We start from the raw sequence: 57671 nt of genomic DNA on the forward strand, positions 1-57671 counted from the left end.
CACCCCCACCCTTGATTTTCCCCTTATGGTTTTGTAATTACCCACTCAAAGTAGCGATGAGCCCAATTTCTCCGGTGATGTTATCAACTCGTCCAATCAAAGTCCGACGGGCCCGTGATTGTTTCTTTTCTTTGTCCCAGAAGGATATGGAATGATATGCATAAGTGATCCCGGATCGTTTATCTTTTTGGTACACAATTGCCACCATGATTATTCTTCCTCGTTATGTATATTATTTGACACGTAACGATGATAAAGATATCGATCCATGATTGAGGGGAGTTAGAAGGATTAAAAGAGAATGAGGAGATTTATCGTTATGCGTCAGCGGGAATCAAGGATGTACACTCGCACTCTAGTTGAAAATTGCACTGCGAACTATGCTGACAGAGCTCAAAGAAAACAAGGTGAGTGTAGAAATGCTTTTGAAACAATTGCATCGCGTTAGTCTGGTTGATTTTCAGATGGATCAAGATGCTCAGGTTTGGTATGTGGGCATGCAAAAGAAGACAGAAAAAGTTTTGGAGCAGACAGGGAGAAAGAACTCTTTGGTGAGAGGGTCAAGTATGCTAGTGATCACTTTGAAGCTGTTCAGTCCCTACAGATCCCGGTTTATTTCACAACACCGACTATTACCTTCAGACCAACAATAAACGGAGGATTGGGATCGGGAACAGGGGTTACTTTACTGCCTTCGATGATCTCCCGGATAAGGAGAGTCTTATCTTAAAAAATAACCATCTTCGTCGATAAGTTCTTTGAAATTATCTGTACCTATCCGGAATTTTGGCATATGTCAACCTGAATTATAAGGGTTTAGTATTCCTTTAAGGAGAAATTTGTTGTCAAAGTTACTCGGATTGAATTACGGTTATCTACAAAAACCAAGGCCTTTGCGGTTTTCACCCACCCCTTCTTCTCCAACCATTACCTGTTTTCCCTGCAAAATGATTGCCAGTGACCTTATCTGTTCCAGGGGAATCCCTACATTATGAACAACAACAGGATATCCTCTCTCCCGTATTTGTGCTAATGCAGAGGAACATGACCGTATCAGATCTTTCTTTTGACTAATTGATTTGAACTCTATGACATATGCGGTGGGATACTTTGGGCTCTTTGGAACCATGATGATATCTGCCCTGCCATATCCGGACTCCGGATTTGACCGGATTTCGTAGACATATCGAAGATTTGCAAGCAGACCCAGAACGAAGGCATGAAATACAGCTTCAGGCAGTTTCGCAAGATCATACATACTGACAAGTTGCAAAGCCAGATCCTGAAGAAGTTTTTCGAGTTCAATAACGGGATTAGAATGAATGAACCAATCCATAAGTGCATCAAGACCACCAGGCTTTCCCGGATAGATCCGTTCAATGAAAGTCTCGTATGCAAAACTGATCTCCTTGTTTGGTATGGAGAGCCGGTACGCACTCCGGCCACGGATATCTGGCTGTGGATCATCAGCACAAAGGTATCCGGAAAAATATAAAAAACTCCAGATGTTTGACGGAGAAATTCCGATATCTTTGAAGGTAATGGTTTCTGATAGCGGATACCGAAGATCCTGCCCTGACAGGAGATGTTCCAGATCCCTCTTTATTTCCGGACCTCCGGCCTCAAGCTCTTCGTAGATTAACAGATTTGAGGAGGTATTGAGCCAGTGTGGACCTGGCTCATCCGGAAGATTATCAATATAGGTTGTTACGGACCAGGGATTGTAGATTGTATTTGAACCAAATAAATACCCATTATACCATTCTCTGATGAGCAAACCATGTTCTGTAATTTGAAAATCATGAAGTATTTTATTGATATCCTCTTCGGTAAAACCAAACATGGACGCCAGATTATTCTGTTGAAGGGTTGTACAGACTTTGAGGTTATTGAGCTCTGAAAAAATTGACTCTTTAGCAACCCGGAGGATCCCGGTGACCACTGCACGATAAAGAGCAAGAGCATTATCAGGTTTGAGGCTACCACCAAGCCAAAACCGCATGAATTGTGAGATTTTATCATAATACCCGTTTGTCCATGCTTCAATCATCGGTGCATCATATTCATCAATGATAACAATTACCGGTTTTTGATAGTACTGATAACAGTAGAGGATGAGTTCTTTCAGGCTGCTATAATAATCATCGATATCTCCCTCCTCTCTACAAATACGTAAAAATCTCTCTTTTCTTCCATTATCCAAAATAGATTGGATATGTGAGAAGGTCTGAAATAACCGGCTGATTTCTATCTGAACCGCCTGAAGAAAACTTTCAAATGAGGCACGTTTGAAATCTTTTAAACTGAGATAAATTACCGGATACTGACCCTGATGTTTCATGTATTCCGGGTACTTTGCGATTTCAAGGCCCTCAAAGAGGTATGCGTTACTTATCTCGGTCTTTTCAAAAAAGTACCGGAGCATAGTCATGTTCAGAGTCTTACCAAACCTCCGGGGACGGGGGAGCAGGGTTACTTTACTACCTTCGATGATCTCCCGGATAAGGAGAGTCTTATCTACAAAATACCCACCTTCATCGATGAGTTCTTTAAAGTCATCTGTGCCGATCCGGAATTGAGGCATATTGGGATCCTGATTAATATATTATATTATTCATCACGGGTGAATATGTTTTATCTGGAATGTAAAAGTGGCACCTACAATAATTTTTTACTGTTTTCACCCACCCCTTCTTCTCCAACCATTACCCGTTTTCCCTGCAAAATGATTGCCAGTGACCTTATCTGTTCCAGGGGAATCCCTGCATTATGAACAACAACAGGATATCCTCTCTCTCGTATCTGCGCTAATGCAGAGGAACATGACCGTATCAGATCTTTCTTTTGACTAATTAATTTAAACTCTATGACATATGCGGTGGGATACATTGGGATCTTTGGAACCATGATGAAATCTGCCCTGCCATATCCGGACTCCGGATTTGACCGGATTTCGTAGACATATCGAAAATTTGCAAGCAGACCCAGAACGAAGGCATGAAATACAGCTTCAGGCAGTTTCGCAAGATCATACATACTGACAAGTTGCAAAGCCAGATCCTGAAGCAGTTTTTCGAGTTCAATAACAGGATTAGAATGAATGAACCAATCCATAAGTGCATCAAGACCACCAGGCTTTCCCGGATAGATCCGTTCAATGAAAGTCTCGTATGCAAAACTGATCTCCTTGTTTGGTATGGAGAGCCGGTACGCACTCCGGCCACGGATATCTGGCTGTGGATCATCAGCACAAAGGTATCCGGAAAAATATAAAAAACTCCAGATGTTTGACGGAGAAATTCCGATATCTTTGAAGGTAATGGTTTCGGATAGCGGATACCGAAGATCCTGCCCTGACAGGAGATGTTCCAGATCCCTCTTTATTTCCGGACCTCCGGCCTCAAGTTCCTGGTAAATCAACAGATTTGATGAGTTATTGAGCCAGTGGGTCGCAGGTAAAGCGGGATATTTGGTAATAAACTGGGAGACCGACCAGGGGTTGTAGATTGTCTCTGACCCGAAGATGTATCCATTATACCATTCCCGGATGGTGTTCTTACAGTCAAGCAGATTAAAATCATGAAGAATTTTTCCGACTTCTTTTTCTGTGAATCCAAACATGGATGACAATGGGCCTGGTTGCAGGGTTGTTGAGACATCAAGGTTGTTGAGCTCTGAAAAAATTGACTCTTTTGCAACCCGGAGGATCCCGGTGATAACAGCCCGGTACAATGCAGAGGCATTATCATGTTTGAGGCCTCCTCCAAGCCAGAACCGCATGAATTGTGAGATTTTATCATAATACCCGTTTGTCCAAGCCTCAATCATCGGTGCATCATATTCATCGATGATAACAATTACCGGTTTTTGATAGTACTGATAACAGTAGAGGATGAGTTCTTTCAGGCTGCTATATAAATCATCGATATCTCCCTCTTCTCTGCAAATACGTAAAAACCTCTCCTTCCTTCCATTATCCAGAATGGTTTGAATGTGTGAAAAGGTCTGGAACAACCGACTGACTTCTATCCGTACCGCCTGGAGAAAACTTTCAAATGAGGCACGTTTGAAATCTTTTAAACTGAGATAAACTACCGGATATTGACCCTGGTGTTTCATGTATTCCGGGTAATTTGCGATTTCAAGGCCCTCAAAGAGGTATGCGTTGCTCGTCTCGGTCTTTTCAAAGAAGTACCGGAGCATGGTCATGTTCAGAGTCTTACCAAACCTCCGGGGCCGGGGGAGAAGGGTTACATCACTTCCCCCTATTATCTCCTTTATCAAGAGGGATTTATCTACGAAGTAGCCATTTTCATCACGTAGTTTTTTAAAATCGTCTGTGCCGATCCGGAATTGTAGCATATTGGTATCCTGATTAGTATACGTTTAGTACTCCTCGTCTATGAGAATATTGTTAGTCAGGATAATATCTGTTACATCCAGGTATCCGGATTTATTACGCGCATAAAACTAAATGGATAAATAGGCTGTTGAATTCTAAATAGGCGATTTTATTTGAAGGGAGGATATTCAATTCATGACTCCATGGAATCTTAATTTTAGTCCGGGAAACTTATTAGATTATTTAAGTTACTCATATCACCAGTTATTTGTAAATATAATTGAAATTACAAGAAAAAATTTTCAGATAATTTAGCAGATATCCGGTTTTTTACGTGGAGAAAAATTAATGTGTAATCTAAAGAGATATAATTCTGGGGATTTCATGAAACTATACGATGAGGCATTTTCAGGTCTTGAAGCAGCGATTGTAGTAATTGCATTTGTTGTAGTAGCAGTAGTTTTTGGTATGGCAGTCCTTGGTACTGGTTTTTTTGCAACACAAGAAGCGGAGAAAACGACAACATCAGGGTACAAAATGGCTTCTTCGACAATTTACATTGAAGGGGGAGTTTATGCTTATTTAAAAGATGGTTTTGGATCCAACTCAGCTCTTGATGATGTTCAATTCAGTGCTGCCATCCCTGAAACCGGTCAAGCACAAGACATGAATGATTTAATTATTGTCTATACTCATTCAAAAGATACCTCTATTGTAAGAGAATTTACCTATGGAAATGGCCCTATTGCCGATTATTATCATTTCGGAGCGGATGGATCCTCTATAATGTTGCCAGGTGAAAGAAGGAACTTTCGGTTGGATCAGGTAGATGGCCCTATTCCAGGAGGATGGTTTACAATAGAATTTAAACCAAAAGTTGGGGCGACAACATTTGTGACATATCATTTACCTGATTCATTTCAGGGTGGATCAGTTTTCACATAATTTTTGTAGGAACATTTATGCTAAATGAAAACTACATACAATTGTTCGGGTGACCGAACAGGACGTATTGATATGAGAAAAGATTCAGCATTTTCCGGCCTTGAAGCAGCAATTGTTCTGATTGCATTTGTTGTCGTGGCCGCAGTGTTCTCCTACGTTATGCTGGGAGCAGGGTTCTTTGCAACCCAGAAGTCACAGGAAGTTACCTATTCAGGTATCAAACAGTCTACATCCAACATGGTTCTTGATGGACAGTTGTATGGAAATGGAAAGACAATTACCCAATTGACATTCTATCTCACTGTACCAGAGGGTGGACAGCCACAAAAGATGAGTGATGTGAATTTCCTTATGACTGTTGGGGGTAATACTGTTTCAACTCTTGGATCTGTTATCAAGGGGGATGAACTTCTTCAACCAGGAGCTAGAACGAAGATTGTAGCTCATTTAGGAAATGCAGCAAATAATAGATATGCACCTAACCCATTAAGACCATCATTTACTGTTGAAATTAAGCCAAAAGTTGGTGCATCCACATTAATTTCTAAGACCTTAAGCAGTGGATACAATGGTGGAGTAATCATCTAATCTCTCCTTTTTTAGGTGAATTTTCACAGATATTCTAGAGTTTCTTAAATTTTAGTGATTTATCTTAAAGATACTAATATCAGGTTTTTTATTATATTAATTATATCTTCATTTTGATATTAATCAAGTGAAGGTTACAAAAAGCGGATGATTAAACACGTAATCATTAGCATTTTTAACAAGCATAGTTATTTTATTAGTACAACACCTGAGTTCAGGAATAAACATATATAATCACATACTACTCTTCTTAAGTTCATATCGATGAACAGTAAGCTTTCTTATTATTTGAAAAAAGGAAATCGAATGGTTTTTCTTTTTACAATGAAATCATATAGAGAAAAATGAATTTCCATGCGAAAATTACAATTGCCTAATAATTATCTAGTACACTGGATTATTGATTGTAAAAAACCGACTGAATAATAGAGAATCTTAAAGATTTTTCATTTTATAGGATTGTTTAGAAAATAAAAAATGCCTTATCTCCGGATTACCGAAACGAATGCAAAGATGATAAATAATCCAAATATTCCCAACACTGAATTATTTGACAGAGATGTAAAAAGGTATTCAGAGATTGGATCGGTATATTGGCCTGAAAATAATGGGAGATAATTAGGATATTCCTGGTTCTCCGGGTTAAGAGAGATTGCCTTTTTTATTGCATCTGTTGATTCGTTCATTTGATTGTCTAATTTCAGATTTTTCGCATACCAAAACCACCCAACATCATCTTCTGGTTCAAGACGAGTATAATTATTAAAAGAACTGGTTGCATTGTGAATATCTTTAATACGAGAATAAATGATTCCTTTGTTAAACCAGGCTTTAGCATGAGACGGATCTTTTTTAATAGCTGTATCATATGCCGTCAAAGCAAAATCGAATCTTTCTACCTTCTCATATGCCATCCCCAGGTTGACCCAGGCATTAGAATCATCCGGTTGAGCTGTAGTAACATGTTTGAACTGTTTGATACTTTCGTTATATTGTCCGAGACGATATTTCACCAATCCCAGGTAAAAGGATGCTTCAATATTTTGAGGATTTGAGTTAACAGTCCGATTGAAATAGTAATCAGAAGCCACATAATCTTCTTTGTACAAAGACGTAAGACCAAGATTATACAAAATCCGGGCATCTTGTGGACTGAAATTTAAAGCTTTATGAAAAGAATCAATTGAACTATCATAGGAACCTTCTGCAAGAAAAACCAAACCTTTCAAATTCCAGGCTGAACTGTTATCAGGATTTTGAGTGATAAATGTGTTTAATACTTCTAGTGAATGATTAAAATCACCTATGAGATACAGGGATTTTGCATAATCCAGCGTATTGTTTAAATCCCCCTGATAATCACTTCCAAGTGCTGTATTAATACAGATAAAAGAGAAAATAATAATGAAAATCATGTAACAAATTACTTTCATATATGGATGTTTGTCTTCCCGACAAATAGAATAAACGAAAATAAACAATGTCCGTTATTATTAATGAAAAATTAGTATGAAGATGTTTGACAGATATTTTATCCTCGATACTGATCAGGTTATCCTATTTATTTTAGCAGGATTATCATTCTGCATAGTTTTCGGGCTTTCTGCACCAGCATTACTGATGAATGATGAATGGATTACTGTAAACCAGTTAAATCAACTGGTCACCGGATCACAACTTATTGAAAACGAGGGAAAATACGGATCAAATTTATCGCATGAACAAACAGAATATTTTTCCACGAGGGGTAATTTCCTTGGATATAGCATTTTTCTTCCCTTAGTATCAATATTCGCAATGAAGCTAATTCTGATTTCTGAAGAATCATTCAGACTCCTGTTTCTTATGATATGGTTCGTGGTCACCATTTCTGCATTACTTGCAGGTATTTGGCTCACAAAACAATATAATAAAAAAATGCCTCATTATGCCTTATGGGCTCTTTTACTGTCCTTTTTTGGATTATTTCTTTTAAATCTTTATTACTATCAACCATTCTATTTTTCTATAGATAAGGACCCAATAGAATCAGCAGCAGTAATATTCACAAACGAAGCCCTTTTTGCTCTTATGGCGCCCCTAATATATTCGCTGTTTCGAAACCTCTCACTTAATAGACGGAGTGCTCTATTCAGTACCATGGCACTAATCTGTTGTTCAACTTACTTTTTCTGGTCAACAACAGCGAAAGATCATTTACTTGTTGCATTTCTTCTGACTGTACTTTTCTGGTTATTCTCCAGGATTTTATCGGATGAAAATAAAACATCATGGTTCTCTTTTTATGCAATATCCGGTTTATTATGCTGGGCGAGACCAGAATTTGGGATTTTTATCGTTGTTGGATTAATAATCTGGAATTTTTTCCTCTATGTATCTCCAAAAATTCAACAAACAAATTTCCTTAAAATTGGTTGGAAACAACAAACAATATTCAGCGCCCCGGGACTTTTGATAGGATTAACACCCTTTTTTGTGAATAATTATTTTATAACAGGCAATATGTTCGTCCCCCCTCAATATTATGTATATTCTAGCAAGTTGCGTCTGACTTCGGTTATTTCATCGATGGACACGGTTCAAAATGACATTTTTTCAAGATTATTCTTATATTTTGGACAAACAATAAATTTTTTCAAACCAAATATCCATGATATCCTTGTAGATATTCCTGGTTTAGCACTCTCTCCCTCAAATGGGGGTGCAGGTATCCTGTATATATGCCCTATAATCCTGCCGGCATTGTTATTTGGATTGATACATCGGAGAGAATTTTTTCAGATATATTCTCCAAAAATCAGAGAAATGATGAAATTTTCTGTGATTGTTATCATTTTGACTTTTATTGCGTTTTCACGGGTGATTAATGGATCAACTACAAGTTTGGGATCTCTTCCGGATATGAGATATTTTTCTCCCTTATATATCCCTCTGGGCATAATATCAATTCTACTATTATCTCCTTTGATAATGAAAACATCAGAGCAGTATCTTAAATATCTCTTTATATCAGTTTTTATTTGTACACCGATTCTGGTAATTGGAACGACCCTGGCATTACCATTTGGATTTACAAATTTTATGTGCACCAATTTTTTCATGAAAATTCTAATTTTTCTCGTTTTACTAATTTTTGTATTATCTGCACTGGATAAAAAATTCTGGACACGAAAGAGACTTTTCCCACTCTTATTTTCAAATATTATTATGATTCCGGTAGCTTTTCAGTTTTTCCTTGTTGTTTTTTATGGCAATATGAAAATGAACGGATATAATTTTTGGCAACCGGTTCTTGAGTATTTATTTACTTATGTTATCCAGATCATTTCGTAACTTTTTGTCGATTTTTGAAACATTTCAATGAGAAAACTCAAGATAAATTTTGAATACCTTCATCTTCGCTAGTAGAACCACTTAACGAAGTTTAAAGAATAAAGGACATTTCTTTGGGAAATTGGAGGACCGTGAGTTACTGCCCTTATCTTCAATGGATTGAAAAGAATAGCAGAGTATCAAGGCCCTACCCATTATGGAGAGGGTAGCGCAAAATTGTAGCCGATAGCAATTAGTTATAATAAGGAAGGACGAATATTTAAAGCATAAATTTTCCAATGGAATTCTGACACTACCAACCTAATTATCCCGGATATAGAAAAATGAAGGTTTTATCCATAACTACAAATTATCCAAAAAATTCTCTTGATCGAATCGGCTCTTTTATTCACGAACTTAATAAAAAAATTATTGAACAGGGCTTTGATGTTATTGTTCTTTCTCCGGATTGTCCACCTCAAAAAAATGAGCCATTTATAGAGGGGGCACACATAAAAAGATTCCAATATTTTTTTCCTAGGCATTCACAAGCTTTAGCAGGCAAATATGGCATCATTCAAAACATTAAACTAAATCCACTAATTCTTTTACAAATCCCTTTTTTTTTCTATTTTGGAATATTAGCAGGGATATCAATAATACAACATTGTAAACCAGATATTATTCATGCTCACTGGCTCATTCCAAGTGGACTTTTCGGGATACTTTTTAAAAAAATTTTTTGTATCCCCCTCATTATTACTGTGCATGGAACAGATGTTCGTAATTTACCAACAATTTTTAAAAAAATGTTCCTTAAGCAGGCAGATGCTATCATCTCCCCACACCCGGAGATAACGCAAAAAATTTGTGAGTGTAATCTTTTTGCACATCATATTCCTAATCTTATTGAAGAAAAACCTCAACCATTATCCGATCTTGAAGAATTATTACCAGAGATTAAAGAGAAAAAAGTTATCAGTTTTATAGGGAGATTGGATGTATTTAAAGATCCTATCACCCTTGTTCAATCAGTCCCAATTATTCTAAAAAAAAGAAATGATATCCTTATTATCATCGCCGGAGATGGTAATTTAAAAAAAGACATCCTTCAATTGATTAAGAAATTTGGTATTCAAAGGAGTGTAAAAATCCTCGGTTGGTTTGATGAAACACCGCTAATTCTACAAAAAACAAACATTTTTGTCTCTTTAAGCCCTATTGAGAACATATGGAGTTTATCACTGGTAGAAGCGATGAAAGCCTCAATACCATGTATTGTAACAAATTGTGGGACAACTTTATCAGTACTACGAGATAAAAAAGATGCAATCCTTATTCATTCTCATAATCCATCTGAACTAGCTGAAAAAATCCTCTTTCTTCTTGAAAACGAAGAAATTGGTAAAAAAATAGGTTCATCTGGAAAGAAGATTGTTGATGATTTATTTAATAATGAAAAAAATACCCAACAAATTATGAAAATCTACTCTCAAATATCCAGAAAAAAATGTTAGCTCATATTGACAGATTAAACTAAAACCGGTATGTATGTATGCAAATTATATTTCCATTGATTAAAGCTGGATCTGGATCTGATGTATTCACTTACAACTTAGTTACAGGACTGAAAAAAACATCAATAACTACAAATATTAAATATCTCCCATTATGGTCAGGGTATATACCCTATTTAAGTAGACTGTTTTGCGATACATCTGAATATGACCTTATTCATTCAAATACTTGGAATGGGTTTGCATTTAAAAACAACCTACCTCTAGTAGTAACAGAATACCACCTCGTTAATGACCCAATTTTTCTGCCTTATAAAACATCTTTACAACGGCTCTATCATTCATATATTTTTCAATGCGAAAAAAAGAGTATTAATGTTGCAGATTCAGTAATTAGTATAAGTAACTATACAAAAAACAAAATTGAAGAAGTTTTTGGCTATTCTGATTCTATCCTGATTTACAATGGAATTGATGAAACAATTTTTAAGCCATTTGATGTTGAAAATCAGAGAGTTAACTCAAATAATGTAGTTCCTTCAAAAAATAAGATTTTATTCTTTTCAGGAAATGCAATAATTAGAAAGGGTGGTGATCTACTTCCAAAAATTATGAATGAACTCGGGGATAAATATTCGCTGTTAATAAGTGGGGGATTACGAAAAAATACTCACTTAAATGCGCCAAATATTATTTCCACCAGGAAATTATCTTTACAGGAATTGGTAGAAACCTACAATAATGCAGATATTTTTCTTTTTCCGACTCGGCTTGAAGGATTCGGCCTCTCGGTTGCAGAAGCCATGGCATGTGGAAAACCTGTTGTTACAACAAACTGTTCAAGTATGCCTGAACTGGTAGTTGATGGAAAGGGTGGATATTTATGCCCAATGGATGATGTTAAAGCATTTGCTGATGCCATCCGCCATCTCGCCGAAGATGAAAACCTTCGAAAAAAGATGGGAATATTTAACCGTCAGAGGATACTGGATATGTTCACCATTGGACGGATGACGAATGAGTACATCCGTCTTTATCGGAAATTGATATAAGGGCCTATTCCATTAATTTCCGGTATACCATTTGAGTCTCCTCTGCACACCGGTCCCAGCTGAATATTTTTGCACGGGCCAGATTATATCGGATCTGCTCTTTTCGCTTCTCATTATCAGTGAGATACACAATCATCGCTTCAGAAATCGCCACAGGATCATCGGGGGAGACCATGCATCCTCCTGGGCCGACAATCTCCGGGAGTGAGCCTCGGTCGGAGACAATGACCGGCACTCCGCATTGCATGGCTTCTAAAGGAGGAAGGCCAAATCCTTCATACCAGGATGGGAGAACGAATAGCGCGGCTGCACAATAGAGAGCCGGAAGATCTTCATGTGACACATATGTCAAAAATATGATATTACTTGTTAAGGATAACTGCTCCACTATCCTGTACACTTCACTATACTTCCAGCCGTTCTGACCAGCAATAACGAGGTTATATTCCGGGTGATGTTTGATGAGGATAGAAAACGCCCGGAGAAGGCTTGGCAGATTTTTTCGTGGCTCAATAGTTCCGACAAATAGAACAAAAGGGCGATGGAGAGAATATGCAGACTTTACCCTCTGTATCCCTTCTTCATTACAGGGTCTGAATTGTATATCTGCAGCGAGTGGAATTACAGAAATTTGCTCATCAGGAATTGAAAAAGATTTGATAATATCATTCTTTGTTGCAACTGAATCAGAAATAATATGACCAGCTCTCTTTATGTTAGTGGGTAAAAACCAGCATGAATACAATGTCCGGTAACGGGTATGATATTCAGGCATTGTGATGGCAGTAATATCATGAATCGTAACCACATACCTGGAATGACAGGGCTTTGGGAGAGGGAATTGAGCAGGATTGTGCACAAAATCCAGTTTTTTCAGGTTACTTTTCTGCAATGCGACTCCAAACGACCAGAGGAGAGTGTTGTAGGGAATCAAAGGATAATACGGAGCGAGATTTTCAACTTGAGGCAATTGAATAGATCCATGATGGCCAATCGTTGTTATATTCAGATTACTCTTAAGGTGACTAACAAGATGATAGATATAATTAGCTACTCCGGCACGGCGATGCCCAAGATTTCCGGTGAGGATACCTGCGTGAATCATGGAGAATCTTTCCTCAAGATGCTTTCGTAGACTTCAGCAGTCTTTTCTATGGTTTTTTCCCAGGAAAACTGATTAGCCTGTTGAAATCCATGCAGAACCATTTTTTCACGGAATGACTCATCGGTCAGAACCCGGGTTATCTCCCGCGCAAAACCTGGCACATCATCAGGAGCAACCATAATTCCATCTTTCCCCACAACCTCAGGAAGAGACGATGAGCTGGAACAGATAACCGGGGTTCCGCATTGCATTGCTTCGAGCGGGGGAAATCCAAACCCTTCGTACCAACTGGGATAAATAAATGCACTCGCTCCGCTATACAGGAGGGGGAGTTCTTCAAACGGAACATAATCCAGCCAGTGTATCCGTTCAGAATATCGTGAAGCGCCAATCATTTCAAATATTGGTTCAGAATTCCAACCCCTGTTCCCTGATAACACAATATGGAGATCTCTGAAACTATCTGCGATCATCTCAAATGCTTTAATGAGTGTCTCAATGTTTTTTCTTGGTTCAATAGTGCCCACAAAAAGCAGGTAGGGATAATCTAGATTCTTCTCTGCACGCCATGCAAAGATTTTTTCTCTATCCATCGGTTGAAACTGCGGATCTGCCGCAAGATGGATGACCTCTATCTTTTCCTGGGCGATCCCATAGACTTCATAGATATCCTTTTTAGTGTGGTTCGAGTCGGCGATGATCCTATCAGAGGAGTGTAATACAGATGGTAAAAATATCCGATTTGTCAAGCTCCGGAATGGAAAATGATAGAACGGCGTTATAATCGGAGTAATGTCATGAATCGTAACAACCTGGTGCCTTCCGAGGTTAGAGGATGTAAGAAACTGACCAGGGTTATGTAATACGTCAAACTGCTCTAATTCCTTTTTATAACATCGTAACCATTGATTCCAGAGCAGACTATTATATCGCCTATAAAAAGGGGTTTTTATTATTAGTGATTTACAACCGGGAATATCCATGCCACTTTCATGACGAATGACTGTGATCTCATACCTGGCTGAAAGACGGGTGACAAGGTGATATATATAGGTCCCAATACCGGTTCGGTTTGTCTGTAGATCACCGATGATAATACCAATTTTCATAAGAATTCTTATATCATCAGGTTTTATGAAGCAATTGGACTGCTTCTGCCAAGTCATCCTTAAAATTTATATTCGTATACATGCTTCCAATCTCAAACAAGGTCACCAGTCTGCCGTCATCTACAGCACACTGAATCAGATCAGGCAGTTCTTTTTCCCCTCTGACCGGATGAATCGGTGTTTTTTCAATGTACTGGAGAATCTCATTGTTAAAGATACAATGCCCGGTCCCCTGAATATCATTCACAGCAACCCGGGGTTTCTCTATTAACCTGAATATCCGGCCATCCTCACCAGTCAATACCGTATAAGTGCGGGATATCTTTTCCCGTGTGGGTTGATGGACAACCCCGCAGAGCACAAAGGGTTTCTGAGTTTGGAATTCTTTAACCATCGCAGGTATCCTGGTCCCGGTCAGGACTTCATCACCAAGGAGAAGGAAAAAATCATCATTTCCCAGTTCATCACGGCAGACATCGATCGCATGAACCAGCCCCTTCTGTTCCAACTGGATAACATACCGGATGGGTGTCCCCTGAAAGTCTATCCCATACCGGTTGATAATCTGCTCTGCACAATGACCTACAACGATAACGATCTCTGTAACTCCTGCTTCACAGGCGCGCTTCAGATTATACTCAATTACCGGTTTGCCATGAAGTTCAAGAAGGCACTTATTCGTGCATTGTGTCTTCTCTTCCAGGCGTGAACCTCTCCCCCCAGCGAGAATAAGAGCTTTCATGATGTCATGAAAAGGTGTTTTTCTAATTCTATCCAACGGATGAGGTGTTCAATCCCGGTGCGCGGAAGTGTTACCGGTTCCCAGCCCAGCTGATGTCTGATTTTGCTGATATCCGAGATAAAATACCAGAGATCCCCATGGCGCGCAGGTTCAAGCTTAATATCGGATTTTTTTCCGGAAATTTCTGAAATCAATTCCAGGCATTCACGAATTGAGACCGCTGTCTTCTCTCCTCCGCCGACGTTATAAATACCAGATCTTGGATTGTGAAAAAACGCATCAATAGCCCTGACTGCATCACCGGCATACAAAATATCCCGGACCTGCTTGTCAGTCCCGAATATTTTCATAGGTAGCCCAAGGATGGTCCGTATCGCAAAATTTGCAACCCACCCATGGTCCTCCCCCCCAAACTGCCTGGGCCCATACATGCCTGATAGCCGGTATGTTGCCGCTTTTAGTCCGTATGTATCAGTATAAGCCTGCACATAGAGTTCGCCGGCGCGCTTAGAGGCATGGAGTGGTGAAAGCTGACCGGTCATGATGGGATACGATTCATCGATAGCGGGAGGTCTCCTCACAAATCTGGCCTCCTGCTCCTCAATCTCCTGGTTAATACCATTTCCATAGACATGAATGCTGGAGCAGGAGACAACGGGTACATCATATCTCCTCGCTGCTTCCAGAACATTGACTGTACCGTTGACATTTGAGGTGAGGTCAAGGTCAGGATGGTCAATAGCAATAGTCATAGCAGGCTGGGCAGCGGTGTGTGCAATATAGTCACATCCCTGAGCGGCTGACATGAGGGATTCTTTATCTCGGATATCTCCTTCAATTATCCGGACCCCTCGTTTTTTCAGGTATAATGCATTGTACATCCGTGACCCTTCCACTGGGTAGCCGGTACGGGACAACTCAAACTTTGTCAGGTTATCAAAGGCTATTACCTCATCACCCCTGCTTTGATAATATTCACAGATATGTGATCCAAGAAATCCACAGCCACCGGTTACGAATATTTTCATGAAAGGAACCCCTTAATGAACGCTCTTTGAATAATTGATATTATGGAATATATGCTTAAACAAGTATTGGTTTACAGGGAATCAGGTACGGACAACTGCTTCACATCGCTCAAATAATTCTCTGCAGAATTTCTCCCATTTCAGATTATCCCTGACCCATCGCCTCCCACGTTCAGCCTGAGTAGCGTAATCGTTGTAGTTCTGCATAATGGTCTGCACAGCTTGAACATAATCTCTCGTCACTGTACCGATTTCATGCATGCTGATGAGGGAGGATGAGGTAATATCAGGTGATACAATAACCGGGGTTCCAGCGCAGAGGGCTTCAAAGGGAGAGAGCCAGCTGCCTTGTGACTGTACGGGAAAGAGTGCCAGGTGGGCTGCATGATAGAGGTCTCGGATGGTGTTACGACTGATATGACCTGTGATAAGAACGTGTTTTTCCAAATGGTGTGCCCTGATATATGCCCTGACTTCTTCTTCATACCAGTTCCCCCCCTGTCCGGCCAGGATAAGGATGCCAGATGGATCGGTTCTGATTATTTTTTTAAGGCACCTCACACTTGCCATCTGATTCTTTAATGGAGAAAAGACTCCGACATGCAGGAGAACAAACCGGTCTTCTAGATGATAAGATTCTACTGCTCGCTTTCCCTCACCGGATGAGAAATATGCATAATCAATCCCATAGGGGATGATGTGTGATGGACGCGAATAAAGTTTAGAAAATCTCTGTTGATTGAATTCATCAGCAACGATGATATCATCTACCCGGTTTCTGACCATCCACCGGTCAGCGGTGAGGAGTGCTATTTTGAAGAGATCCACGGGTCTTTTAACTCCGTTATAGTGGATGTGAAATGATGGTGGTTCGTTACACATCCAGACTGTCGGTATTGAACAGCCTGCTGCTGCGAGATGGGTGGGATAATTATGGGCGTTAACGACATCCCAGTCCGGGTGCTCTTTTAAATATCTCCAGAACGCATATGCAGTCCCCGTCTGCCACCGGCCCTGCCAGGAGGGTGAGATTGTAATATAATTTGTTTTGGGAGTCAACATCTTCACTTCATCAGATACCGCTCGTGTGAGGACATCGTGAGGGATCCCATGGTTTCCAAGATACCGGCATAACTCAGTGATGACGAGTTCCGCTCCACCATAAAACGAGAGATCAGGATGGGTAATCAGGAGTGAAGTCATATTTTTCGTTTTATTTTATGAATGCATGCTTTGTGTTTCTGAAGTCCATATCCGAATACCTGCTCTAAATTCTTCAAAATCGATAGGTGTTTTTGAATCATAGTCCTGGTTTAGAAATCACATTTTTGCTCACGGATGTTCAAAGTATTTCTCATTTCATGGATGTATAAATATGAAACGCTTATTAACCCAAAAAAAACCCGGTTAGGTAATAAGATGAGATATCATTTTCTTTTGTAATTATACAAACAGCAATCAATGCATGCGGGAGGACATGAACCCTGTCTTAATTTTTTTCTCAAATCCTGATATCTAACACCATTCCAGATTTCCTTAAATGAAGTTTCAAAAATATTTCCCATTGAAGTTTTTTTCTGATATTCACGCTTATTAGATTCATTAGCAGAACAGCAAGGAACTACATCTCCATTTGCAAAAATAAATGGCATTGTCCATTCAATACATTGGGAGATAGGAGGTTTTTCTATTGAAACATCTAGATTCCATGAAATATGGACATTGTTTTCTTTTGCGAGAGTCTCACAGGATTGGATATAGTCTTCAGAGATATCTGTATATAGGTCCTGAACTTCAGGGAAATAATGGAGCATTCTGGTAATCTGGATACTAACTGGTTCTTGGGCAAGCTCTGAAACAGATGAAATAAAATGTGGTATTTCTTCAAGATTGTTTTTCATTACTATGTAGTGAAATGATATCTTTGGATACTCTGATTTTTTTTCTTTTTTATAATCAAAAAGAAGTTTAATATGATTCATCACCGTCTCAAACGAGGCGCCTGGGCGAATTTGTTCGTACAATTCCGGAGTTGCAGCCTCACATGAGATAAGAAGTTTATCAACTTGGAGATCTACTAGTTTTTTTATATTTCCTTCATTTGGGAAAAATAGATTGTCATACAATTCAACATAGATACCTCGTGATTTGACGAGTTCAAGCATCTTCATAAAGTCCTTATTCAGAAAACTTTCACCAATTCCAGTAAGGCCAATCCATTTTAATTTAGGAAACTGATCGATGATAGACACAAATTCTTGATAGGAAATATCCCGGGATGGTTCTTCCCAGTAAGTGTGTTCACACATTATGCAGCGAAGTCCACAGCGTGTTGTTACTTCCACTTCGATAAAAGATGGTTCAGGATGAAACCAGTTATATATTTTTATAAGATTGGGATGGTTCCGAATCCAATACCAAAAAATGATAAAATGAATTCGATTATAGGTATATTTTAACCCCTTATCTTTTATTGTTCGAAACGTTTGATGCCAGATTTGCATAAAAAATTACCTCCTTCAATAATCTTCAAATTGTTCATAAAAACTTCATTATTATAAAGATCTAATATTTAAAATAATACGTGATTGGAGCACATTATTATCCCTGGTATGGAAAGCTAGCAAATATAATAATTGGGGGAGGGAACTGGGACTCAGGAACAGCACATACTCCTATATTAGGAAAATACTCTTCTGACAATGAAGAAGTTATCCGTGAACACGTCCGTATGGCTAAAAGCGCAGGTATTGATTTTTTTATTCTTGAGTGGACCGGGCCGGGTTTGTGGGAAGACAAAATTATCCGAAAGCATTGTATTCCAGTATTTGAATCGATGCAGATGCCTTTTTGCATCATGTATGATTCTTATTTTACTCTTCATAAAACTGAAACAGACCCAACATGGGATTTATCGAAAAAATATGATTGCAGGATAACCAAGGGTATGAAGATGATTGAGGATTTTCAGTACCTCTTACGGACATATTTCTCTCATCCATTGTATTTTCATATCCAGAAAAGGCCAGCGGTGATGGTTTTTCTTGCATATAAATACCGGGACACTCAAGGATTAATTAAAAAATTGCGAACTTTAGAAGGAATGCCAGAAGGGGGCCCTTTTTTGATTGGAGATATTATCTCTACTTATTTCTCATCAAAGGGTCATTACAATGTCAGTGACATTCTTTCATACTTGTATAACACTTCACTATCTGGAATTATTAAAAAAATAAATCTGAAAATTTATTCAGGAAATCATGAAGAAAAAAGTGTCCTATCAGAGCTGGACGCTATATCCGGATATAACATCATAAAAACAAATGGAGAAATCCTAGAAAACTATAAGAAATCATTACAGTATCTTAAGAAAACCAGTGAGATGTATCACAACGTATGTATTCCATTTATTTTTCCCGGGTATGATGATACAAATCTACGGGGATCCAGACGAGAAAGACATACAATTAAAAGGGGTAATAATGGGGAGTTTTATAGAAACATAATAAAAATCGCACAAAAATTTGTTAATCCGAATATTAATTTACTTATTCTCACTTCATTTAACGAATGGCATGAAGGGACAGAGATAGAGCCTTCAAAACAATATGGAGACTTATTTCTCAATATCACTTCTGATTTGACGTAACCATAAGATTAGCTTTTAGTATCATATTCAGCAATGAGTAGATATCCTGTAATTTTATAAACCCCCCACATACAGTTAGTACGAAAAACGTGGAGATTCCAAAGATCTGAACCAATGATACAGGAAATAAGAAATATTGTTGTAATAGGTGGACAACTACTAGAGTGAAAATGGTTATAAGAAACATCCCTAAAACACTTTTAACAGGAAAGGGTAGAATATCACGCAATGGGTAAACATGATAAATCATGGAAATTATCCCGGAAAAAACAATAGCTACTGCTGCACCAGTAAGACCAATCATATGAATCCCCACCACCAACAAGAGAATTAGGGTGGAAATACTGCACAATAAGACCCATATGTAAACAGCATCACGATCTGAAGCCCACATAGACCAGGCATATATTGAATTCAGGGTTAATGGAATAATTGACCAAATTAGGATCTGCCATATCAGAATACTACTCGCATATTGTTCTCGATAAATTACATTAATAAAAAAATATGCATTCCAGGAAAAAAACAAACACACAGGGATACCAAGAAAACAGATCCCAGAAAGAATGGAGGGTATGTATTGTGATGACTGTTTTGACCATTTTTCAAGGGAACGACATAATGCTGGGAAAAGAGAAATCAGCACTAATCCAAGAAGCGTACTAAAACTGGATATTATCCGGGAAGCTGCCGAATAATAACCAACAGATACCGGATTCATGAAGAGCCCAATAATAAGGGTATCCAAATTTGTCATCACCAGCGAGAGAATATTTGTTATACCAATACTGATTGAAGAAACTATGCAGGCGAACCATTTTTCGGGAGTTAACACAATCGGCACTGAAAAAATATGATTCCATAGTGGAAGATATCCAATACTTAATCCCCCAATTATTGAAATCGCCTGGATTAAGGGCACGTAAATTAAATCCACTGATTCATCCACAAAAATTATTATTAATACAAAACTTAATGATGCAATTATTACTTTAACCAGACTGTTAATCGCCATTTTTTCAAGTCCATTATATACCCAGTCTGGAATGAGAATTGTAGGAATTGCAGTAAGAAGGAAGAGAATCATGATATTAGCAGCTCTATACTGAGAATATACAAACCATAGCATAATACTTGTAACCAGAATACACATAACGGATAGTATCAATCTCAGGGTTGTTATATTCCAAAAAAAGACCGCATTAAGTATTTTCCCCCGTGCAATATGTCTGGTTCCATGTAAAGGAAGCCCCAGGTTTGATATTATTGTCACATAAGAAGTTATAACCAAGGCATAATTCATCACCCCAAAGGAATCTGGACCCAATATTCGAGCAAGATAAATCATCTGGAAAAAACCAATTATAAAAGCGAATATCTGGCCAAGAAGAAGTGATCCTACATTTTGAAAAAAACGAGAAATAAAAATCATTAACTAACACGCTTAATTATTTCGAAACAAGCATCCTTTACAATAACCAAACCGTCCACATGATCTGCCAGATACCCGTACTGATTGTAACTCCTCTTCACTCAGAATTTTATTCGTCGCTGTAGATCTAACTACTTTTCGTAATGATCTATAGGGTTTTTCATTCCAAAAATCTGATAAATCCTGGCTCAACAAATTTCCCATTTTATATTTATTCTGGTCAACCACAACTTCTTCTCCGGCATAATGTTCAGACCAATATGAACCAGGACTATTATAAATGTAACAACAGGGATAAATATCACCGTTTAATGCAACTCTTAGTGTATTCCATGGAGAAAAGCACATGCGAGGATGGTTTTCGGCAATCGTTGCTCTTATAATTACACCATTATTTAATGCATATCGTTTCAATTGATGAATTTCACTAATTATTGATTTATTCTCAAAAATTGTCATTGTATGCTCCTCCGCATTGAATTGAATTGGCAATAAAAAGTTCACTTCATTGAATCGATTTTCTATTGCATATTTAATAAAAGTGCCTAATTGGGAGATTGTTTCAGGAAAAATCAGAGATTGGAGACGAATCCAGGTTTTTGGAAAAAGTGATCTCAAAGAATCAAAAGAATTCGTTATCTTTTCAAGGGGTATTCCACGAATATTAAAAAAAATATCAGGATCTGTGCTATCCAAGGAAATATTTAACTGAGTGATCGTTGCCAACTTTTTTGAATGAATATATTGTTGATTTAATAGAGTCCCATTTGTAGTAACTTCAATAGCACATCTACGATGATTGAGATAAGCAAGAATTTGATCGATCTCATGATGTAACAATGCTTCACCCCTCCCAAGAAGGGCTACAGATTTGAGGTTTGGTAATTTTTCACAGATTTTTTTAAAGTTATCATATGACATTTCTTCATCTTTAATCCCAGGTAAAAGAGTCCTAGGGCACATTCTGCAATTCAGATTACACCGAGTAGTAATCTCTATGATTGCTCCACGAGGGGAAGATGCTATATCAGAATTAATAATTATTTTTTTTATAATATTTCGAAATGTTGATTTCACAAATGATATTTGATTCTACTTACATTAAGAAAGTTTGTTCGTAACTATTCAGCATGTTGATCCAAGTTCAGGCATGGTATTTCGAACCAATGGATAATCAATTTCCAATTCTGGCAACCATGATGTTTTTTTAAACCTATATTCCCGCCCATTCATAACGATGTAGGTGGAGCAACTCCAAGATCGTAATACAATTGCTCTTGCTTTTCTATCATCTCTCCCACTCGCAGAACTTTTCCAGGCTGTTCGAAACATTCAATGACATCCAACTTATCCAATAAACTAGTAATTGAGTATCTTTTGACAAGATCCTTCTCCTGCATTTGTTTTTTAACCTGAACTACGGAGTTTTGTACACTACTCTACTGAAAACAGGCGACCGGCGAACAGGTCAGCCATACCCAGTGCTGCAACTTGCTTCTTCAGATCATTTGTCACATTCACAAAGAAGACCTCAATCTCTTTACCTAGATTAACCTCTAATTTCTCTACTCTCGCTAATTTCTTGAGAAATACAGACTCGGAGAGTGACACATCTTTAGAGTTAGATAAATTAATCATCCAGCGAAGAGCGGAAAGCAATCGATATGCAAGAGTACAAACAAAAATTATGGCCTTTACTCTTGATTCTAATCTGTGGCGAATCGGTTTAAGATCTTCATCAGTTTTAATCGTCCGGAATGCCTTCTCAATGAAATCTTTTTCAAGATACATCCTGACAACTTCTTGAGATGAATAGGTAGAATCAGATGAATATAACAAAAACTTCCCATCCATGGATTTTGCTTCCTCTATCTTTTTTTCATTGACTGACCATGTGAAGTCCACAATTCTCTCATCTTCCGGGTATTCGATAATAAAAAACCGTTTCCACCCATTTAGGATTCCTTTCACTGCTAATTTTAAATTTTGTTGGGAATTGAAATTTAATTCCGATTTTAAATGAGTTAATTCTTGAGATATCTCAAAAATTGCTTTATTTCTTCGGATAAGAGATTTAGTTGCTTTTGTCACATTCCTGTATACGACAGTCTCTCGCATTTGTCCATATAATTCAGCTTTAATTTTACATGCATACAATTCCCCAGTATTCTTGGATGGGACCAGAAAATCAGGATTTTCTGGAATTTCCGTAGATGCTATGATCTTTTTTGCCTCATCAGATATTTTTGGAACTCCACAAATTATCTTCCAACCCATATTTTCAAGAGTATTTACTGTTTTGTTAGAGGTGTTCCCCCGGTCCCAGATAATTGTACCATTCTGAATAGAAAAATCAGATAAACGAGGAATAACATGCTGCATTGTCGTCATTGACGTATGGTTTCCAGGATGTATCATATGGGCTAAGGGCTGGTTATCATATTTCGAGACTAAAAGGGAGAGATTAAACTGCTGTTGTCGCCAATTCTCAGCATTATGCCCTTTTTCAGCTAGTGGGCAAGTACTCCCATATGTAATCATGGAGGTCATATCATAGGCCAGAAATTCGCTTTCATCTTTTGGTATCGGGTTTTGATTACGCCAAATTGCATAGAGCGATTCATCAATCGCTTTAGTTTTATCCACTATTCTGCCGGATTCTGGATCTTGGTAACAAATACAGTCAAGAGCTGCAAAAAAAGCATCTCTGTCGACTCCTTTCGAAGATAATTGTGAAATTTCCGGGAGAGATGTTCCATCGATCCACTCTTCAAGTTGGGTCGCACTTTCCGGGTCCAGAACCCGGTTAATCGCCCAGAGCGTAAGTAATTTTCCAGGGCTGTTCGCTTTTCTCCTTCCTTTAAGACCACAAATTCGATCAATAGTATCGACCATATGCATCTGGCTTGCAATTGACCACAAGACGGTTACATCTCCTGCTCGAACTGAGCGATCGGGAGGTTTCCAAGCCATCACAGTTTTTTTGGGTAAAGGAACTTTTTCCTGATCACTCTCAACACCCAGATACCTGACGAATTCACTACGAACTTTCTTCCCCTCTCTTACGCTCCGGTATTCACACAGGTATACTTTGTTCCCTTTTTCCATACGTCTAATCCAGGTCATAGTAGTGTATATTTAACACTACAACTATAGATATCTTTCCACGCTGAAGAAAGTATTTTTAAAAAATAAAGTCAAATTGGGCACTTCAAAAAATGAGCGCCGTTAGTAGTGTACCCTATCTCCTTAACTCAGGTCAAAATTAATATCCGGAATTGTGTTTGATCATTCAAATGGAGTAAATTTTTTTATGAAAAATCAACTCATTAGACTCTCGTGGAAATAAATTCAAGAATACTATATTTTAACCGTACCATGCCCCCTTATTCTCCTCCTGCATGTCAAAAAGCATCGCAAACAGCATAAACTGCACACCAAGGGCAAATAATATCACAGAAACCACAGCCGGAACAAATATCGAATTGTTCATAATGAATTTAAACCAAAGAGCATATAATCCAAACAAAATCGAAACAAACGTAAAGAACACTCCGGAAATATAAAAAAACACCAGTGGATGGAACGATAAAATTATATATTTCATCTTCATACGCCAGATAAACGCATTCAGCAATAACCAGGACAACCGGACAATATACGTAGAATACTTAATGCCTGACCTTTCAAGTCCGTACCTGGCCGGATGAGGAACATTTCTTACCCGGAATCCAAAGGTATTGAGCCAGACCAGAAGATCATTACAATACCCATACCGGGGATAAATCTCATCAAGAGAAATTGTTTCAAGGGCACGTTTTGAAATCGCTGTATACCCGTTCTGGGGATCCATAAGCTGCCAGTACCCGGATGCAATTTTCGTAAGCAAAGTCAGAACAGAATTCCCGACAAAACGCCACTTTGACATGCCCTGCCTGAACTTCTCATTAATCAGACGATTCCCAACCGAATAATCTACTGAACCCTCAACAACCGGATCAAGAAGTTCCGGAAGAAAAGCAGGATCCATCTGGTTATCTCCGGCCATAACGGAGACAATATCCATCCGGTCTGAAAGTGCCTGTTTATAACCGGAGATGATAGCCCCGCCAACACCGGTATTCTTTACATGATGAATAGGTACAATCCGCCTGTCTTTAGCTGAATAATCATCAATCAGTCGGCCGGTTTTATCTGGTGATGCATCATCAACCGCATATATCCGATCAACAAAATCCGGAACTGACTCCAACGTGGGCACAATAAGAAGTTCTTCCTTATATGCAGGAATGACCACCCCGATTTTTCTATCCCGATACATAAGACCCCCATTTTTACTAAATCAGAAATTCAATAAAATAATCTATGAAACAGACATTCTGGCCCATCCCAAATTCCATCTCTGTATATCCATCCGGATACATTCACGCGCAAACTTATATAACCAATAGTCAATAAAACCCACACCCCCTCTTCCTCTCCGGTATGTTCCCGGAAATAATTAAACGGTTAATCAGAATCTATCCAGAAATATTAATCTGTGAAAGTCGATTTCTAATCCAGGTATTGTAATGAATATAAAACATAATTCACTCATTCTTTTCCTCCTGCTCCTATTCTCAATGATAATCACCCTAATCCTTCATTCACAGACATACACTCTTCTTACATCCGGAGTATTTCCCCAGGTCCTAACACCTGATCCCTGGTATATTATCCGGCAGACAGAACTTGCTGCTCATTCATTCCCCTCCTATACATGGTTTGATCCTTTCACTGGTTTCCCGGATGGTACAATAATATATTGGGGGCCTTTCCTCCCCCTTTTATGCGGATTACTTGCCCAAATCCCGGGATCCGGAAATGAATCTGCAATGATCCTTTTCGTCTCATGGATACCGGTACTTACTGCAATGCTTACCATTCCCCTTGCATATTGGTTTGGAAAAGAGATCAAAGGAGAAATGTGTGGAATTGCGGCAGCATTTCTTATGGCTGTCATGCCGGGAAGTTACCTGATTCGGTCCATGTATGGATACGTGGACCATCATATCTTCGAATCTTTTTTCATGTTGGCATATTCACTGGCCCTTGTACTCTTTTTCAACCGTATTTATGGTAACAACGACACCCCACGGATAAAACCGGCAGTCCTCGGAGGAGGAATAACCGGACTGATGCTGGGCCTCGGTATGATTAATGCACCGACCATGATCCTTATCGCCGGTATCACCACAATTTTTGTTCTCTTTGCCGCATATCAACTCATAAATCAAGGGAAAAACCTCCTGCCATTCAGCATTTTGATAGGAGTTTCATCATGTATCGGAGCGGTAATCACCCAGATATTCTATACCCCAGACCCGGCAGTACAGGCCCCATTCATCTTTAACCCGGTTTCTCTTGCATCAGTCCTCTTCATTCCGGCAATCGCCGGATTCCTGTTTCTGGGTCTTCAGTTTTTGATGAAGAAATACCAGGTAAAGCATAACCGGATACTCCCTGTAACTCTCCTGTCAGTACTAACTGTAATAATCCTGGCTTTTCTCCTCCTCCCCGGTTATGCTAATGATCTTCTCAATAGCATAATGGGTGCTTTGAATTCTGTTCCAACCAATTACGGCATTGCAGAATACTTTCCGCTAAGTCTGGATGTAGCATTTTTTAATTACCACCTCATGCTCCTCATGCTTATTCCCGGACTGCTCCTCCTGCTAATTTCTGGGATTCGCAAACAGGACAGTATTGCAATCTATCTCATCCTCTGGACCGGAGTCACCGGATTATTAACCATCACCAACACCAGGTATGAGATTCTTTTCGCAGTTCCTTTGGCACTGACAACGGCTTATTTCCTTGACTGGCTGTTTCATTATGAGAGAAAAATCGTGGATATTACCACTGAAAGCCTTACTGAAGAAAAAAGTGTTCAGGATAAAAACTGGAGAGAAAGACCAACATCCCTTATTGCAATGGTCCTCCTAATCGGGACCTGTTTACTTTCTCTTTGTATCGGAGGCATGGTTGCAACAGCGGATTATAACTATCAGCCATATGTTGCATCAGAAGACTGGGTAGAAGGATTACTCTGGATGAAGACTGCAACCCCTGATCCGGGTGTGAATTACTACCAGACATACCAGTCAGATACTTTTACTTATCCGGATTCATCATACGGTGTTCTCTCATGGTGGGACTATGGCCACTGGATTACTACTATTGCTCACCGAATGGCGGTCACAAATCCCTTCCAGGCAAACCTTGACATGGGTGCACAATTCTTTATGGATAAAAAAGAATCAGGTGCCGATACAATTGCTACAACGAATAATATCCGGTACATCATCACAGACGCCGACATGCTCTTTGATACCATGCAGATGATGATGAAGGTAAAATCAAAAGATCTCACACAAAGTCAGTACATGGGCCTTATTTCTACCACCGATCCGGTCACCGGAAAACCTGTAAGTTCCATCGGGTATCGCCAGGCTTTTTACGAAAGCATGGTAACAAGACTGCATGTTTTTGATGGGTCAGCAGTAACCGGAGAGGAGGCAAAATATGAGGAAGAAGGAACTCCGGTACCAGGAACAGACATGATAGTAATCTTCCCCGGTGGCCCGGATCCGGAAATATCTGAATCAATCATAAGGCCGATAAAAGATCTTGATGCTCTCCAGCACTACCGGCTTATCTGGGAGTCGAATACCTCTCTTTCAACCACTGATGAACATGACATCCGGAAAGTGAAGATATATGAAAGGGTTCCAGGTGCAATAATTTCGGGAGAAGGAACAATTGAATTACAACTCACAACTAACCGGGACAGAGTATTTACCTATCGACAAAAATCACACAATGGCACATTTACCCTTCCATATTCCACTTCAGGATCATCCTATCCGGTTCAATCAACCGGACCATACAGGATAATTGAAACCGGTGAAGAGATAGTAGTACCAGAAGAGATGGTGATGAGCGGATTGGAAAAATAACCATCCCTTTTCAGGTTTATATTCCATACATCAAATAATAACCCGATAATTCGGAAAATATAGTGAAATTAACCGAATTTTTGATACATATTTTGCATTTTGGCTATATCCCAGATATGGACCTCATCAGAAGTAAATCCGGACTCTTCTTTTAAATAAACAGATCAATTAATTCAGACTTACCAACACGCCTCCTTCCATACAAAATGATAAACTCTGCATCATTATTATCTAACCGCTTCTGAAGAGATGCAAGTTCATCAGTCCGGTTGAGAAACATAACATCTAATAGGATTTGATGGAGGATTAATATGTTACTTCAGAGTATGATACTTTGGAGTAACTTACCTGAAAGTAACATCAGAGATCATCTCTCCATAACCTCAATTTAGATATCGCCGGAAATTTGCAGATTTTCCATTCGGTCAATAGAAAAACTCATACATCCCTTACCGCAACGCACTTATCCCCTGAAAATACCAGCACCCATTTCTTCAGATTATCAATCGATGAGAGTTCAGGTGACAATGAATACTGCATCAGTTGCCGGATACCATCTTCCATAACCTCTCCGATTCTCTCTTTTGTTGCATCCTTCATCTTCAGATACTTCAGTTCAAAAATTGCATTATAATCCGGTTTCCACGGTTCGCGTGCAAGAAAAACGAGATCAATATATCCGTCAGATACTTCATACTCTGATTTTACCAGATAGAGATTACTCATGGTTGCATAGGTGAAGATTACAATTTTGACATATTTCTCATCAAATCCAATGTAATCACGATTCGAAAAGGCATGAAGCAGTTCCTCGATGAGCAAAACCAGTTTCTCACATCTGCCTTCCCGTGCAACCTGCTCTATTGCAAGTGATACTGATTCGGTATCCACGTGATAATCTGCTCTTCGAGTGATGAGATCAAGGAAAAAATCTGCATATATCCCATGAATAACGTAATTTGGAATCTGAAGGCCGACCCTTCCAGGCATATTATCCCGAATTGTAAGCAGCCCTAGGTAAAAAAGAAGCGACTTAAAATCATCTTCTGAAAATTTCTTCTCCATTGAAAACTGATCAGTAAGCCGTGATGTAACCTGTCCGGATGAGAGAACTTCTTGTAACACGGAGATATTCTGTTCAGGTGATTTTATCTGCATCAGCCGGCCAATCTTTCCATAATCACTTGCAATATTCATATCAAGAAGTTTCTCCGGCGGTTTTTGCCTTGATAAATAACTCTTGAGATAATAGAGGATCATATCGCTGTTAAAGAGGCGTGTTTCAGCATCTTCAGAGAAGAGGTATCCATTATAATAATCCCGCAAGGTCAGTACCAGTTCCGGAGAATAAATATTATGGGGCAGGGTCTCTAAAACTAATTCTTTTACCTCCGGTTCAGTAAAACCCATCATCTCGTTACAGGCAGGAAGGCGGGTAATGTTATCAGCAATGTTAAATCCGGAAGTAAGACTATCAAGAGTGACCGGAGAAACCCCTGTAGCAAATATTCTGCCCACAAAAGATTGTGTTCCAATTTTTAATGCTTCATACCATTTCCGGATAAAACCCTGCCGGCTGATTGTTTCCTGAAAGAGATCAAAGTTGAAACTTAATAGTTCATTTGCAAAATGATCATACTCATCGATGAGTACATAGACTCTCCCTTTCATTTCAGACGGAAGTCCTGAAAAAAAACTGGTTAGCATATCCGCGGAAGACCCTGAGGTATCCAGAGGAATCGTAAGATCATATTGTCTTTTAAATTCAACAAGAGACTGTTCAGTCCTTAATTTCACGCTTGTTATGAGTGAATCTCCGGATGTCGTTGTCAAAGCAGAGAAATTAAAATAAAGAATAAAATATGAGTTATGCTTCGGAGTAGGATTATTACCTATATCAGTATCAGAAAAGAGTCTGGAAAAATTATCTCTTTCATTGATATCGTAATAATACTGTAACAGGGATACAAAGAGACTTTTCCCAAACCTTCTTGGACGCAGGAAAAAAATATAGGGGGCCGGGTTATCTTCAAGGATCCGGATAAACCGGGTTTTATCTACATATATATATCCCTCTTCCATAATAGTCCGGAAATTACTGATACCATAAGGGATTTTTTTCAGAACCATGCGATACAGATGTTATGAATTCGTAAAAGTATATGTTCACCGATTGAAATCCTAACACGTGAAAAGCACAGATATCTGAACATCTTCATTAGAAGCTCTTTTTACGAGTATTTTGAGCATACTATCAATTTGGGACTATAGGGTGGATTTAGTATTAGTAAGATTACCAGAGAGAGATCCCCCATATGGATCTTGCATTATTTTCGGAAATATCCCTGAAATATCCTTTTTATAATAGCCAGGAACTACCCTCGAAAAAACCGGATAAATCGGCCCCTGATTTGAAGAAGAACTAAATTCTACGTTTTAATAAGGCACTTAAAATCTCATGTTTTTTTTAGCCATACCAGACTATGCCTCACTGGAGGATCCGGGCATATAAACCCCTTGAGAGGGCGACTAATTCAGGACGATAAATTTGAGCATTTTAAAATTTACGAGATTTTACCATTATTTAGAGCAATACCATCAAAAGCAGCCGTTTATAATCCGATTATAGTCAGGTACTTTTTCCGTGAATTCTACTAACAGGCAATAGATTATTGGACAACCAATCAATTTCCTCTACAACGTGATACATCACACCGGGTTTATCTGGAAGCATGCGAGTAATTGGACAGTCTAACAATAATATTAATACGAAATAAACATACACTAACCCATTAATGCCCGTTTCAGTCCTTTACGTCGATGATGAACTTCCCCATCTCATGCTTGCCCAGGAGTACCTGGGCGCATCTAATAAAATCTCCATTACCGGAGTTGCATCCGGAAAAGAAGCCATTGATGCCTTACGGACCGGACAGTTTGATGTCATCGTTTCAGACTATCTCATGCAGGATATGGACGGAATTGAACTCCTGAGATATGTGCGGGCAAATTATGAAGGTACCCCCTTTATCCTATTTACCGGAAAAGGAAAGGAAGATATCGTCATATCGGCTCTTAACAATGGCGCAGATTATTATATCAGGAAGGGGAGTGATCCCGTCGTTCAGTTCAGTGAACTGGAGCAGCGAATATTACAGGCACATGAAGGGCATCATGCAAAAAAGGAACTGACCGCACGCGAACAACTCTATCATTCAGTACTTACTGTGCAGACTGAAATTTTTGTCGACCTCCTTCCGGACCTTACCATAATCAGGGCAAATGATGCATACGGAGCACTGTATGCCATGCCGGCAACAGACCTCATCGGGAAAAAAATCTTTCATGATCTCAGCGATGAGGATCGCTCCGGGCTTCTCGAAACCGTCCGGTTATTAAGTCCTGAAAACGCGGTTGCTGATGTTGAAACGCTTGTTACCTACCCGAACGGAAAACAGGCCCAGATACTCTGGCATATCGAGGGAATATTCGGGACAGACGGAAACATTGTCACGGCAAAAGTTACCGGAGAAGACACCAGTCAGGCAGAGGTGGCACGGGAAGTCCTGCAGGAATCAGAATTAAAATACCAGCAGGCGAGCACAGACCTTCCCCAACATATCGGTGATTTTGACGAGAATGTCCCGCTCAATTTCATCATTGAGAATACATCCCCTCTCGGGAGCTGGCAACTGCCGGACCTGTTAAAAGAGATGAAATTCCAAAAGACCTTCGGTATCGCATCAACCACCGGAGCAGAGGGATTCCGTGCATTCCTGGTATTTCTTAAAGGTGAAGCCGAAGGCGGAATTTACATCGACCGGTCAGGAGTTCTCTATGGAGACCGGAGTGTCCTGTTCCTGAAAAACAGTCAGACCTTTACCTTTTACCCGACAGAACCGGAGATAGCAAGCAGGTTTGTCACCGGATGTCGGATATATGATAAGAGCCATCTCAGGGTGCCGGCTTCCAACCCCATTCCGGAGATCTCATCCCGGAGAAAAGGAATCGGAAACATCACCATAGGAATTGAAAAAGAGGGACTTCCTGCTGCAGGTCTTCGGGTAACGGTAAAAAGCGGGGGAAAAATTGTCGGCAATGATGTCACCTCTCTTCAGGGTCAGACTTCTTTTCAGCTCCTGTATGGATCCTATACCGGTGTCATTCACAATGAATCCGGGATCGTTACATCTTTTGATTTCAAATTAGAGGAACCAGAACAGAACCACACCGTCACCTTATCGTAAATGTCCTCAGGGACAAGCCTTTTTCTCTTATCCCACTCGATACACCTATAGTGTACCATGGGCACCAGCTTCTCATTCAGGTGTGAGATGCCTCTTTACACAAAACAGACAGGCCATTACCGGAGACTTTACTGATATCCAGATCCTGTCTCTCCGGATATGGCCGGGCAGGTAATCATGCGACTATACCCAAAGATGATACTCATTATCGGCTGCATGTTCATTGCCATTTTGATTATCCTTCTCATCTCGTTCCAGTATAACATCATGAACTCATTTTCATCCCTGGAGGAACAGCAGATAGAGCGGGAACTATTCAGGGCTGAACACATGATCAGGGAGGATATCAGCAGCCTTGAGCAAATTGCAATTGACTGGGCTGAGTGGGACCTGATGTATGATTTTTCTCTCTCACGTGATCCGAATTTTTTCCCGGATAATTTTGCATCTTCGACGTTTTCTGCACAAAATTTACAATATCTGATAATCCTTGATTCAAAAGGGGATACAATTTTAGCGAAAGGAATTGATTCGAATCGAACATTGCATGACGTACCACCTGAATTCATACAGATGTTACCAATTACAAATCAAACTTTGACTCAGAAGCAGGCGGGTTTGATCCGGTGGCATAATACCCCGTATATGTTTGCGCAAAATCCGGTTCTTCCCATGGACCATAATGATCCACCACGGGGTTCATTAATCCTGATGAGTCCCATCGATCAGGAATGTGTTACTGCCATATCTGATAACCTGCTTCAAAATGTCACGATAAGGATGCTTACTCCGGATGAAAACTTACAAATTTTTTCCGGATCGAAAACCCGGATATCACAAAACACCATTCAGGCCGACACCATTCTCAAAGATGTATACGATGAACCATTCCTGCTTCTCCGGGTCGAGGAAGTAAGAGACCTCTATGAAAGTGGGATTCTGACCAGAGACTACCTCTTCTTCTCTCTCCTGCTTCTGGCGGTGAGTTTCATGGGAGTTGCAATCACTCTCATTAACCTCATAGTCATTGCCCCTCTTGGAGAATTGAACAAAGAACTTGCAAAGGTTGGAGAGACCGGCCTTTTATCCGTCCGCATTAAGACAGACCGAAATGATGAAATCGGAGATCTGGGCCGGTCCATTAACCAGATGCTGGACCATATCGAAAAGGCAGTAGAAGAGCGGCATGCAACCGAACAACGACTTTCACGTCTGATAGCACTTGCTGAAGAAGGAATCTGTCTGGTAAATCCCGACCATCAGATATGGTTTGCCAATCCGAAAATGGCATCCATGTTTGGCATGACCCCCTATGAGATGAACGGGAGAGAGATCATGACCCTTCTGATGGGTGATAAGACTGATTCCAAAGAAGTAGATGAACTCTTCCTGAACCAGCCCGTTCACCGGGAATATCATACAAGGAAAAAAGACGGAACCGAACTCTATGTAGACGTCCTTGCTGCACCATATCCCCTTGAAAAGGAGGAGGATGGTCACCTGTGTGTCATCAGTGACATCACCACATTCAAGGATAATGAAAAAGCACTCCTGCTTTCCAATAAAAAACTCGGCCTCCTCGGAAGTATGACCAGGCACGACATCGTAAACCAGCTCACCACAATCAGGGGAATGCTTGGGCTTGTTCACCGGAAAACAGACGATGAAGTAGTCCTGAACCTGGTAGAATCCGCAGAAGAAGCAGCGGAGCGGATTAATAAGCATATTGAATTTACCAAGGAATACCAGAAGGCAGGGCTTCAGGCACCGGTATGGCAGAATCTGCAGACCTGCTGGAGTCTTGCATATGCAATGACAAAAAAGAAAGGGCTGACATTCTCCTATCAGGGAGGAGCGTATGAGGTATATGCGGACCAGCTTCTCCAGAAAGTGTTCTATAATCTCATTGACAACAGCCTCAAGCATGGAAAAAATGTCTTTTATATCACCATCCGAACAGATATCAGGGAGAAAAAACTGGTTGTCATCTACGAGGATGATGGTGAAGGCATTCAGGACACCATGAAAGAGAGAGTATTTGAGCGGGGAGTAGGATCAGGGACCGGATGGGGGCTTTTCTTTGCACGTGAAGTACTCAGCCTTACAGATATCACAATTTCAGAACAGGGAACCTTTGGTATTGGAGCACGCTTTGAGCTCATTATCCCGGATGGAGGATACCGTCCGGTTCAAAGTAATCCGGATGATGAGAAGGGATTGTAATCCCGGAGGCAGGTTCCTTTTTTCACCTGCCCTTTAGTCATACCATAAACCGGAACGTTCCCCACGCAATGAGGAGCATTAATACAGAATATTTCAGGCCGGCAGTCACCCTTCCTTCTCCCATAACCCCGGCAACAAGACCGGAGAAGAATCCCTGGAACATCCCAGCGTGAGAGAAAACACGGATATAAAGCGCAAGATCAAACCCACCCAGGTTAAACCCGGCCTGACCGGAGGCCCCGGATTCAGCACCCAGGTCTGCCATGGTTTTTAGGAATGATGAGACCAGGATCATGACGACGAATAAAAAGACTGCAAATGATGCAAGAATGATAATTACATAGATGAACATGTTCATCTTCCGGTCAGTCTTCATTATCACATATTCAGAAGAGTCTTTTCCGGCAGCGCGAAGAACTTCGACAATATCTCCACCGGCATTACTTGCCCGCGCCACAAGATCTACACTTCGTGCTACAAGAGGGATAGGGATCTCTTTTCCCAGATGAGTAATTGCATCAATAAAGGAAAAGTTCCATGATATCCGCTGGTCAAGCTGCCGGATATGAGGAGTAAGGGCCCCATATTCAGCCTGTGATACCAGGTGAATCGCGCCCGGGAGGGTCATCCCACTCTCATGCATCCCGGCAAGGTCACGGAAAAAGTTTGGAAGTGCTACCTCAATACTACTGATTCGTCGCCCATCAAGGAGGTCAGTGATAGCCAGAGGGCCTACAATAATTACCGTAGTAAAAACTGCAACATCATCGATGAAGGAATTGGTAAGCAGCGCTTCAGGGCCACCTTCCTGCAGGGCCATGAATAGACCAATAACAAACACCACAAGACCTACAGGAATGGAGACATAGAGGATGTTAAGTGGCTTTTCAAACAATGTCCGGAACGGGTGTTTTACAAACCGGAGAGCGCCTTCCGAGTAATGATAGTAGGTATCTATCCGTGAGTAGATCTCATCGCTTTTCGGATCTTTGGAGGGCTCTTGCTTTTTCTTTTTATTAAACAGTCCCATCTTTACCACTCCGGCGTCATGGAATCAATGAGCACCACGAACATGATGCTTCCAAAGGGGATGATCAGGTAGATGATGATATACAGCATCAGGGGAGTTGACTCACCGGATAAAATTGCCATTATCGACTGGATAAGGATCAGAAACAGGGTGCCGGCAACCAGCGCAGTCACGTAACTTTCCGCGATAAGGGCAAGGGTATCCAGAAACTGCTTTTGTGTCTGCCTGTTTTCACCGGTATATTGTTCAGCCTTGGTCCGGAAAAACTCAGAAATGTTACTTCCCGCTGCAACACTCCCAATGCAGCCCTGGAGAAAATCGCGCATCCGGGGACTTGGTGTGCTCATGGAGACATTCTTGAGGGACTCGATAAGATCATGACCGAAAATATCCACTTCAAGAATGATGTACCTGGCTTCTACCGATGACTCACCATAGATGGTCGAGTTCCCCAGCTGTCTGAATACCTCTGCCGGAGTAATTCCCGCGGTAGACATTGCCGCGAGGTAGTTGATTGCATACGGAAGCGTAGACTCAATATCTCTTCTTCTCCCTCCGGCGATAATCGAAGGATACATGAGATAGATTAGGAAAGTAATGCCGTAGAGCACCACAAAAGATACAATCCCGGCAAGGATAGTCCCACCCACGAGATAATATCCCTGGAACTGATTGATGGTTGCTGCAATATCCACCGGGACATTTCCTCTGAATGATATCAGTCCGGGAACATCAAGCAGGTAAACCAGAAGCGCGATTAGGATTGAACCGATGATGCCAACAAGGACAGAAGTTACCGTGGCGGTCGCTAGATAGGCTTCAAAAGTGATGCCCAACCGTGCTGACCTGATATTTTCGATAAGTTCATAATATTTCTCCCGTTTGGCTGACATCCGGCTCCCAAGCAGGGAGAAACAGAACCGTTCATAAGTATTCATTGCCACCAGACCGGATTTGTTCCATCAGCGTCTCTGAATCCCTGAAATAAGAGACTACTATCTTGCTCACATCACGGAAGTCCCGGATCTTCTTCTCACGCATCCATTCAAGGACCTCCTGCCTTTGCAGCAGATCTCGACGGATTCGCTCCTCATCCCATCCATGCGATTCCATGATCTCTTCAAGGATGAATGACTTTCCAGAGTACGAGATCTCATCGGTAGCCTGACGCCACCTGAACACTTCATTCGTTATCAGTTCGTTTGTCCGGGGATCAATATCCAGAACTTCAATAATCTGCTTGTTTCGCCTGATCCTCTGACCCCCGACACGCGCCTGAACCTGTACACAGACCAGATTTAATGCAGAAAGCATGTTTCTGGGCACAGAGATAGGGGGGTTTTCAAGACGATGAACTGCTGAAGAGACCGAATCTGCGTGCATCGTTGAATAAGTGACGTGACCGGTTGACATGGCCTGAAAAAGAGTAAGTGCTTCTCGACCACGGACTTCACCGACGATCAGATATTCGGGGCGTTGACGAAGCGCAGCTCTTAAGAGTTCATACATGTCAATCTCCCCTTTTCCACTTACATCAAATGATTCACGGGTTACACTCGGAATCCAGTTTGCATGGGGAAGTTTGAGTTCACGGGTGTCCTCGAGGGTAACAATCTTTGCAAGAGGAGGAATAAACAGCGATATTGCATTCAGTGAAGTCGTCTTTCCTGAAGCAGTCCCCCCGGCAAAAATACAGGATTTTGCATTCTCCACAGCAAGCCAGAGGAATGCAATAGAAAGAGGGGAGAAGGTTCCCCATTCGATGAGGTCTGTCGGAGTGATCGGTTCTTCCTTGAATTTACGAATGGTAAAGGTTGAACCATGGGCAGTAACTTCAGTCCCGAGGGTCATCTGGATACGTGACCCATCCTGCATCGTCGCATCAAGCATGGGATCTGCAACAGAGATGTGCTTTCCTGCCCGCTGGGCAAGTTTTGTCACAAAGGAATCAAGATCCACACCGTCAGTATAAGACAGACTTGATTCGATAGACTCATACCTGGAATGATACACAAAAAGAGGCCTTCCAACACCATCACAGGAGATATCTTCAATGTACCTGTCATGCATGATAGGATCTACAAGCCCGTCACCAAGGAAGTCTTTTCGAAGGTGATAGTGAATCTTTTCGTACGTCAGGGGGTCGAGGTTAATGGCATAATCTATCAGAACCTCATTCATCATGGATTCAAGGGTTTCTGCTGCAGTCTCGCGTGATATCTGACGGGTGTTGACATTCACCCGCTCAAAGATCCCTTTTTTTAACTCATCAAGGAGTTTTTTTTCTGCTTCGGTGTAAATTGGTTCTACAACTTCGTAGAGGTATTCATGTGTTGAGTAATTGTACGTGATACGAATATAGGCAAAAGGGGCGTTTACCGGGTATACTTCAATCTCCTCGGTTCCCGGTGGTGGTTCATAGGTGAGGTTCACCATCATCCCATGAACCTTGGGATCATAATGCTCACGTTTTTTCGCAAGCGGTGCAATCTTTCCAAGTGTACTAAAGATTGATCCTTTCTTCGCCTGTTCTTCAGGAACTTCGGACTTATCCTCCTGATTCTTTGTTCCTTTCTTTCCAAGACGGCGAAGCCCGGAGGGTTTTTCTGGAGAATCTTTCTTTTTACCGGATAGCGCGGATATTTTAAGGGATTTTTCCTTTGGAGGGGATTCAGACGGTGACGTATCAGGTGCAGGTGCTTCTTTCTTTATTGATCCCTTCGCAGGTTTTTTTAAACTCCCCACCTTAAGTTTCATAATAATTTAAAATGGTCAGGTAATTACCGGTACTTCTCCCCACATAGTATCCGGTCACCTCCGGCCAAAAGAGACACCCCCTCTTTCTCTTACTACCATAATTACATAAACCGCAATATATAGATAATGGCATAACATTCGAAGAGATCTGTATCAATTCCCTTTGAGTTACATCTCATGCAGCAAAATTTGAATATCTGTCCAGGAGAGACTTTCCGGAGAGAACTGAACTCTGCAGTTGCTTTTTCGTAATCATGTCTGAAGAATCTGATGATAAATCCACCGTGATTTCCCGGACCTATGTCGGAAGGAACCAGACCGGAATTAATGGATTTGATCTGGCACTGGACGGCGGATTTCTTCCAGGGAGTACTGTTCTTCTTATCGGCACAGCTACCTCAGGTATTGATCAGTTTGCCCGTCAGTTCTGGGAGATAATGCCAGAGCATAGGAGTTTTTTCATGCTTGACGGGTATCTTCTTGACGGGATGATCCATGCACGAGGCATGACTACCACGGAGATATTTGCCAATGCAGGAAACGGCGGAATTATCGTTGATTCACTATCCTCTCTCATTATGAGGGAAGGTATCGAACCGGTGCTCGCAGGGGTGGTATCATGCCGGGCCGGAATACAGGCATCCCGGGATAATGCTCTTTTCACCATGTATGAAGGACTTCATGCACCCTATAACGAAATCCTCCTCATTCGTCTTTGTGATGTGGTCATTCACCTGCATGAAGATCAACATGGAAACGAAATCGTCCGGAATCTGAACGTGAAAAAAATGACAGGGATACAGCCGCCATCAAGACTGCTTCCCTTTATTATTACGAGTAAGGGGATTGAGCTTTCTACTACCTCGCGGGTAGTATAACTTACATCCAGTCAAGCAGTCTTCGCAGCCGGCCTGGACCTCTCTGCTCTTCCTCTGTTTTTGGAGTATGACCAAACCGGCTGTTAATATCTGCAAAGTCAACATAATCCGGATTTGATTCAGGAACCTTCTCTTCCGCCAGGATGATACCGGATGAATTCTTCTGTCCTCTGGAGGAAACGGGATATGACTGGAGAGAATCTTCAACAGAAGAAGAATCCAGGCTCTTTGGAGTTCTCACCTGAACACTTTCAGCCGTAAAGGGTAAATCCGGAGCATCTTCAGATTCATCCATCCTGCTTAAAAGAAAATCAATATAATCCTCCACCTGTTCCCGGAGATGGGAGGGAAGTGCAGATACCTTTTCTTCAAGAGTCATGAAAATCACCTGAATGAAGGGATGAGCGACAGGACCCGGCAGGCATGTTCAGCCAGTGATGTAAAGAGATAAGCTTCTTCCAGGGTTTTTCCGGTTGCAAAGGTACCATGACCCCGGGCTATACAAAGCCCGGTCAGGGCCAGACAATCTGCAACATCCTCGGCAAGTTCCCTGGTTCCCGGCTCTCCTACCGCTATCGGAATCGTCGGACAGAACATCTTTCCTTCACTGTCAAGCGGAGTTATCTCATCCAGTACGAGGGATGCCGCAACAGCATAAGGCGGATGAGCATGGACAATTGCCCGGTGACGGGTCTGCTGGTATACTGCCCGGTGAACCCTCCACTCACTGGATGCATCTGAAGGAACATCTCCAAAAAGCGGAACCCGGACAAGGTCGCCCGGGTCATCCAGGTATTGACCAGACCTCGTGATTAGGAAACTCTCCTCGCTGTCACGAAGACTCATGTTCCCAAAGTTGCCACCAACCAGGTGTTCAGCAAAGAGGCGTTTTCCGATCCGGGTAAATTCATCAGCAGACATTATTCACACAAACCGAATACCCACATCTTTCATCCGGTTATACCGTGCAACATTCAGAAGAAGCGGAGTAATGCTCTCAATGATATGTGAACAGGAGAGGGGACCTGCATCGTATGCCTTCAAAAGGGATATCCGATCCACAAGATCCATCACTATTCGTTTTGCCTCTGCATCATCACCACAGACAGGAACTGAATAGGTAAGATCACTGCTGATATCCCGCCATCTGTTTCCGGCTATGTTGTTAAACGCAGTACATATCCGTGTCCCTTCAGGGAGTATCTTCTGAAGATATAACGCTGCAGAGCCTTCCGCTGGTGGAGTATATACAAAACAATCACGCCGCTCCATCGGGTTTATCGGACTGACGACAATTTTCTCATCAAGGCCGGTAAGACCCTGGATGGTTGACTGAACATGTTTAAACGGAATTGCCAGGATGACAAGATCTGAACCATCTACAACATCCTGGTTAGTACCTCCTTCAACCGAACAGTCGAGACCTTCTTCTTTTGCAGAGAAGAGACAGGTATCACAGGTCTCCCGGGCTTTTGAAATATCACGGGAACCGACACATACATCCATGATCCGGGACAAGCGCATTGCCATCCCTTCTCCTATCTCACCAGTCCCGCCTACAATACCTACCCGCACGATTATGCCACCAGTGGACGAAGTACAGACTCCAGGGTATCAGTTTCAGTAACACCCTGGAATTTCTGAATTACAACACCATCCTTTTCAATAATAATTGTCGGGACAACCGAGATATTATAATTCTGGGCTTCGGCCATGTGTTCATCAACATTAATTTTGCGGATTTCTACAAGATCGCCCATCCTCTGTTTCAATTCTTCAAGGATTGGGCCCATCCGTTTGCAGGGTCCACACCATTCAGCATAGAAGTCCATAAGAATCGGTTTTGACATGCTGCACCTTAGCAGAAATGCGTTAAAAAAACAGATAAAAGTATGGTATCGGTTATTTAGAGAGGATTGACATGATAATCCGCCCATATGCAGGACGGGTCACGAGAACTCCCACTAATACACCGAGGATGGTAATCATTGCAAATCCACGAAGGGTGGAAAGATCCATGACTGCCAGCGGAAGCATGGCAATGAGCACGGTCCCTGCAGATGCAATAATGATACCAAGTGCCCGTTTGAGCCGTTTCATGTACAGGTTCGGAGACGGGACTTTCCCTTCATGCAAAATCTCATCCGTAATGATTACCAGCTGGTCGATTCCGGTACCAAGAACTGCAATCAGACCGGCAATGGTTGCAAGGTCGAGCTGCAGGAAAAATACCGTGGAGGCGAGCAGGATAATCACTTCAGATGCATTGATCATGACCATCGGCAGCACAATGCCGGGTTCACGATACCGGATATAAACACTGATACCTACGGCAATCAGGGCAAATATTCCGGCAAGAACACTCCAGAACTTAAACTGATCTCCAAGTTCAGGGGACACAGACCCGGAACCTGCAATGGTCACACCAACCGGAAGTGCACCATTTCGGAGGTGGATTTCAAGGAGCTTGGCCTGTTCACGCCCTTCTTCACCATAACCGGTTGAAGCGAGGAGATTTGTTGTTGCTTTTGCCTGGAGCTCGGCTGCAAGGTCTGGTGAGAGCGGCGCAGAATAAACCACTTTACCATCCAGGATCATGTCCAGGTTATGGCCGTCCGGAGACTTTGTTGCGCCCGAGTTAATGGCTGCCTGACGGAGGTCTTCACCTGCGCTCTGCGTGATTACAAATGAGACTCCCCAGTTGTTGCTGTTTGGCGGGGTTTGTGACGGGTTTGCAACCGACTGAATCGCATCGCCAAAGAGCACGTGTTCGGTTTCGTTGCCGGTTGTGTGAATTCGAATCTCGAACTTACCCTGCTTTCCGACGATCTCCTGCGCTTCACCCATAGAAACGCCAGCCATCTCTATCCGGACATACCGGCTGATTCCATTGAGCGCAGTGATGACATACACCTTGGCATCACGGGTTCCAAGACTGTTAATCTTGTTCTCTAAAATCCGCTTGACATCTTCAGCGGTCGCTTTGGTAACTCCCGGATTATAAGACACGAGTTCTGTGTCTAGTTCAGAGAATACCTGCCGGAGTTCCTCTTCAGAGATACCTTTCCTGATTTCCAGGGTGTTTTCATCTACAAGGGAGACTTCAGCATCCAGTTTTGTTTTGAGATCAGTGACAAACTGCTCAACACTCATGTCAGATTTAAACGTGACAACGGCAGACTGGAACTCAAGCTGAATCCATGAACCTCCGTCAAGGTCAAGACCAAACTGGAGGTTTGTCTCAATGCCGGATGGTCCTGGATGGGGAAAGATAACAATGATTGAGGTAATGAGAAGAACCAGATAAATTGCCACCCGGTAATCCTTGATCATCTCAACAAAGGTGTCTTTATCCATTTACGCACCCCGCTGAGCGGTAGAGAGCCTTCCCTTACCCTCGGTCATATACCACTTGATAATACCGGCGTTGGTAAGCCAGGTGTTCATGACATCAAATAATAACCCGATAAGAAGGACCGCGCCAATCTCCGCAATGATCTGAATCCCACCAATTGAGGCCACGAGCCACATGGCTAAAATTGCGCCGAAGGTGGTTGAAGTCATGATGATACCGGTCTTAAAAGCACCCTGCATCTTTTCATCAAACCTGCCCTTACGCTTTAAAACACGCGATGTCAGCAGGATGTCACTATCGACAGAGTAACCAATAAGCATCAGAAGAGCTGCTGTTGTTCCAAGAGAAAGTTGAATTCCGAAGAGATTCATCGCAGCAGCGGTCATGACCATGTCAGCAAATGCAGATACTACTACCGCTGCTGCAGGGACAAATGTCCTGAATACAACAAACACGACGATAGCCATACCGATAAAGGAGATGAGAATGGCAATAGTCGCCTGGTCCTGCAGAGTTTTTCCAAAAGAAGAACCAATCTGATCTATTTTTGCCCCTTTGTATCGTTCTTCTACTTTCTTCGTAAACTCAATCACGGTACTGTCGTCCATGGGGCCGAACTTCAGATATTTCCCGTTGTTAATTCCTTCATTCACACTGACGAGAGGATATCCTGAAAAATATGCAGTAATATCTTCCGGACTCTCATCAGTTACGATGGTAACGCTGATACCGCCCTCAAATTCTATTCCCGGACTTACCGGAAGACCGGTCTGCATCCACATCATACCAACCGATAGCAGTGATAATAACAGAATCACCGCCGGTATGACACAGAGCTTCACCGGTGAGATGGAGCTGATATCATAGGTGAAAAAATTCATGCGCAGAAGGGTTAGAGTCGTATACTCATTAAACCATCATCTGAAACAGATATCAGGCCACGTGGTGGATAAAAGAAGAAACCTTATGATCCCGGATTTAAAAACGGAAAGTATGACAATGCAATTACGAGAGCAGATAGTAGAACAGCGACTTCGGGCATGGATATCCGGAGATCCAAACGGAGTCAGACGGGCAGCTCTCGCATTATTTCTTCATAGAAAAGACCTCTCCATAGAAGAGATACATGAGTATCTGGTACGATCATATCCGGTTACGTATCACGGTGTGGGCGGAATGATAGGACTGGTATCCTCACGAATCGGAATACTGCAGGGAATCAGGGATGAAAAAAAACGATGCCGGATATACCGGCTCAAAGAGAAAGATGTTCTTTGTGTAAAAAGAATCCTGGCTTCATAATAACCATCTATCCAAACCATTTTTTCCCATCCGGTATCACCTGATTTAGATGTCTGAACTAAAAACCGGCCTGTATGATGAGGCTGGTCTCCACTCGATCTTCATCGATGATGAAGTAGTCGAGTATATTGCAAAACGTGATACAGATTTTCGCATCTCAACCTCCTGTGGTGGTCCGGTCCTTCTCCCAATCTCATACAAACCACCAAAAGCCACCGATCTTGCGCTGAAAGCCGGAGAAAAAACCATTTACATCTCCATGTACCAGGCCAGATATATCGACCATATCCATATGGGCCTCATTCCCTATCATGCCGGAATGAGGGATGAAGCATTCTCCGAGGAATATGCCGGCCTATAATGAGTTTTGAAGAGAGAGACCATACAGCAGACATCCTGATGCACATCAGGTCGCCTTCTCTGTGCGGACTCTTTGCCGATGCCGGACAAGCCCTCATGAAAACCATGTACCGGGGCACTGCAAAACCTGTAGAGGAAGTTACAATCCAGATTACCGGAGAGACAACTGAACACCTGCTCCATGGATTTCTTTCTGAACTTCTCTTTGAGTCTGAAGTTGCAAATCTTGTCTTTTCAGAGTTTACAATAATAATAGGGGAAGGAGAAGTCAGCATTACAGCCCGGGGTGAACCATTTAATCCTGCAACTCATGGAGGGGGAACTGAAGTGAAAGGCATCTCCTGGTACGGGTTGTCAATACTTAAGGAAAATAATGAATATTCCTGTGATATACTATTCGATGTGTGAGGGCTGGTATGATTGAAGGCATTAAAAAAATTGGGGATTATGAATGGGAACTCCCCATTGGGTTTGTAGAAGGAATGCATGTCCCTGGAAGATTCTTTCTTTCAGAGAAACTGACAGGAACACTTGAAGAAGGTGCACTCCATCAGCTAGCAAATGTCGCAACCATGCCGGGAATAATCAGAAACTCACTCGCGATGCCTGACATTCATTGGGGCTATGGGTTTCCAATCGGAGGGGTTGCAGCATTTGAGTATGAATCAGGAGTTATCTCTCCCGGAGGAGTGGGTTTTGATATCAATTGTGGTGTCAGACTCCTTACTACTCCTCTCACCCCCGGAGATCTGATTAAAAAGAAGGAGATTCTGGATGCGTTATATGATGCAGTGCCGGTCGGTGTGGGGGCACGATCATCGCTCCGGTTTTCTGAAAAGCAGCTTGAGACGATGATGACCGAGGGGACGGCATTTGCGGTTGGAGAGGGCTTTGGCAACAAGGACGATATTCTTCACTGTGAGGAGCAGGGAGGAATGAAAGGTGCAGAGCCTGCTTTTGTCTCGAAAAAAGCCAGGTCGCGGGGAGTCCCCCAGTGTGGAACCCTTGGTGCCGGAAATCACTTCCTGGAGATTCAGGTCGCTCAAGAGATCTATGATGAACCGGCAGCAAAGGCATACGGGCTGGAGAAGGGTCAGATATGTATGATGGTCCATTGTGGATCAAGAGGGCTTGGTCACCAGGTCTGCACAGACCATCTCCAGATCCTTGAACAGGCAACCCGGAAATACCACATTAATCTCCCGGATAAACAACTGGCCTGTGCACCTCTGACCTCTCCGGAGGGAAAAGCCTACTATGGAGGAATGGCTGCCGCAGCAAACTACGCCTGGGCAAACCGTCAGATCATCACTCATCAGATCCGCTCGGTCCTGACCAGACTATGCGGAATTGCATACGATGATATCAGGCTCGTGTATGATGTTGCCCACAATGTTGCAAAAATTGAAGAGCATGATGTTGATGGGAAAAGAACCAAAGTCTGTGTACACCGGAAGGGTGCAACCCGGGCTTTCGGTCCGGATTGTCAGGATGTACCACCAGACTACGCACACATCGGTCAGCCGGTCATCATCCCCGGCAGTATGGGTTCATCCTCTTATCTTCTAAAAGGAACTGACGTTGCTATGGACCGGACGTTCGGTTCTACCTGCCATGGTGCAGGAAGGGTGCTCTCACGATCCCAGGCAAAGAAAAAACTCCAGGGGAAGACCATACGGGAAACTCTGGGTAGATCAGGCATCATGATAAAAGCTCCTCATGATGGCGCCATTGCTGAAGAGGCCCCGGACGCATACAAATCATCTTCAGAAGTGGTTTCTGTTGTTCATAATCTGGGAATATCCAGGCTTGTTGCCAGACTTGAACCCCTTGGAGTAATAAAGGGATAAATGGTCACTCAGGTTGCATTCATTTGGGAGGGTCCGTTACTCTTCACAAAGCTGTTTGAAGACTGCGGGCATTCCTGTGAACTCGTAACCCCGCAACTTCTGGCGGCCCCTTTTTTCAGGCGTAAATTACATGGGGTTATCATTCCTGCCGGATTTGCATCTCCCGACCACTGCAGAATACTTACAGCACTTCGTGCGATAAGCCCACGTATTGAGCGGTTTATTAATGAAGGGGGTACATTGTTAGCTTTTGGTGCCGGGTGGAACCATCCGCAGGCATATGACTGGCTGCCGGTTCCGGTAACGTACCAGTACGGATTTGCGCAGGAACTGCTTGGCAGTAATGGTAGACATCCGTATGCACGAATTATTGAGGACGGGGATGAGACAGTCTCGATTGACGGGACGCTGAATGATGTCCCCAACGGAGAAGAGCATGTAATCCTTTCCGCCCCACAGGGGCCGGTACTGGTTCAGGTACCATATGGAAAGGGGCGAATTGTTATTACGAGTCTTCATGAATATCCTTCCCGCCATTTTATCAGGGATTTATACACCGGAGGAGGCGAAGGATTATTGTAATGAGGCACAAGGGAATAATTAAGGGAAGATGATGAATCGTTATGTCTTGTCTGATAAGGCTGCTGCATCAGATTGGATTCCGGTCTGTATGGCATTCCATGAGATGGTGGGAAAACTTCCAATAACTGCCCGTTCAAAAGAAAACAGAGGAATTCGAATAGAAGACGGAGTCGTCGTTGACAATGACTATTCCGGCCCTATCCTGGAAGAAGTTCTGAAAGTCGGAGAGATTAGAAAGGTAACACCATCAAGCGGTCAATACAAGGGAATTCCGGTCATTGTCACCCCGGTCAAGGATGATGATGGAACAACCATCGCTGCTATCGGACTGGTGGACATTACCGGTATTTTTGATCTGGCTACCCTTATGGAGCACCAGTCCACGATTATAAAACAAGTATGTGGAAAAGATCCCTGTCCCCTCCCAACCGAACAGATTCGGGCTAAGCGGTGATAACATGTATACACAGGCATTTAAAGTCCTTGAAATCCTGGAAAAAGCCGACACACCAGTAGAGACCAGTGAGATTGCAGAGGCACTATCACTCTCAAAATCTGCAGTATGGAAACATATAAACGAACTTCGTCAGTTTGGATACGACATCACAGCTTCGGATAATGAGGGATATGTTCTTCAGGACAAGAACCAGGACTATCGGCCACATATCATTTACCGACATCTGAAAACGAAATTTATCGGCAGAAAGATGAGGTTTTTCGAAAGCATTCCCTCCACGATATGGTACGGAAAAGACCTTGCAGAGCAGGGAGGAATTGAGGAGATGAACGGGATGGTCATCATCGCAGAGGAACAGACCGGAGGGATTGGCAGAATGGGCCGGGCCTGGGTATCTCCGACAGGTGGCATCTGGGTCACGATAATCCTGCAGCCTCAAATTCCAATCGACCACCTGTTCATGCTTACCCTTGCAGCTTCGGTATCAGTTGCACGGGTGCTGCGCAAAATGTATGATATTGGCGCTCTTATCAAATGGCCGAACGACATCATCATCGGAGATAAAAAGGTAGCAGGTATTCTTCTGGAACTGGGGGCTGCTGAAGAAAAAATTCAGTACTGTCTGGTCGGTATCGGTATAGATGCAAATGTGAACCTGGAAACGTTAAGTCAGTCTATCAGGGGCACCATTACATCAATCAGCCAGGAAGTAAATCAGGATGTTGATCGCGCTGTACTTCTTGCAGCAATTCTCAAGGAATTTGAGAACCGGTATGAGATGATATCCCAGGGAGAATATGATGCAGTCATCAGGGAATGGAAAAATTTCTCATCGACGATTGGAAAGAGGGTCAGGATTGTTACCCTGCGATCTCACTTCGAAGGCGAAGCAATAGATATTGATCCTAATGGAGCTCTTGTGGTTAAGAAAGATAACGGGAAGATTGAACGGGTCATCGCCGGGGATTGTACACATATTTAATCATGGCCGGAAACTATCACCGTTCCATCATCATCACCCATACCACTCTTTTCATCGCGATGACCACGGTTTTTTCCTGGATTTCAATTCCTTTTATTCCGGTCCCGATAACCCTGCAGACACTTGCAGTGCTCCTGACCGGCACCATCATGAAGCGGTACGCGATATTTCCCATGGTGCTCTACCTTATCCTTGGTGCAATCGGGCTTCCGGTATTTCATAACGGAACCGCGGGAATTGGAGTGCTACTTGGCCCTACCGGGGGATATCTGCTAGGATTTATTCCGGCAGCAGTAGCAGTGGGCCTTTGCTATGAACGATCAGCTCATTTCATCAATGTTGCTGGATTGATCATGGGAACTTTGTTCATCTATCTTTTCGGCATTTCCTGGTTAGTATACTCGGTGCCAATGAACACTCTCGCTGCAATTACCGCAGGCATGCTCCCCTTTATTCCTGGTGATATCGTTAAAGCCGCGGCTGCATTTCTTATCACCCGTCGTGTCCTTCCCTATACTGCCAGGCTTTCAGAGAAATGATCAGGATAGAATCGGTAAAGGCAGGCATTCTCTCAATCCCTTCCTGCTTGATTAGCCAGGGGATTTGTGCCATAACCGGTTCAAATGGTTCGGGAAAGACCACTTTTTTAAAACTACTCTCCGGAATCCTGACTCCGGCAGAAGGAACAGTATGTATCAATGGAAAAGAACCTTCAGACCTTAAAGTCGGTTGGGTTGGTGAATATCCTGACAGAAATATGCTTTTTACCCGGGTATTTGATGAACTGGCTTCACCACTCAGGTTTGTAAAACTCCCGTGTAAAGAGATTGAGAAAGAAGTGATACGGTGTGCAAAAGATCTTGAGATATCCCACCTGCTTTGTCGTGACATCCATGGATTGTCCGGCGGAGAACTGGTCCTGGTCGCTTTTGGAGCTGCTCTGATAGCAAAACCTGACCTGCTCATTCTCGATGAGACAGATTCGCACTTGGATGATGAATTCTGCACCCATCTTGACCTCATTATTAAAAAAACAGGTATCGGACATGTTGTCTTCTCAACTCACCGGCCTGAACGAATCGCAATCGCTGATGAAATCATCACCTTAAAGGAAGGCAGAATCCTACGCCACTCATCTCTATCAGAAAAGGGAAGTTACGCATATCGGGAATACCTGGACGACCCCTGGTTTTGGCGAAGAATTTATGCAGAAACTACATCAGGAGATTTCCGTGAGAACCCTTAAAGCAGGAATTACTCTCTTACAGGTGTCACTGAAAAAGGGATCATTCAGGTTATCTGCAGATGGCGAGTTTTTTTCCGGTGTTCACCTTCTCACCGGACGGGTTGGATCAGGGAAAACTTCTCTGGGTGAACTGCTTACGGGAATTATCACACCGGATTCCGGGTCAATAATACAGGAAAATTGTCGGCGTGTGATGTTGCTTCAGGATACCAGTTATCATGTCAGTACCATAACGGTAAGAGAAGAGGCAGCCAGCTGGCATGGTGATGAGAAGAGAATAATTGCCCTTTCTGGTCTTTTTGGAAAAGAAGAGACAGATATTTTTGCATTATCCAGAGGGGAGTTAAAAAGACTGGAACTTGCCGCTATTCTGACCGGAAGATATGACTTAATCGTCCTGGATGAGCCATACGCCGGTCTTGACAAGGATGCACGAAAATGGGTAAACCGGATCATAGCAGGCTGCAATAACAAGGTAATCATTCTTATCAGTCATGATATCACCTCTCTCCCTCCAGTCGATTTCCTATGGGAAATGGATAACGGAACACTTACCTGTATCGGAAAAGTTCCGGAATGTCTCATTGGCTGGAGCCGGGCCCCTCCACTCATCAGATTCCTGCTAAATAATGGGAGTTATCCTAAAGGCCTGGCACGATTGGATCTTGAGGAGGCAGTATGCAGGATCCACGCATAAGATTGCTTGGAACCGCATTACTCTCATGTGCTGCGTGGATATCTCTTTCCGGCGCAGTTCTTTCAATACTCTGGTGGGGGATATGGGGAAGAAATACCTCCATCAAATCGGTCAGGACTTTTATTATTCTCCTCATCATCCCCGCGGTGATGAGTATTGCAGCTACATGGTCAGGGGGAGACGGACTCTCTTACTTTATCCGGATTACCGCAATACTCCTCATTGCCTCATGGATGTTTGCTGAACGGTATCCGGGAGAACTGCTTGATGTCGGGGTATATTTCGGCGGAATGAAATTTGGGTTTGATCTTGGACTCATCGGCGAACTGAGTATGTCAGCTCTTGAAGTCATGGCAAAAGAGACTGACCGTGTCTCCATTGCTATTCGCCAGAAAGGAAATCATATCTCACCAAGGATTATTCCTGCTGTTTTCTCAGGGGTAGTAATCAGAGAACTCCAGCTGGCACAGGAGCGGGCCATACTCTTAACGCTTCGTGGATACACCAGCGGAGGAACACACTGCCCTACCTTTGTCTCACCGAAGGAAGACCGGATCGCCGGGGCATTTTCCTGCGCCATTTTTCTTTTTTCCCTGATTGCAGGAGACTTTTTTATTATATCCGGTTCAACCTTTATTGTTTGAACCGCACCCTGGCGGTATTAAAGGTGTCCAAATGAGTTCTGACCGACAAAAACGGCTTTGTATAACAGATACAACACTTCGGGATGCGCACCAGTCACTCATCGCAACGAGAATGCGGACTGAGGATATGCTCCCACTTACTCGCGCAATAGATAAGGCCGGTTTCTTCTCGGTTGAAGCATGGGGAGGAGCAACATTTGATAGTTGCATCCGGTTTTTAAATGAAGATCCGTGGCACCGTCTCCGGACGCTCAAGGAAGAACTCCGGCACACTCCAATCCAGATGCTCCTGCGTGGCCAGAACCTTGTAGGGTACCGGCATTATTCAGATGATGTAGTGGACAAGTTCGTTTTCCTCTCACACAAAAACGGGGTTGACATCTTCCGGGTCTTTGATGCACTCAACGATATCAGAAATATGGAGCGCCCGATGGCCAGAGTGAAGGATACCGGTGCACATCTCCAGGGAACGATATCATATACCACAAGTCCGGTTCACTCGGTCAGTGGTTTTGTTGATCTTGCACGCGAACTGTATTCACGTGATTGTGATTCCATCTGCATCAAGGATATGGCAGGCCTCATTATGCCGGCAGTGGCTCATGAACTGATCACCGGAATTAAGGATGAAATGGACATTCTGGTTGATCTGCACAGCCATTGCACGAGCGGGATTGCACCCATGGCATACGAGGCAGCAATAGAAGCGGGAATAGACATTCTGGATACCGCCATGTCTCCGTTTGCCCTTGGTACCAGTCAGCCCCCAACAGAGAGCGTTGTTGCATCAGTAAAAGGAACCGCCAGGGATACCGGAATCGACCTTCTGAAACTACGGGAGGTTCGGAATGAATGCCTGAAAATCCGCAATAAATACGAGGGTCTTTTCACTCCGGTTGCAGAGCGGGTTGACAGTGATGTCCTTATCTATCAGCTCCCGGGAGGCATGATCACAAACCTGGTCTCTCAACTCCAGGATCAGGATGCTCTTGATAAACTGGAGGCAGTATTTGATGAAATTCCACGGGTAAGAGAAGATCTCGGATATCCCCCTCTCGTGACACCTACCTCACAGATTGTCGGAACACAGGCTGTTTTCAATGTTCTGACCGGAGGACGGTATAAAACCATCTCAAATGAAGTTAAGGATTATGTAAAGGGATTATATGGGAAATCTCCAGGATCCATCACGACTGAAATACAAAAACTCATCATTGGAAATGAAGAGGTAATCACTGTCAGACCTGCAGACCTCCTCCCTCCCATGTATGAAAAGATGAAAGAAGAAGCAACCGCAGCCGGACTTATTTCTAAAGAAGAGGATGTCCTGACCTATATTCTCTATCCGGCTATTGCTCCCTCATTTCTGAAAGGAGAGAGAACTGCAGAGCCAATTCCAGTAGCTGCCCGAAAGAAAGAAAACAGCCTTTCTCTCCCTTCTTCCATGCAGGTAGAGGTAGATGGAGAATCATTCACAGTCAGGATTCTTGCAATTGGCGATCAGCCAGTTGAGGGAAAAACTAAGACTCAAGAAACACCTAAAACGGACATTCCAGGCGGAGTGAAGAGCAATATGCAGGGAATGGTCCTCAAGATACTGGTAGGGCGGGGTGACCGGGTTAAAGCCGGAGAACCACTTGTTGTCCTTGAAGCAATGAAGATGGAAAATCCCATCACCAGTCCCCGGGATGGTGTGGTAAAGGACATCTTTGTTGATGCCGGAGACACCGTGCTTGCAGGGGACGTGCTCCTGGTGGTTGAATGAAATATTTTGAAAAGATCCTGATTGCTAACCGGGGAGAGATTGCAATCCGTGTAATGCGGGCATGCAGAGAGCTGGGAATTGATACCGTTGCCATCTATTCAGAGGCAGACAAAGACTCTCTCTTTGTCCATTATGCTGATGAAGCCTTTCCTGTAGGTCCTGCGCCACCATCCAAGTCATACCTGAATAAAGAACGAATTGTTTCCGTTGCAAAAAAAGCAGGTGCCGAAGCAATACATCCAGGATATGGATTTTTAGCAGAGAACGCTGAGTTTGCAAAACTTTGTTCAGAAGAAGGTGTTACCTTCATTGGTCCGAAATCCCGGACGATCGCTGCAATGGGATCTAAGATCCAGTCAAAGCAGACTATGAAAAATGCCGGTGTACCGGTCCTCCCCGGAACCGAAGGGGGAATTGATGACATGGAAGCAGCTGCAAAAATTGCAGACCAGATTGGGTACCCGGTAATAGTCAAGGCAAGTGCAGGCGGCGGGGGTATCGGCATGCAGATCGTCAATTGTCCTTCTGAAATTGAATCTGCTGTCGAAGGAGCCATGAGAATTGCAGAGTCTGCATTTGGAGACAGGACAGTTTTTATTGAAAAATATCTGCAAAAACCCCGCCATGTAGAAGTCCAGATCTTTTGTGATGAGCATAAAAACCGGCTTCATATGTATGAACGTGAATGTTCAATACAGCGCAGGCATCAGAAACTTATCGAAGAAGCACCCTGTCCGGTCATGACACCTGAACTCAGGGAAAAGATGACTGATTCCGCGCTCAGGGTAGCTGAAGCGGTTGACTATGTGAATGCGGGAACGGTTGAGTTCCTCTACGACAGCGGTAACTACTATTTCATGGAGATGAATACACGACTCCAGGTTGAACATACCGTTACAGAACTGGTCACCGGAATCGATATTGTAAAAGAGCAGATAATCACAGCATCGGGTGATCCTCTTGAATACGGACAGGAAGACATCACACTCAGGGGACATGCTATTGAATGCCGTATAAATGCAGAGGATCCTCTGAATAATTTCGCCGCTGATCCGGGAAAAATCACCAGGTACAGATCACCAGGTGGTCCGGGTATCAGACTGGACTCAGGCATTCATGCAGGGTATACTATTCCTCCCTTCTATGATTCCATGATAGCAAAACTCTGTGCATGGGGTATGAGCAGAGAATATGCAATCTCACGAATGCGGCGGGCAATCTATGAATATGTTATTCTCGGGGTCAAGACAACACTGCCGCTGCATCATGCAGTCATTCATAATCCGGAGTTCATAGCAGGAAATACACACACACATTTCCTTCAGGAAGAGCATATCAGCAAGACCCTCAAGCGGTACATCCAAGAAGAGGAGACAAGGATGACACAGCTTGCGACTCCTTTGAAAAGCGATAAAAAAGTCGCTGCAATTGCAGCGGGTCTTGTTGCAGTAATTGAAAAGAACCGGCAGAACTGATGCGTAGAAGAGACAAGGAACTATCAGATCCCGGAGAGATAAAGAATATCCTTGCATCATCTCTTTTTTGCCATGTGGGGTTAAGTGATGGGGATTTCCCCTATTGTGTGCCAATGTGTTTTGCGTATCATAAAGAGAAAGTTTACCTTCATGGTGCAGGTCAAGGAAAAAAGATTGAGATCCTGAATAATAATCCGCGTGTCTGTATCATAGTTGAGCAGGAATGCAGCTTAATCAAATCATCCACATCCTGTGAATATGGAATGGCATATGAAAGCGTCATGATTCAGGGAACTGCCAGATTTTTATCAGGAGCAGAAAAAAGCCGCGGGCTGGAGATCATCTCAACCAAATATGTCGGCGCGCCAGGAGGACCATATCCTGATAACCAGATATCCGGCATCGCGGTTATCGAAGTTACTGTTGAATCATGTTCAGGGCGACGTTCCGGAATGGCGGCTTCTGGACTAAGGTAATATCCTCGAACCATATTTTGAGATTTCCACGAAATGAGAAATATTAAGAATGCCTTTTTTGGACTTCTCTCATAACCCATGAAATATAGTCATCATATCCATGAACAACCGGCAGGCACAAGACTTCCGGTGTTTCGTAGGGATGAATCGAAACAAGATATGAGGTTAATTCATGTATCAGATCTCTGCATGTTTTAATGATTAGGAGATCTTCAGGTTCATCACAAATCGATCCTTCCCATCTGTATATAGACCGTATCGGGAAGATATTTACACAGGCAGCAAGTGCCTTTTCAATCAGTTTTGCAGCAATAGAGTGTGCTTCTCCGGGGGGAGCGGTGCAAAAAACAATGATAATCTTGGAAATATCTTCATTATTCATGAAAAAAGTAATTGTCTCTTTCATAATATGAGGATTCTATCGTTCAGGTGATCGTCAGTTTTATCAATTCTGACGACATTCTTATAATGCACTTTGTGCTGTTGTGGCCTAGCTGGTTAGGGCGCCAGACTCATAAGTAAAAAACTGAGATATCTGGAGGTCGCGGGTTCGGATCCCGTCAACAGCATCGAACTATTTGTTTGGAGTTTCACACGTTTTTTTAGAAGCAGTTTATATCTTCAGCTACTCCCGTGAATCCTTTCACTTTTTAAAATAATCGAGGTGCAGATATGCTCGATAATTCGAGTGGGTTCGAGGGGATTTACTTCACACTGAACCCGGCGAATCCGGCACTTCTCTCCCGAAAGGCAAACGTAAAAAATGCCCGGAATATCTTCTGTGTAATGCGGGCTCATGAAAACGGGGAGATAGAAATCCAGGAACCGTGGAACACCCGATAACGGGAGTATCATTCTATTATCCAATAGGGATATGTCGCGATGCGGCCGGGCAAAAAGGTGAGGAGATCCTTATCTCCTCATTTGAATCGGTCTGATACTGAATACCTCGGAGAGAATCAGACCTTCTTCGGTGACTCTTTTCTCTTTTCTTTCCAGTCTAAAAAGTTAGAAAGAAAAACATCCGGATCCTTTTCGAGCCATTGGGATCGCTCCTTAGTATAATCTCCATGGCCCTTGTCGTATAATTGCAAAAATTTCACCGCATCAACTGGCCCTAACTCACGAAATAGTATTTCAAGACCTTTTTGATGGATCTGTGCAAGAGTATCTTCAGACATGGTCACCTCCGGTCAGCCAGGAGACAGGATTATCACATACTATTGTGTTATTGGAACATCTTTTAATTAATCCAAGCAAAATATCATCCGTTGTGAGGAATACCGCATTCGCCTTTTGGGCAAGAGCAATATGCATCGCATCTGCCGGTGAGCATCCATAGGAAACATACGTGGAATATTGGGAGACAGTATCATCATCAACCTCAATATACTCGTGGTTTCTTGGGATGTTCTGATAAACCTTCAGATATTTCATTCGATCCTGCATCTGTGATAATTCATATTCAATCAGGTCGCTTAACACCAGTGTCCAGGTGATCCCGCAATTTCGTAATATCTCCAGGACCGCCTGACTCTCCATAAAAATCCTCGGTTGGGTCTGATCATCAAATGGACGGCACAAGCAACAGACATCCAGGTAGACCCTCACGGAATTCATGATGGTTATTTTGGTGATACTCGGTTATGGATGATTCGTAATGACGTATTCCTAAAAGGTCACATATTCTTCATTGCGAACCAATGTTTTATCGCTCGAAAATTTTACAAAAATTTGTGAATTTGAAAAAATGGGTTTGAAAAAAGATCTGGCCGGCGTTATTCCACAGGACCTTCTCAGTTATCTTCCGGACGGATATGAAATAATAGGAAATATTGCAATAATATCAGTACCTGCTTCACTTGAAGCATACTTCAAAGACATAACCAAAGCACTTCTCTCAAGAAGACCATCACTGGTTACCATTCTTAATAAAATATCCACAATTCAGGGTAAAGAACGGATCGCCCATTACGATCCAATATTTGGGAAAGAAACAATTACAGAAGTAAGAGAATTCGGTTTCAGGTACCAACTGAATGTTCGGGAAGTATATTTTTCAACGAAAATGGCATCAGAGCGAAGACGAATACACGAACTCATTAATAAAAGAGATACCGTGTTTGTTCCTTTTGCCGGTGTCGGCCCATATGCAATCCCTGCCGCAACACGTGGCGCTGAGGTATATGCCATCGAAATCAGCCATCATGCTTGTGCGTGGATGGCCAGGAATGCAATAGTTAACGGCGCCTCATCAAACCTGCATATTATCCGGGGTGATGCATTGCAGGCTGCATATTACCTGAATAAAGATTTTTCAAGGATCATTATCCCTACTCCCTACGGAGTTCTGAAAAGCCCGGATTTTTTTTTGGACAGACTAATCCAGGGAGGTACAGCTCATTGGATAACATTCTGCAATAAAGCTCAGATAAATGAATATATCGAAGAACTGTCAGGTGACATATATGAAGTAACATATTGTCACAAATCCGGAAACATTGCTCCATCAGTGTTCCGTTGGATTCTTGACATAAAAAAGAAAAAAACCGATAGACAATAGAACCAATTACAAATAGAGCAAGGAATTTTTTATAATTATTTATTAATATTTTTTTATAAATAAAAATAAATATTCTTGGGTGGGCTATCATTAAATATCTCCCGGTCAAACGAATCATGAGGTATTATATGGCAAACCTTCGTTTTGATATACTTGTGGTAATTATTGCAATCGTATCTGTTTCTTTTATTTGCTTTGCATATGCGGATGATGAAATTTATCCTGGCGGTATGGTAATCACCAAGTTCAACAGTTCTATGATCGGAACGATGCAGAACTCAAAAGCATTCAACAGTTCGGAAATTGGGACTATGCAGGGCTCAAAGTCATTTAACAGCTCTGAAATCGGAACGATGCAGAACTCAAAAGCATTCAACAGTTCGGAAATTGGAACTATGCAAAATTCAAAGTCTTTTAACAGCTCTGAAATCGGCACAATGCAGAACTCAAAAGCATTCAACAGTTCGGAAATTGGGACTATGCAAAATTCAAAGTCTTTTAACAGCTCCGAAATAGGCACAATGCAGAACTCAAAAGCATTCAACAGTTCGGAAATTGGAACTATGCAAAATTCAAAGTCTTTTAACAGCTCTGAAATCGGCACAATGCAGAACTCAAAAGCATTCAATAGTTCGGAAATTGGAACCATGCAAAAAGCAAAATCATTTAACAGTTCTATGATAGGAACAATGCAGAATTCCGTATCTACGATACCACTTCCATCAGGTGTCAAGGTCTAAAATTCACAAGAATAAGCCTTACATATATTATCATATTTCTTTTCTTTTTCTAATACACAGTATAATTTTCAGTTGACTTAAATAAAATAACTGAAATCTGAAAGATTATCCTTAAATAATTCTCTGACATACGAATTCTGAGGATATAATTATGGTAACCCTCCGTTCTGGTATACTGGTAATGATAACAGGTGTATTAATTGCTTCTTTGTTCTGTTTTGTA

57 protein-coding genes, 1 tRNA gene and 1 pseudogene (1 of these 59 running past the window's edge) are annotated in these 57671 nt (G+C 42.2%); 29 read left to right on the forward strand and 30 right to left on the reverse strand.

Annotated elements, in window-relative coordinates; all coding sequences use genetic code 11:
* Window positions 1-37: 37 nt before the first annotated feature.
* A complete protein-coding gene (locus DLD82_RS18660) occupies window positions 38-208 on the reverse strand; it encodes a hypothetical protein (protein ID WP_181391410.1) in 171 nt (56 codons plus the stop codon).
* Window positions 209-484: 276 nt separating this feature from the next.
* Between DLD82_RS18660 and DLD82_RS18280 the strand changes: the two genes are divergently transcribed.
* The gene (locus DLD82_RS18280; RefSeq protein ID WP_146199779.1) at window positions 485-730 is read left to right on the forward strand and encodes a hypothetical protein; all 246 of its coding nucleotides are present in this window, start codon (window positions 485-487) and stop codon (window positions 728-730) included.
* Between the two features lie 141 nt (window positions 731-871).
* Here the strand turns inward: DLD82_RS18280 and DLD82_RS11580 are convergent, their stop codons facing one another.
* Together DLD82_RS11580 and DLD82_RS11585 are read right to left on the reverse strand one after the other, a co-directional pair.
* A complete protein-coding gene (locus DLD82_RS11580; RefSeq protein ID WP_109941288.1) occupies window positions 872-2584 on the reverse strand; it encodes an AAA family ATPase in 1713 nt (570 codons plus the stop codon).
* Between the two features lie 74 nt (window positions 2585-2658).
* Complete coding sequence (locus tag DLD82_RS11585) at window positions 2659-4362, reverse strand: AAA family ATPase (protein ID WP_109941289.1); 1704 nt, start codon at window positions 4360-4362, stop codon at window positions 2659-2661.
* Window positions 4363-4726: 364 nt separating this feature from the next.
* Here DLD82_RS11585 and DLD82_RS11590 point away from each other — a divergent pair, with 364 nt between their 5' ends.
* On the forward strand, window positions 4727-5287 hold the full coding sequence (locus DLD82_RS11590) for an archaellin/type IV pilin N-terminal domain-containing protein (protein ID WP_109941339.1): 561 nt from the start codon (window positions 4727-4729) through the stop codon (window positions 5285-5287).
* 72 nt (window positions 5288-5359) lie between these two features.
* Window positions 5360-5875: an archaellin/type IV pilin N-terminal domain-containing protein gene (locus DLD82_RS11595; RefSeq protein ID WP_109941340.1), complete on the forward strand. Its 516-nt coding sequence runs from the start codon at window positions 5360-5362 to the stop codon at window positions 5873-5875.
* A gap of 482 nt (window positions 5876-6357) precedes the next feature.
* Here the strand turns inward: DLD82_RS11595 and DLD82_RS11600 are convergent, their stop codons facing one another.
* Window positions 6358-7290 (reverse strand): tetratricopeptide repeat protein, encoded by a 933-nt coding sequence (locus DLD82_RS11600; RefSeq protein WP_181391401.1) that lies wholly within the window; start codon window positions 7288-7290, stop codon window positions 6358-6360.
* Between the two features lie 1362 nt (window positions 7291-8652).
* Window positions 8653-8976 (reverse strand): hypothetical protein, encoded by a 324-nt coding sequence (locus DLD82_RS19205; RefSeq protein WP_146199781.1) that lies wholly within the window; start codon window positions 8974-8976, stop codon window positions 8653-8655.
* A 555-nt stretch (window positions 8977-9531) separates the two neighbouring features.
* Between DLD82_RS19205 and DLD82_RS11610 the strand changes: the two genes are divergently transcribed.
* Together DLD82_RS11610 and DLD82_RS11615 are read left to right on the forward strand one after the other, a co-directional pair.
* Entirely contained in the window at window positions 9532-10704 is a 1173-nt protein-coding gene (locus tag DLD82_RS11610; RefSeq protein ID WP_109941292.1) for a glycosyltransferase family 4 protein, read from the forward strand.
* A gap of 38 nt (window positions 10705-10742) precedes the next feature.
* Entirely contained in the window at window positions 10743-11756 is a 1014-nt protein-coding gene (locus DLD82_RS11615; protein WP_109941293.1) for a glycosyltransferase family 4 protein, read from the forward strand.
* Between the two features lie 4 nt (window positions 11757-11760).
* Here the strand turns inward: DLD82_RS11615 and DLD82_RS11620 are convergent, their stop codons facing one another.
* The 6 genes from DLD82_RS11620 to DLD82_RS11645 all read right to left on the reverse strand — a co-directional run bounded on the left by DLD82_RS11620 (window position 11761) and on the right by DLD82_RS11645 (window position 18085).
* The gene (locus DLD82_RS11620; RefSeq protein WP_109941294.1) at window positions 11761-12861 is read right to left on the reverse strand and encodes a glycosyltransferase family 4 protein; all 1101 of its coding nucleotides are present in this window, start codon (window positions 12859-12861) and stop codon (window positions 11761-11763) included.
* Complete coding sequence (locus tag DLD82_RS11625; protein WP_181391402.1) at window positions 12858-13970, reverse strand: glycosyltransferase family 4 protein; 1113 nt, start codon at window positions 13968-13970, stop codon at window positions 12858-12860. Before DLD82_RS11625 ends, DLD82_RS11620 begins: the two co-directional genes overlap by 4 nt.
* A 16-nt stretch (window positions 13971-13986) precedes the next feature.
* Window positions 13987-14712, reverse strand: a complete 726-nt coding sequence (locus tag DLD82_RS11630) for a sugar phosphate nucleotidyltransferase (protein WP_109941296.1) — start codon at window positions 14710-14712, stop codon at window positions 13987-13989.
* Window positions 14709-15740: an NAD-dependent epimerase/dehydratase family protein gene (locus tag DLD82_RS11635; RefSeq protein WP_109941297.1), complete on the reverse strand. Its 1032-nt coding sequence runs from the start codon at window positions 15738-15740 to the stop codon at window positions 14709-14711. Before DLD82_RS11635 ends, DLD82_RS11630 begins: the two co-directional genes overlap by 4 nt.
* A gap of 81 nt (window positions 15741-15821) precedes the next feature.
* Entirely contained in the window at window positions 15822-16943 is a 1122-nt protein-coding gene (locus DLD82_RS11640) for a glycosyltransferase family 4 protein (protein ID WP_109941298.1), read from the reverse strand.
* A 224-nt stretch (window positions 16944-17167) separates the two neighbouring features.
* Window positions 17168-18085: a radical SAM protein gene (locus DLD82_RS11645; RefSeq protein WP_181391403.1), complete on the reverse strand. Its 918-nt coding sequence runs from the start codon at window positions 18083-18085 to the stop codon at window positions 17168-17170.
* Between the two features lie 239 nt (window positions 18086-18324).
* Here DLD82_RS11645 and DLD82_RS11650 point away from each other — a divergent pair, with 239 nt between their 5' ends.
* Complete coding sequence (locus tag DLD82_RS11650; protein WP_109941300.1) at window positions 18325-19389, forward strand: glycoside hydrolase family 99-like domain-containing protein; 1065 nt, start codon at window positions 18325-18327, stop codon at window positions 19387-19389.
* Here DLD82_RS11650 and DLD82_RS11655 read toward each other — a convergent pair.
* The 5 genes and pseudogenes from DLD82_RS11655 to DLD82_RS11675 all read right to left on the reverse strand — a co-directional run bounded on the left by DLD82_RS11655 (window position 19370) and on the right by DLD82_RS11675 (window position 25142).
* Window positions 19370-20821: a flippase gene (locus DLD82_RS11655; RefSeq protein WP_109941301.1), complete on the reverse strand. Its 1452-nt coding sequence runs from the start codon at window positions 20819-20821 to the stop codon at window positions 19370-19372. The genes DLD82_RS11650 and DLD82_RS11655 overlap by 20 nt on opposite strands.
* A 12-nt stretch (window positions 20822-20833) precedes the next feature.
* Window positions 20834-21898, reverse strand: coding sequence for a radical SAM protein (locus DLD82_RS11660; RefSeq protein ID WP_181391405.1), 1065 nt, complete (start codon window positions 21896-21898; stop codon window positions 20834-20836).
* A gap of 152 nt (window positions 21899-22050) precedes the next feature.
* Window positions 22051-22233, reverse strand: a pseudogene (locus DLD82_RS19670) (IS1634 family transposase); the annotation flags it as partial.
* A 22-nt stretch (window positions 22234-22255) separates the two neighbouring features.
* Window positions 22256-23947, reverse strand: a complete 1692-nt coding sequence (locus DLD82_RS11670; protein WP_109941303.1) for an IS1634 family transposase — start codon at window positions 23945-23947, stop codon at window positions 22256-22258.
* Window positions 23948-24188: 241 nt separating this feature from the next.
* Complete coding sequence (locus tag DLD82_RS11675) at window positions 24189-25142, reverse strand: glycosyltransferase family 2 protein (RefSeq protein WP_109941304.1); 954 nt, start codon at window positions 25140-25142, stop codon at window positions 24189-24191.
* 250 nt (window positions 25143-25392) lie between these two features.
* Between DLD82_RS11675 and DLD82_RS11680 the strand changes: the two genes are divergently transcribed.
* Complete coding sequence (locus DLD82_RS11680; RefSeq protein ID WP_109941305.1) at window positions 25393-27819, forward strand: oligosaccharyl transferase, archaeosortase A system-associated; 2427 nt, start codon at window positions 25393-25395, stop codon at window positions 27817-27819.
* A gap of 151 nt (window positions 27820-27970) precedes the next feature.
* On the opposite strand, the gene DLD82_RS11685 is transcribed toward DLD82_RS11680, so the two are convergent.
* Together DLD82_RS11685 and DLD82_RS11690 are read right to left on the reverse strand one after the other, a co-directional pair.
* Window positions 27971-28099 (reverse strand): ATP-binding protein, encoded by a 129-nt coding sequence (locus tag DLD82_RS11685; RefSeq protein WP_109941306.1) that lies wholly within the window; start codon window positions 28097-28099, stop codon window positions 27971-27973.
* A 158-nt stretch (window positions 28100-28257) separates the two neighbouring features.
* Window positions 28258-29949 (reverse strand): ATP-binding protein, encoded by a 1692-nt coding sequence (locus tag DLD82_RS11690; protein WP_109941307.1) that lies wholly within the window; start codon window positions 29947-29949, stop codon window positions 28258-28260.
* Window positions 29950-30614: 665 nt separating this feature from the next.
* Here DLD82_RS11690 and DLD82_RS11695 point away from each other — a divergent pair.
* Complete coding sequence (locus DLD82_RS11695; RefSeq protein WP_109941308.1) at window positions 30615-32066, forward strand: response regulator; 1452 nt, start codon at window positions 30615-30617, stop codon at window positions 32064-32066.
* A gap of 159 nt (window positions 32067-32225) precedes the next feature.
* Window positions 32226-34289 carry a CHASE4 domain-containing protein gene (locus DLD82_RS11700; RefSeq protein ID WP_109941309.1) on the forward strand — a complete coding sequence of 688 codons (2064 nt, stop codon included), beginning with the start codon at window positions 32226-32228 and terminating at the stop codon, window positions 34287-34289.
* Between the two features lie 37 nt (window positions 34290-34326).
* On the opposite strand, the gene DLD82_RS11705 is transcribed toward DLD82_RS11700, so the two are convergent.
* From DLD82_RS11705 to DLD82_RS11715, 3 genes are read right to left on the reverse strand one after another with little or no spacing between them, the layout of a single operon-like run.
* A complete protein-coding gene (locus DLD82_RS11705) occupies window positions 34327-35319 on the reverse strand; it encodes a type II secretion system F family protein (protein WP_109941310.1) in 993 nt (330 codons plus the stop codon).
* A gap of 2 nt (window positions 35320-35321) precedes the next feature.
* Complete coding sequence (locus tag DLD82_RS11710; RefSeq protein ID WP_109941311.1) at window positions 35322-36257, reverse strand: type II secretion system F family protein; 936 nt, start codon at window positions 36255-36257, stop codon at window positions 35322-35324.
* The gene (locus DLD82_RS11715) at window positions 36244-38076 is read right to left on the reverse strand and encodes a type II/IV secretion system ATPase subunit (protein WP_109941312.1); all 1833 of its coding nucleotides are present in this window, start codon (window positions 38074-38076) and stop codon (window positions 36244-36246) included. The genes DLD82_RS11710 and DLD82_RS11715 overlap by 14 nt, the downstream gene beginning before the upstream one ends.
* A 254-nt stretch (window positions 38077-38330) precedes the next feature.
* Between DLD82_RS11715 and DLD82_RS11720 the strand changes: the two genes are divergently transcribed.
* Window positions 38331-38954 (forward strand): RAD55 family ATPase, encoded by a 624-nt coding sequence (locus DLD82_RS11720; protein WP_109941313.1) that lies wholly within the window; start codon window positions 38331-38333, stop codon window positions 38952-38954.
* A gap of 1 nt (window position 38955) precedes the next feature.
* On the opposite strand, the gene DLD82_RS11725 is transcribed toward DLD82_RS11720, so the two are convergent.
* Genes DLD82_RS11725 through DLD82_RS11750 form a run of 6 tightly spaced genes read right to left on the reverse strand, consistent with a single transcriptional unit; the run spans window position 38956 to window position 43190 of the window.
* Window positions 38956-39333 carry a hypothetical protein gene (locus DLD82_RS11725; RefSeq protein ID WP_109941314.1) on the reverse strand — a complete coding sequence of 126 codons (378 nt, stop codon included), beginning with the start codon at window positions 39331-39333 and terminating at the stop codon, window positions 38956-38958.
* Between the two features lie 5 nt (window positions 39334-39338).
* Window positions 39339-39875 (reverse strand): aldolase, encoded by a 537-nt coding sequence (locus DLD82_RS11730; protein ID WP_109941315.1) that lies wholly within the window; start codon window positions 39873-39875, stop codon window positions 39339-39341.
* A 3-nt stretch (window positions 39876-39878) separates the two neighbouring features.
* Entirely contained in the window at window positions 39879-40529 is a 651-nt protein-coding gene (gene npdG / locus DLD82_RS11735; RefSeq protein ID WP_109941316.1) for an NADPH-dependent F420 reductase, read from the reverse strand.
* Window positions 40530-40531: 2 nt separating this feature from the next.
* Window positions 40532-40804 carry a thioredoxin family protein gene (locus DLD82_RS11740; protein ID WP_109941317.1) on the reverse strand — a complete coding sequence of 91 codons (273 nt, stop codon included), beginning with the start codon at window positions 40802-40804 and terminating at the stop codon, window positions 40532-40534.
* Between the two features lie 52 nt (window positions 40805-40856).
* On the reverse strand, window positions 40857-42311 hold the full coding sequence (locus tag DLD82_RS11745; protein WP_109941318.1) for a preprotein translocase subunit SecD: 1455 nt from the start codon (window positions 42309-42311) through the stop codon (window positions 40857-40859).
* The gene (locus DLD82_RS11750; protein WP_109941319.1) at window positions 42312-43190 is read right to left on the reverse strand and encodes a protein translocase subunit SecF; all 879 of its coding nucleotides are present in this window, start codon (window positions 43188-43190) and stop codon (window positions 42312-42314) included. It abuts the gene before it with no gap.
* Between DLD82_RS11750 and DLD82_RS11755 the strand changes: the two genes are divergently transcribed.
* From DLD82_RS11755 to DLD82_RS11820, 14 genes are read left to right on the forward strand one after another with little or no spacing between them, the layout of a single operon-like run.
* On the forward strand, window positions 43189-43611 hold the full coding sequence (locus DLD82_RS11755) for a DUF2551 domain-containing protein (RefSeq protein WP_109941320.1): 423 nt from the start codon (window positions 43189-43191) through the stop codon (window positions 43609-43611). The two genes, DLD82_RS11750 and DLD82_RS11755, sit on opposite strands and share 2 nt — an antisense overlap.
* Window positions 43612-43660: 49 nt before the next feature.
* Window positions 43661-43972 (forward strand): hypothetical protein, encoded by a 312-nt coding sequence (locus DLD82_RS11760; RefSeq protein ID WP_109941321.1) that lies wholly within the window; start codon window positions 43661-43663, stop codon window positions 43970-43972.
* Entirely contained in the window at window positions 43972-44379 is a 408-nt protein-coding gene (locus DLD82_RS11765; protein WP_109941322.1) for an archease, read from the forward strand. Before DLD82_RS11760 ends, DLD82_RS11765 begins: the two co-directional genes overlap by 1 nt.
* 8 nt (window positions 44380-44387) lie before the next feature.
* Window positions 44388-45821 carry an RtcB family protein gene (locus DLD82_RS11770; protein WP_109941323.1) on the forward strand — a complete coding sequence of 478 codons (1434 nt, stop codon included), beginning with the start codon at window positions 44388-44390 and terminating at the stop codon, window positions 45819-45821.
* Complete coding sequence (locus tag DLD82_RS11775) at window positions 45822-46403, forward strand: hypothetical protein (RefSeq protein WP_109941324.1); 582 nt, start codon at window positions 45822-45824, stop codon at window positions 46401-46403. It begins immediately after the preceding gene.
* A gap of 31 nt (window positions 46404-46434) precedes the next feature.
* Window positions 46435-46857, forward strand: coding sequence for a DUF2111 domain-containing protein (locus tag DLD82_RS11780; RefSeq protein WP_109941325.1), 423 nt, complete (start codon window positions 46435-46437; stop codon window positions 46855-46857).
* 4 nt (window positions 46858-46861) lie between these two features.
* Entirely contained in the window at window positions 46862-47842 is a 981-nt protein-coding gene (locus DLD82_RS11785) for a biotin--[acetyl-CoA-carboxylase] ligase (protein WP_109941326.1), read from the forward strand.
* Between the two features lie 2 nt (window positions 47843-47844).
* Complete coding sequence (locus DLD82_RS11790; protein ID WP_109941327.1) at window positions 47845-48381, forward strand: biotin transporter BioY; 537 nt, start codon at window positions 47845-47847, stop codon at window positions 48379-48381.
* Window positions 48378-49088 (forward strand): ABC transporter ATP-binding protein, encoded by a 711-nt coding sequence (locus DLD82_RS11795; protein ID WP_109941328.1) that lies wholly within the window; start codon window positions 48378-48380, stop codon window positions 49086-49088. The genes DLD82_RS11790 and DLD82_RS11795 overlap by 4 nt, the downstream gene beginning before the upstream one ends.
* The gene (locus tag DLD82_RS11800; RefSeq protein WP_181391406.1) at window positions 49075-49785 is read left to right on the forward strand and encodes an ATP-binding cassette domain-containing protein; all 711 of its coding nucleotides are present in this window, start codon (window positions 49075-49077) and stop codon (window positions 49783-49785) included. Before DLD82_RS11795 ends, DLD82_RS11800 begins: the two co-directional genes overlap by 14 nt.
* Window positions 49767-50429: a hypothetical protein gene (locus tag DLD82_RS11805; protein WP_146199782.1), complete on the forward strand. Its 663-nt coding sequence runs from the start codon at window positions 49767-49769 to the stop codon at window positions 50427-50429. Before DLD82_RS11800 ends, DLD82_RS11805 begins: the two co-directional genes overlap by 19 nt.
* A 31-nt stretch (window positions 50430-50460) precedes the next feature.
* A complete protein-coding gene (locus DLD82_RS11810) occupies window positions 50461-52194 on the forward strand; it encodes a pyruvate/oxaloacetate carboxyltransferase (RefSeq protein ID WP_109941341.1) in 1734 nt (577 codons plus the stop codon).
* Entirely contained in the window at window positions 52191-53669 is a 1479-nt protein-coding gene (locus tag DLD82_RS11815; RefSeq protein ID WP_109941331.1) for an acetyl-CoA carboxylase biotin carboxylase subunit, read from the forward strand. The genes DLD82_RS11810 and DLD82_RS11815 overlap by 4 nt, the downstream gene beginning before the upstream one ends.
* Window positions 53669-54145, forward strand: a complete 477-nt coding sequence (locus DLD82_RS11820) for a pyridoxamine 5'-phosphate oxidase family protein (RefSeq protein WP_109941332.1) — start codon at window positions 53669-53671, stop codon at window positions 54143-54145. Before DLD82_RS11815 ends, DLD82_RS11820 begins: the two co-directional genes overlap by 1 nt.
* Window positions 54146-54188: 43 nt before the next feature.
* Here DLD82_RS11820 and cutA read toward each other — a convergent pair whose 3' ends face one another.
* The gene (cutA, locus tag DLD82_RS11825; protein ID WP_109941342.1) at window positions 54189-54527 is read right to left on the reverse strand and encodes a divalent-cation tolerance protein CutA; all 339 of its coding nucleotides are present in this window, start codon (window positions 54525-54527) and stop codon (window positions 54189-54191) included.
* 97 nt (window positions 54528-54624) lie between these two features.
* Here cutA and DLD82_RS11830 point away from each other — a divergent pair.
* Together DLD82_RS11830 and DLD82_RS18665 are read left to right on the forward strand one after the other, a co-directional pair.
* Window positions 54625-54714, forward strand: a tRNA-Met gene (locus DLD82_RS11830).
* Between the two features lie 103 nt (window positions 54715-54817).
* On the forward strand, window positions 54818-54988 hold the full coding sequence (locus tag DLD82_RS18665; RefSeq protein ID WP_181391407.1) for a hypothetical protein: 171 nt from the start codon (window positions 54818-54820) through the stop codon (window positions 54986-54988).
* A 116-nt stretch (window positions 54989-55104) separates the two neighbouring features.
* Here the strand turns inward: DLD82_RS18665 and DLD82_RS11835 are convergent, their stop codons facing one another.
* On the reverse strand, window positions 55105-55326 hold the full coding sequence (locus DLD82_RS11835) for a hypothetical protein (RefSeq protein WP_109941333.1): 222 nt from the start codon (window positions 55324-55326) through the stop codon (window positions 55105-55107).
* Window positions 55319-55687 carry a PIN domain-containing protein gene (locus tag DLD82_RS11840; protein WP_181391408.1) on the reverse strand — a complete coding sequence of 123 codons (369 nt, stop codon included), beginning with the start codon at window positions 55685-55687 and terminating at the stop codon, window positions 55319-55321. The genes DLD82_RS11835 and DLD82_RS11840 overlap by 8 nt, the downstream gene beginning before the upstream one ends.
* A gap of 214 nt (window positions 55688-55901) precedes the next feature.
* On the opposite strand from DLD82_RS11840, the gene DLD82_RS11845 reads away from it, so the two are divergent.
* The 3 genes from DLD82_RS11845 to DLD82_RS11855 form a co-directional block, all read left to right on the forward strand.
* Entirely contained in the window at window positions 55902-56708 is an 807-nt protein-coding gene (locus DLD82_RS11845) for a class I SAM-dependent methyltransferase (RefSeq protein WP_181391409.1), read from the forward strand.
* Window positions 56709-56836: 128 nt separating this feature from the next.
* Window positions 56837-57448: a hypothetical protein gene (locus DLD82_RS11850; RefSeq protein ID WP_109941336.1), complete on the forward strand. Its 612-nt coding sequence runs from the start codon at window positions 56837-56839 to the stop codon at window positions 57446-57448.
* A 151-nt stretch (window positions 57449-57599) separates the two neighbouring features.
* A protein-coding gene (locus DLD82_RS11855; protein WP_109941337.1) for a hypothetical protein crosses the window boundary here: on the forward strand, window positions 57600-57671 show its beginning. The gene runs 456 nt beyond the window's last position; only the first 72 of its 528 coding nucleotides appear in the window; the start codon lies at window positions 57600-57602; the stop codon falls past the right edge of the window.

Origin of the sequence: Methanospirillum stamsii, from assembly GCF_003173335.1 — an archaeon.
Lineage (GTDB): Archaea > Halobacteriota > Methanomicrobia > Methanomicrobiales > Methanospirillaceae > Methanospirillum > Methanospirillum stamsii.

Bases quoted from the DNA above. Each gene is read 5' to 3' on its own strand.
- DLD82_RS11750 (WP_109941319.1), bottom strand. From the start codon at position 43,190: ATGAATTTTTTCACCTATGATATCAGCTCCATCTCACCGGTGAAGCTC.
- DLD82_RS11635 (WP_109941297.1), bottom strand. From the start codon at position 15,740: ATGAAAATATTCGTAACCGGTGGCTGTGGATTTCTTGGATCACATATC.
- DLD82_RS11765 (WP_109941322.1), top strand. From the start codon at position 43,972: ATGAGTTTTGAAGAGAGAGACCATACAGCAGACATCCTGATGCACATC.
- DLD82_RS11820 (WP_109941332.1), top strand. From the start codon at position 53,669: ATGCGTAGAAGAGACAAGGAACTATCAGATCCCGGAGAGATAAAGAAT.
- DLD82_RS11710 (WP_109941311.1), bottom strand. From the start codon at position 36,257: ATGAATACTTATGAACGGTTCTGTTTCTCCCTGCTTGGGAGCCGGATG.
- DLD82_RS11595 (WP_109941340.1), top strand. From the start codon at position 5,360: ATGAGAAAAGATTCAGCATTTTCCGGCCTTGAAGCAGCAATTGTTCTG.
- DLD82_RS11590 (WP_109941339.1), top strand. From the start codon at position 4,727: ATGAAACTATACGATGAGGCATTTTCAGGTCTTGAAGCAGCGATTGTA.
- DLD82_RS11640 (WP_109941298.1), bottom strand. From the start codon at position 16,943: ATGACTTCACTCCTGATTACCCATCCTGATCTCTCGTTTTATGGTGGA.
- DLD82_RS11685 (WP_109941306.1), bottom strand. From the start codon at position 28,099: ATGTTTCTCAACCGGACTGATGAACTTGCATCTCTTCAGAAGCGGTTA.
- DLD82_RS11690 (WP_109941307.1), bottom strand. From the start codon at position 29,949: ATGGTTCTGAAAAAAATCCCTTATGGTATCAGTAATTTCCGGACTATT.
- DLD82_RS11780 (WP_109941325.1), top strand. From the start codon at position 46,435: ATGAATCGTTATGTCTTGTCTGATAAGGCTGCTGCATCAGATTGGATT.
- DLD82_RS11790 (WP_109941327.1), top strand. From the start codon at position 47,845: ATGGCCGGAAACTATCACCGTTCCATCATCATCACCCATACCACTCTT.
- DLD82_RS11840 (WP_181391408.1), bottom strand. From the start codon at position 55,687: ATGGAGAGTCAGGCGGTCCTGGAGATATTACGAAATTGCGGGATCACC.
- DLD82_RS11785 (WP_109941326.1), top strand. From the start codon at position 46,862: ATGTATACACAGGCATTTAAAGTCCTTGAAATCCTGGAAAAAGCCGAC.
- DLD82_RS11610 (WP_109941292.1), top strand. From the start codon at position 9,532: ATGAAGGTTTTATCCATAACTACAAATTATCCAAAAAATTCTCTTGAT.
- DLD82_RS11755 (WP_109941320.1), top strand. From the start codon at position 43,189: ATGCGCAGAAGGGTTAGAGTCGTATACTCATTAAACCATCATCTGAAA.
- DLD82_RS11600 (WP_181391401.1), bottom strand. From the start codon at position 7,290: ATGATTTTCATTATTATTTTCTCTTTTATCTGTATTAATACAGCACTT.
- DLD82_RS11675 (WP_109941304.1), bottom strand. From the start codon at position 25,142: ATGTATCGGGATAGAAAAATCGGGGTGGTCATTCCTGCATATAAGGAA.
- DLD82_RS11705 (WP_109941310.1), bottom strand. From the start codon at position 35,319: ATGGGACTGTTTAATAAAAAGAAAAAGCAAGAGCCCTCCAAAGATCCG.
- DLD82_RS11620 (WP_109941294.1), bottom strand. From the start codon at position 12,861: ATGATTCACGCAGGTATCCTCACCGGAAATCTTGGGCATCGCCGTGCC.
- DLD82_RS11775 (WP_109941324.1), top strand. From the start codon at position 45,822: ATGGTCACTCAGGTTGCATTCATTTGGGAGGGTCCGTTACTCTTCACA.
- DLD82_RS11585 (WP_109941289.1), bottom strand. From the start codon at position 4,362: ATGCTACAATTCCGGATCGGCACAGACGATTTTAAAAAACTACGTGAT.
- cutA (WP_109941342.1), bottom strand. From the start codon at position 54,527: ATGAATAATGAAGATATTTCCAAGATTATCATTGTTTTTTGCACCGCT.
- DLD82_RS11580 (WP_109941288.1), bottom strand. From the start codon at position 2,584: ATGCCTCAATTCCGGATCGGCACAGATGACTTTAAAGAACTCATCGAT.
- DLD82_RS11815 (WP_109941331.1), top strand. From the start codon at position 52,191: ATGAAATATTTTGAAAAGATCCTGATTGCTAACCGGGGAGAGATTGCA.
- DLD82_RS11770 (WP_109941323.1), top strand. From the start codon at position 44,388: ATGATTGAAGGCATTAAAAAAATTGGGGATTATGAATGGGAACTCCCC.
- DLD82_RS11795 (WP_109941328.1), top strand. From the start codon at position 48,378: ATGATCAGGATAGAATCGGTAAAGGCAGGCATTCTCTCAATCCCTTCC.
- DLD82_RS11680 (WP_109941305.1), top strand. From the start codon at position 25,393: ATGAATATAAAACATAATTCACTCATTCTTTTCCTCCTGCTCCTATTC.
- DLD82_RS11655 (WP_109941301.1), bottom strand. From the start codon at position 20,821: ATGATTTTTATTTCTCGTTTTTTTCAAAATGTAGGATCACTTCTTCTT.
- DLD82_RS11670 (WP_109941303.1), bottom strand. From the start codon at position 23,947: ATGACCTGGATTAGACGTATGGAAAAAGGGAACAAAGTATACCTGTGT.
- DLD82_RS11850 (WP_109941336.1), top strand. From the start codon at position 56,837: ATGGCAAACCTTCGTTTTGATATACTTGTGGTAATTATTGCAATCGTA.
- DLD82_RS11700 (WP_109941309.1), top strand. From the start codon at position 32,226: ATGGCCGGGCAGGTAATCATGCGACTATACCCAAAGATGATACTCATT.
- DLD82_RS18660 (WP_181391410.1), bottom strand. From the start codon at position 208: ATGGTGGCAATTGTGTACCAAAAAGATAAACGATCCGGGATCACTTAT.
- DLD82_RS11625 (WP_181391402.1), bottom strand. From the start codon at position 13,970: ATGAAAATTGGTATTATCATCGGTGATCTACAGACAAACCGAACCGGT.
- DLD82_RS11745 (WP_109941318.1), bottom strand. From the start codon at position 42,311: ATGGATAAAGACACCTTTGTTGAGATGATCAAGGATTACCGGGTGGCA.
- DLD82_RS11630 (WP_109941296.1), bottom strand. From the start codon at position 14,712: ATGAAAGCTCTTATTCTCGCTGGGGGGAGAGGTTCACGCCTGGAAGAG.
- DLD82_RS18665 (WP_181391407.1), top strand. From the start codon at position 54,818: ATGCTCGATAATTCGAGTGGGTTCGAGGGGATTTACTTCACACTGAAC.
- DLD82_RS11715 (WP_109941312.1), bottom strand. From the start codon at position 38,076: ATGAAACTTAAGGTGGGGAGTTTAAAAAAACCTGCGAAGGGATCAATA.
- DLD82_RS19205 (WP_146199781.1), bottom strand. From the start codon at position 8,976: ATGAAAAAATTGGTGCACATAAAATTTGTAAATCCAAATGGTAATGCC.
- DLD82_RS11695 (WP_109941308.1), top strand. From the start codon at position 30,615: ATGCCCGTTTCAGTCCTTTACGTCGATGATGAACTTCCCCATCTCATG.
- DLD82_RS11740 (WP_109941317.1), bottom strand. From the start codon at position 40,804: ATGTCAAAACCGATTCTTATGGACTTCTATGCTGAATGGTGTGGACCC.
- DLD82_RS11760 (WP_109941321.1), top strand. From the start codon at position 43,661: ATGTCTGAACTAAAAACCGGCCTGTATGATGAGGCTGGTCTCCACTCG.
- DLD82_RS11835 (WP_109941333.1), bottom strand. From the start codon at position 55,326: ATGTCTGAAGATACTCTTGCACAGATCCATCAAAAAGGTCTTGAAATA.
- DLD82_RS11810 (WP_109941341.1), top strand. From the start codon at position 50,461: ATGAGTTCTGACCGACAAAAACGGCTTTGTATAACAGATACAACACTT.
- DLD82_RS11730 (WP_109941315.1), bottom strand. From the start codon at position 39,875: ATGTCTGCTGATGAATTTACCCGGATCGGAAAACGCCTCTTTGCTGAA.
- DLD82_RS11805 (WP_146199782.1), top strand. From the start codon at position 49,767: ATGCAGGATCCACGCATAAGATTGCTTGGAACCGCATTACTCTCATGT.
- DLD82_RS11615 (WP_109941293.1), top strand. From the start codon at position 10,743: ATGCAAATTATATTTCCATTGATTAAAGCTGGATCTGGATCTGATGTA.
- DLD82_RS11720 (WP_109941313.1), top strand. From the start codon at position 38,331: ATGTCTGAAGAATCTGATGATAAATCCACCGTGATTTCCCGGACCTAT.
- DLD82_RS11725 (WP_109941314.1), bottom strand. From the start codon at position 39,333: ATGACTCTTGAAGAAAAGGTATCTGCACTTCCCTCCCATCTCCGGGAA.